53 protein-coding genes, 2 tRNA genes and 1 riboswitch (2 of these 56 cut by a window edge) are annotated in these 56,477 nt (G+C 57.4%); of the genes, 28 read left to right on the forward strand and 27 right to left on the reverse strand.

Features of this window, described 5'->3' with window-relative positions:
* From parE to ACYQ54_RS21745, 4 genes are all read left to right on the forward strand, one after another.
* Positions 1-223 carry the end of a DNA topoisomerase IV subunit B gene (gene parE / locus ACYQ54_RS21730; RefSeq protein WP_460086195.1) on the forward strand. It extends 1,823 nt beyond the left edge of the window, so the window shows 223 of its 2,046 coding nt (coding positions 1,824-2,046); its start codon lies beyond the left edge, outside the window; it ends in the stop codon at positions 221-223.
* Between the two features lie 99 nt (positions 224-322).
* Entirely contained in the window at positions 323-1,051 is a 729-nt protein-coding gene (locus ACYQ54_RS21735) for a sulfotransferase family 2 domain-containing protein (RefSeq protein ID WP_460086196.1), read from the forward strand.
* A gap of 299 nt (positions 1,052-1,350) precedes the next feature.
* Positions 1,351-2,796, forward strand: a complete 1,446-nt coding sequence (locus ACYQ54_RS21740) for a DEAD/DEAH box helicase (protein ID WP_460086198.1) — start codon at positions 1,351-1,353, stop codon at positions 2,794-2,796.
* A 123-nt stretch (positions 2,797-2,919) separates the two neighbouring features.
* A complete protein-coding gene (locus ACYQ54_RS21745; RefSeq protein ID WP_460086199.1) occupies positions 2,920-4,008 on the forward strand; it encodes a GGDEF domain-containing protein in 1,089 nt (362 codons plus the stop codon).
* Between the two features lie 29 nt (positions 4,009-4,037).
* On the opposite strand, the gene tenA is transcribed toward ACYQ54_RS21745, so the two are convergent.
* The 9 genes from tenA to ACYQ54_RS21790 form a co-directional block, all read right to left on the reverse strand.
* Positions 4,038-4,700 (reverse strand): thiaminase II, encoded by a 663-nt coding sequence (gene tenA, locus ACYQ54_RS21750; protein WP_460086201.1) that lies wholly within the window; start codon positions 4,698-4,700, stop codon positions 4,038-4,040.
* A gap of 32 nt (positions 4,701-4,732) precedes the next feature.
* Positions 4,733-5,110 carry a Fe-S cluster assembly scaffold SufA gene (gene sufA / locus ACYQ54_RS21755; RefSeq protein ID WP_460086203.1) on the reverse strand — a complete coding sequence of 126 codons (378 nt, stop codon included), beginning with the start codon at positions 5,108-5,110 and terminating at the stop codon, positions 4,733-4,735.
* Between the two features lie 73 nt (positions 5,111-5,183).
* Positions 5,184-5,579 (reverse strand): SUF system Fe-S cluster assembly protein, encoded by a 396-nt coding sequence (locus tag ACYQ54_RS21760; protein WP_460086204.1) that lies wholly within the window; start codon positions 5,577-5,579, stop codon positions 5,184-5,186.
* Positions 5,580-5,590: 11 nt separating this feature from the next.
* Positions 5,591-6,847 (reverse strand): cysteine desulfurase, encoded by a 1,257-nt coding sequence (locus ACYQ54_RS21765; RefSeq protein ID WP_460086206.1) that lies wholly within the window; start codon positions 6,845-6,847, stop codon positions 5,591-5,593.
* Between the two features lie 35 nt (positions 6,848-6,882).
* Complete coding sequence (sufD, locus tag ACYQ54_RS21770) at positions 6,883-8,202, reverse strand: Fe-S cluster assembly protein SufD (RefSeq protein ID WP_460086207.1); 1,320 nt, start codon at positions 8,200-8,202, stop codon at positions 6,883-6,885.
* Positions 8,203-8,216: 14 nt separating this feature from the next.
* On the reverse strand, positions 8,217-8,972 hold the full coding sequence (gene sufC / locus ACYQ54_RS21775; RefSeq protein ID WP_006933229.1) for a Fe-S cluster assembly ATPase SufC: 756 nt from the start codon (positions 8,970-8,972) through the stop codon (positions 8,217-8,219).
* Complete coding sequence (locus tag ACYQ54_RS21780; RefSeq protein ID WP_460086209.1) at positions 8,965-9,300, reverse strand: hypothetical protein; 336 nt, start codon at positions 9,298-9,300, stop codon at positions 8,965-8,967. The genes sufC and ACYQ54_RS21780 overlap by 8 nt, the downstream gene beginning before the upstream one ends.
* Before the next feature lie 199 nt (positions 9,301-9,499).
* Positions 9,500-10,972 carry a Fe-S cluster assembly protein SufB gene (sufB, locus tag ACYQ54_RS21785; RefSeq protein WP_460086210.1) on the reverse strand — a complete coding sequence of 491 codons (1,473 nt, stop codon included), beginning with the start codon at positions 10,970-10,972 and terminating at the stop codon, positions 9,500-9,502.
* Between the two features lie 103 nt (positions 10,973-11,075).
* Complete coding sequence (locus ACYQ54_RS21790) at positions 11,076-12,245, reverse strand: cysteine desulfurase family protein (protein ID WP_460086212.1); 1,170 nt, start codon at positions 12,243-12,245, stop codon at positions 11,076-11,078.
* Between the two features lie 299 nt (positions 12,246-12,544).
* Here ACYQ54_RS21790 and ACYQ54_RS21795 point away from each other — a divergent pair, with 299 nt between their 5' ends.
* The 3 genes from ACYQ54_RS21795 (at position 12,545) to ACYQ54_RS21805 (ending at position 14,640) form a co-directional block, all read left to right on the forward strand.
* Positions 12,545-13,213 carry an alpha/beta hydrolase gene (locus ACYQ54_RS21795; protein ID WP_006933226.1) on the forward strand — a complete coding sequence of 223 codons (669 nt, stop codon included), beginning with the start codon at positions 12,545-12,547 and terminating at the stop codon, positions 13,211-13,213.
* A 60-nt stretch (positions 13,214-13,273) separates the two neighbouring features.
* Positions 13,274-13,750 (forward strand): N-acetyltransferase family protein, encoded by a 477-nt coding sequence (locus tag ACYQ54_RS21800; protein WP_460086214.1) that lies wholly within the window; start codon positions 13,274-13,276, stop codon positions 13,748-13,750.
* A 98-nt stretch (positions 13,751-13,848) separates the two neighbouring features.
* A complete protein-coding gene (locus ACYQ54_RS21805) occupies positions 13,849-14,640 on the forward strand; it encodes a GNAT family N-acetyltransferase (protein WP_460086215.1) in 792 nt (263 codons plus the stop codon).
* A 28-nt stretch (positions 14,641-14,668) separates the two neighbouring features.
* Here the strand turns inward: ACYQ54_RS21805 and ACYQ54_RS21810 are convergent, their stop codons facing one another.
* Both ACYQ54_RS21810 and ACYQ54_RS21815 read right to left on the reverse strand, forming a co-directional pair.
* On the reverse strand, positions 14,669-15,217 hold the full coding sequence (locus ACYQ54_RS21810; protein WP_460086217.1) for a DUF2155 domain-containing protein: 549 nt from the start codon (positions 15,215-15,217) through the stop codon (positions 14,669-14,671).
* 111 nt (positions 15,218-15,328) lie between these two features.
* Positions 15,329-18,259: a valine--tRNA ligase gene (locus ACYQ54_RS21815; RefSeq protein ID WP_460086218.1), complete on the reverse strand. Its 2,931-nt coding sequence runs from the start codon at positions 18,257-18,259 to the stop codon at positions 15,329-15,331.
* A 183-nt stretch (positions 18,260-18,442) separates the two neighbouring features.
* On the opposite strand from ACYQ54_RS21815, the gene ACYQ54_RS21820 reads away from it, so the two are divergent.
* On the forward strand, positions 18,443-18,871 hold the full coding sequence (locus ACYQ54_RS21820) for a DUF1284 domain-containing protein (RefSeq protein ID WP_460086220.1): 429 nt from the start codon (positions 18,443-18,445) through the stop codon (positions 18,869-18,871).
* Positions 18,872-18,894: 23 nt separating this feature from the next.
* Here the strand turns inward: ACYQ54_RS21820 and ACYQ54_RS21825 are convergent, their stop codons facing one another.
* The 3 genes from ACYQ54_RS21825 to ACYQ54_RS21835 all read right to left on the reverse strand — a co-directional run bounded on the left by ACYQ54_RS21825 (position 18,895) and on the right by ACYQ54_RS21835 (position 22,187).
* Complete coding sequence (locus ACYQ54_RS21825; RefSeq protein WP_460086221.1) at positions 18,895-19,635, reverse strand: PopZ family protein; 741 nt, start codon at positions 19,633-19,635, stop codon at positions 18,895-18,897.
* 284 nt (positions 19,636-19,919) lie between these two features.
* Positions 19,920-21,311, reverse strand: coding sequence for a TolC family outer membrane protein (locus tag ACYQ54_RS21830; protein WP_460086223.1), 1,392 nt, complete (start codon positions 21,309-21,311; stop codon positions 19,920-19,922).
* A gap of 213 nt (positions 21,312-21,524) precedes the next feature.
* Complete coding sequence (locus ACYQ54_RS21835; RefSeq protein WP_460086224.1) at positions 21,525-22,187, reverse strand: protein-L-isoaspartate O-methyltransferase family protein; 663 nt, start codon at positions 22,185-22,187, stop codon at positions 21,525-21,527.
* 250 nt (positions 22,188-22,437) lie between these two features.
* On the opposite strand from ACYQ54_RS21835, the gene ACYQ54_RS21840 reads away from it, so the two are divergent.
* From ACYQ54_RS21840 to ACYQ54_RS21850, 3 genes are all read left to right on the forward strand, one after another.
* Positions 22,438-22,511 (forward strand) — tRNA-Cys (locus ACYQ54_RS21840).
* A 123-nt stretch (positions 22,512-22,634) separates the two neighbouring features.
* A complete protein-coding gene (locus tag ACYQ54_RS21845) occupies positions 22,635-23,066 on the forward strand; it encodes a hypothetical protein (RefSeq protein ID WP_460086226.1) in 432 nt (143 codons plus the stop codon).
* 96 nt (positions 23,067-23,162) lie between these two features.
* Positions 23,163-24,293 carry a carboxylate-amine ligase gene (locus ACYQ54_RS21850; protein WP_460086227.1) on the forward strand — a complete coding sequence of 377 codons (1,131 nt, stop codon included), beginning with the start codon at positions 23,163-23,165 and terminating at the stop codon, positions 24,291-24,293.
* Positions 24,294-24,327: 34 nt separating this feature from the next.
* Here ACYQ54_RS21850 and ACYQ54_RS21855 read toward each other — a convergent pair whose 3' ends face one another.
* Complete coding sequence (locus ACYQ54_RS21855) at positions 24,328-24,570, reverse strand: hypothetical protein (RefSeq protein WP_460086229.1); 243 nt, start codon at positions 24,568-24,570, stop codon at positions 24,328-24,330.
* Between the two features lie 344 nt (positions 24,571-24,914).
* Between ACYQ54_RS21855 and cobD the strand changes: the two genes are divergently transcribed.
* Together cobD and cbiB are read left to right on the forward strand one after the other, a co-directional pair.
* Complete coding sequence (gene cobD / locus ACYQ54_RS21860; protein WP_460086230.1) at positions 24,915-25,898, forward strand: threonine-phosphate decarboxylase CobD; 984 nt, start codon at positions 24,915-24,917, stop codon at positions 25,896-25,898.
* A 9-nt stretch (positions 25,899-25,907) separates the two neighbouring features.
* Positions 25,908-26,885 carry an adenosylcobinamide-phosphate synthase CbiB gene (gene cbiB / locus ACYQ54_RS21865; RefSeq protein ID WP_460086231.1) on the forward strand — a complete coding sequence of 326 codons (978 nt, stop codon included), beginning with the start codon at positions 25,908-25,910 and terminating at the stop codon, positions 26,883-26,885.
* Positions 26,886-26,973: 88 nt separating this feature from the next.
* Here the strand turns inward: cbiB and ACYQ54_RS21870 are convergent, their stop codons facing one another.
* Genes ACYQ54_RS21870 through cobU form a run of 6 tightly spaced genes read right to left on the reverse strand, consistent with a single transcriptional unit; the run spans position 26,974 to position 34,902 of the window.
* Positions 26,974-28,470 carry a cobyric acid synthase gene (locus tag ACYQ54_RS21870; RefSeq protein ID WP_460086233.1) on the reverse strand — a complete coding sequence of 499 codons (1,497 nt, stop codon included), beginning with the start codon at positions 28,468-28,470 and terminating at the stop codon, positions 26,974-26,976.
* A 6-nt stretch (positions 28,471-28,476) separates the two neighbouring features.
* Positions 28,477-28,776, reverse strand: coding sequence for a YrhK family protein (locus ACYQ54_RS21875; RefSeq protein WP_460086234.1), 300 nt, complete (start codon positions 28,774-28,776; stop codon positions 28,477-28,479).
* Between the two features lie 48 nt (positions 28,777-28,824).
* On the reverse strand, positions 28,825-29,463 hold the full coding sequence (gene cobO, locus ACYQ54_RS21880) for a cob(I)yrinic acid a,c-diamide adenosyltransferase (RefSeq protein WP_022998764.1): 639 nt from the start codon (positions 29,461-29,463) through the stop codon (positions 28,825-28,827).
* A complete protein-coding gene (cobN, locus tag ACYQ54_RS21885; RefSeq protein WP_460086235.1) occupies positions 29,460-33,218 on the reverse strand; it encodes a cobaltochelatase subunit CobN in 3,759 nt (1,252 codons plus the stop codon). The genes cobO and cobN overlap by 4 nt, the downstream gene beginning before the upstream one ends.
* A gap of 35 nt (positions 33,219-33,253) precedes the next feature.
* The gene (cobW, locus tag ACYQ54_RS21890) at positions 33,254-34,354 is read right to left on the reverse strand and encodes a cobalamin biosynthesis protein CobW (protein ID WP_460086237.1); all 1,101 of its coding nucleotides are present in this window, start codon (positions 34,352-34,354) and stop codon (positions 33,254-33,256) included.
* The gene (cobU, locus tag ACYQ54_RS21895; protein ID WP_460086238.1) at positions 34,351-34,902 is read right to left on the reverse strand and encodes a bifunctional adenosylcobinamide kinase/adenosylcobinamide-phosphate guanylyltransferase; all 552 of its coding nucleotides are present in this window, start codon (positions 34,900-34,902) and stop codon (positions 34,351-34,353) included. The genes cobW and cobU overlap by 4 nt, the downstream gene beginning before the upstream one ends.
* Before the next feature lie 33 nt (positions 34,903-34,935).
* Positions 34,936-35,153, reverse strand: a riboswitch (cobalamin riboswitch).
* Between the two features lie 334 nt (positions 35,154-35,487).
* Here cobU and ACYQ54_RS21900 point away from each other — a divergent pair.
* Positions 35,488-35,563, forward strand: a tRNA-Asn gene (locus tag ACYQ54_RS21900).
* A gap of 609 nt (positions 35,564-36,172) precedes the next feature.
* Positions 36,173-36,838, forward strand: a complete 666-nt coding sequence (locus ACYQ54_RS21905) for a cupin-like domain-containing protein (protein WP_460086240.1) — start codon at positions 36,173-36,175, stop codon at positions 36,836-36,838.
* Positions 36,839-36,905: 67 nt separating this feature from the next.
* Here ACYQ54_RS21905 and nagA read toward each other — a convergent pair whose 3' ends face one another.
* The 3 genes from nagA to ACYQ54_RS21920 are packed head-to-tail and all read right to left on the reverse strand — an operon-like array spanning position 36,906 to position 39,864.
* Complete coding sequence (gene nagA, locus ACYQ54_RS21910) at positions 36,906-38,060, reverse strand: N-acetylglucosamine-6-phosphate deacetylase (protein WP_460086241.1); 1,155 nt, start codon at positions 38,058-38,060, stop codon at positions 36,906-36,908.
* Entirely contained in the window at positions 38,057-39,097 is a 1,041-nt protein-coding gene (locus ACYQ54_RS21915; RefSeq protein WP_460086243.1) for an SIS domain-containing protein, read from the reverse strand. Before ACYQ54_RS21915 ends, nagA begins: the two co-directional genes overlap by 4 nt.
* A 5-nt stretch (positions 39,098-39,102) precedes the next feature.
* Positions 39,103-39,864, reverse strand: a complete 762-nt coding sequence (locus ACYQ54_RS21920) for a GntR family transcriptional regulator (RefSeq protein ID WP_460086245.1) — start codon at positions 39,862-39,864, stop codon at positions 39,103-39,105.
* Between the two features lie 201 nt (positions 39,865-40,065).
* Between ACYQ54_RS21920 and ACYQ54_RS21925 the strand changes: the two genes are divergently transcribed.
* The 8 genes from ACYQ54_RS21925 (at position 40,066) to ACYQ54_RS21960 (ending at position 48,199) form a co-directional block, all read left to right on the forward strand.
* The gene (locus tag ACYQ54_RS21925) at positions 40,066-40,947 is read left to right on the forward strand and encodes an N-acetylmuramic acid 6-phosphate etherase (RefSeq protein WP_460086248.1); all 882 of its coding nucleotides are present in this window, start codon (positions 40,066-40,068) and stop codon (positions 40,945-40,947) included.
* Positions 40,948-41,192: 245 nt separating this feature from the next.
* A complete protein-coding gene (locus tag ACYQ54_RS21930) occupies positions 41,193-42,104 on the forward strand; it encodes an ROK family protein (RefSeq protein WP_460086250.1) in 912 nt (303 codons plus the stop codon).
* The gene (locus ACYQ54_RS21935; protein ID WP_460086252.1) at positions 42,101-42,847 is read left to right on the forward strand and encodes a copper homeostasis protein CutC; all 747 of its coding nucleotides are present in this window, start codon (positions 42,101-42,103) and stop codon (positions 42,845-42,847) included. The genes ACYQ54_RS21930 and ACYQ54_RS21935 overlap by 4 nt, the downstream gene beginning before the upstream one ends.
* On the forward strand, positions 42,844-44,013 hold the full coding sequence (locus ACYQ54_RS21940) for a Gfo/Idh/MocA family protein (RefSeq protein ID WP_460086254.1): 1,170 nt from the start codon (positions 42,844-42,846) through the stop codon (positions 44,011-44,013). The genes ACYQ54_RS21935 and ACYQ54_RS21940 overlap by 4 nt, the downstream gene beginning before the upstream one ends.
* An 8-nt stretch (positions 44,014-44,021) precedes the next feature.
* Positions 44,022-44,918: a carbohydrate ABC transporter permease gene (locus tag ACYQ54_RS21945; protein ID WP_460086256.1), complete on the forward strand. Its 897-nt coding sequence runs from the start codon at positions 44,022-44,024 to the stop codon at positions 44,916-44,918.
* Positions 44,908-45,750 (forward strand): carbohydrate ABC transporter permease, encoded by an 843-nt coding sequence (locus ACYQ54_RS21950; protein WP_460086258.1) that lies wholly within the window; start codon positions 44,908-44,910, stop codon positions 45,748-45,750. The genes ACYQ54_RS21945 and ACYQ54_RS21950 overlap by 11 nt, the downstream gene beginning before the upstream one ends.
* A gap of 35 nt (positions 45,751-45,785) precedes the next feature.
* A complete protein-coding gene (locus ACYQ54_RS21955) occupies positions 45,786-46,997 on the forward strand; it encodes an ABC transporter substrate-binding protein (RefSeq protein WP_460086260.1) in 1,212 nt (403 codons plus the stop codon).
* A 74-nt stretch (positions 46,998-47,071) separates the two neighbouring features.
* Positions 47,072-48,199 carry an ABC transporter ATP-binding protein gene (locus tag ACYQ54_RS21960; protein WP_460086263.1) on the forward strand — a complete coding sequence of 376 codons (1,128 nt, stop codon included), beginning with the start codon at positions 47,072-47,074 and terminating at the stop codon, positions 48,197-48,199.
* Positions 48,200-48,290: 91 nt separating this feature from the next.
* On the opposite strand, the gene ACYQ54_RS21965 is transcribed toward ACYQ54_RS21960, so the two are convergent.
* The 3 genes from ACYQ54_RS21965 to ACYQ54_RS21975 are packed head-to-tail and all read right to left on the reverse strand — an operon-like array spanning position 48,291 to position 51,403.
* Positions 48,291-49,358 carry an alanine racemase gene (locus ACYQ54_RS21965; protein ID WP_460086264.1) on the reverse strand — a complete coding sequence of 356 codons (1,068 nt, stop codon included), beginning with the start codon at positions 49,356-49,358 and terminating at the stop codon, positions 48,291-48,293.
* A gap of 3 nt (positions 49,359-49,361) precedes the next feature.
* Positions 49,362-50,879 carry a M81 family metallopeptidase gene (locus tag ACYQ54_RS21970; RefSeq protein WP_460086266.1) on the reverse strand — a complete coding sequence of 506 codons (1,518 nt, stop codon included), beginning with the start codon at positions 50,877-50,879 and terminating at the stop codon, positions 49,362-49,364.
* Positions 50,880-50,881: 2 nt separating this feature from the next.
* Positions 50,882-51,403 carry a hypothetical protein gene (locus tag ACYQ54_RS21975; protein WP_460087246.1) on the reverse strand — a complete coding sequence of 174 codons (522 nt, stop codon included), beginning with the start codon at positions 51,401-51,403 and terminating at the stop codon, positions 50,882-50,884.
* 87 nt (positions 51,404-51,490) lie between these two features.
* Here ACYQ54_RS21975 and ACYQ54_RS21980 point away from each other — a divergent pair, with 87 nt between their 5' ends.
* The 5 genes in view from ACYQ54_RS21980 to ACYQ54_RS22000 are tightly spaced (at most 20 nt apart) and all read left to right on the forward strand, a layout consistent with a single transcriptional unit that may run on beyond the window.
* Complete coding sequence (locus ACYQ54_RS21980) at positions 51,491-51,877, forward strand: RidA family protein (protein WP_460086268.1); 387 nt, start codon at positions 51,491-51,493, stop codon at positions 51,875-51,877.
* Positions 51,878-51,881: 4 nt separating this feature from the next.
* Positions 51,882-52,748 carry a MurR/RpiR family transcriptional regulator gene (locus ACYQ54_RS21985; protein ID WP_460086270.1) on the forward strand — a complete coding sequence of 289 codons (867 nt, stop codon included), beginning with the start codon at positions 51,882-51,884 and terminating at the stop codon, positions 52,746-52,748.
* Positions 52,741-53,541 (forward strand): SDR family oxidoreductase, encoded by an 801-nt coding sequence (locus tag ACYQ54_RS21990; RefSeq protein ID WP_460086271.1) that lies wholly within the window; start codon positions 52,741-52,743, stop codon positions 53,539-53,541. Before ACYQ54_RS21985 ends, ACYQ54_RS21990 begins: the two co-directional genes overlap by 8 nt.
* A 3-nt stretch (positions 53,542-53,544) precedes the next feature.
* Positions 53,545-55,455 (forward strand): beta-N-acetylhexosaminidase, encoded by a 1,911-nt coding sequence (locus tag ACYQ54_RS21995; protein WP_460086274.1) that lies wholly within the window; start codon positions 53,545-53,547, stop codon positions 55,453-55,455.
* Between the two features lie 20 nt (positions 55,456-55,475).
* Positions 55,476-56,477, forward strand: partial view of a M81 family metallopeptidase gene (locus tag ACYQ54_RS22000; protein ID WP_460086276.1) — the 5' portion only. It continues 435 nt past the right edge of the window; only the first 1,002 of its 1,437 coding nucleotides appear in the window; its start codon is at positions 55,476-55,478; the stop codon falls past the right edge of the window.

Genomic DNA, 56,477 nt, shown 5'->3' on the forward strand with positions numbered 1-56,477 from the left:
AGTGGAAATCGGCCGTTTCAAGGGCTTGGGTGAAATGTTGCCGGCTCAGTTGAAGGAGACGACAATGGATCCTTCCAAGCGGGCGATGCTCAAGGTCGTTGTCGAGGAAGAAGCGGTTGCCGATACCAACGATACCGTCGAGCGGCTCATGGGCAACAAGCCGGAAGCCCGCTTCCGGTTCATTCAGGACAACGCTGAATTTGCAGAGGATCTTGATATTTAGCCGAAATAGCGGGTATTTTGATCCATGTCTTTTTTTGAGGGGGCGTATTGGGCGTAATTGTTTGCCCGCATTGCCTATTTGACCGGTCGGAAACGTATCATGTTAAACCGGATGTATTCGATATTGGACAGGCGGCTTCGCCCACTGCGAAATCACGTCTTCCTGGCTTTTCCCAAGCATAAAATTGCCTTTGCCCGAATTGCAGAACCTGCCTTCCAGTTGTTGCGCCCTGTTCTTCATTGTCTTGCCGGCACCGACAAGCTCAAGGCCCTGTCCGGGTTTGATCTGCGAGCCGCTGCAACCGAACGACTGCTTTTTCACGGCAACGTCGAACTTTTGACAGCGCGGGAACTGAAACGCCGTCATCCTGAAATGAAGGTTGCCGCCTGGGTTCAGGATCCCATGCACCGGCTGGCCTATTGCTATGAAAAGGTCATTCTGAGCGCCGATCCGCTGCCGGCCTACTATGAGGAGCGTCAGTTCAACCAGGACATGACACCACAGGAATTCGTGTCTCATGTCGCGTCGATTTCGGACCTGGAAGCAGACAACCTCTTCCGCAGCCAAACCGCTGCGCTGACATACAAAGGCATGTTAACCGCCGATCTGATCTTGCAGCTGGAAGATTTTGACCAGTCGTTCGCGACTTTTCTCTCCGAAAGCTCTCTGCGCTTCCGCGCAAAAGCACCTGTCTCGTATCACGTGGCGAATTTTGTTTCCGACAACACGCTGTTATCCTTTACCGAAGACAGCCTGGTTCAGCAGCTGAGGCGCCGCTACAAGACAGACTACGACCTGTTTTACAAACCAGCGGCTCTTTCAGCCTGACGCTGCGCAATTTTACGTATTGAATACCCTCGGAAGCGAACTTTTAGGAAACACGTTTCTAGGTTCGCGCCTTCTTTTTGGGCAACACATACTGATCTTCAAGCCGATTTCAGGAACCAACTTGGTTGCACTATTAACTGAAATGGCAAATCGTACCCGGAATTACTCTATTTTCTTGAAATTTTACCTCTCAAGCGCATTGACACCTGAGCGCATGAATGTAGGGTGTGCGCACATTGGCACCGGCGGTTCCCACGGCGCCGCCGATTAACAATCACAACATTCGGGCAAAGCGCTCCATGGCATTTAATACTCTCGGTCTTAGCGAGAAGGTTCTCGCTGCAGTTGAAGCAGCGGGTTATAAGGAACCTACGGCAATCCAGTCTGGAGCCATTCCGCAGGTGCTCGAGCGCCGCGATATACTTGGCATCGCCCAGACCGGAACCGGCAAGACCGCTAGTTTCACTCTGCCGATGCTGACCTTGCTCGAAAAGGGACGCGCCAGGGCACGTATGCCGCGCACCCTTATTCTTGAGCCGACGCGCGAACTCGCTGCACAGGTCGAAGAGAATTTCGCCAGATACGGCACCAATCACAAGCTCAACATTGCCCTGCTGATCGGTGGTGTTTCCTTTTCCGAACAGGACAAGAAACTGGACCGCGGCACCGATGTTCTGATTGCAACACCTGGACGCCTTCTGGACCATTTCGAACGCGGCAAGCTTTTGCTTCAGGGTGTCGAAATCCTCGTCATCGATGAAGCCGATCGCATGCTCGACATGGGGTTCATTCCGGATATCGAGCGGATCTGCAAGCTGATCCCGTTCACACGGCAGACCCTGTTCTTCTCGGCTACCATGCCGCCGGAAATTCAGCGCCTGACGGAAACCTTCCTTCAGAATCCGGCGCGTATCGAAGTCGCACCGACATCGTCCACGGCCGAGAATGTCGCTCAGTTCCTCAAGGCAACCGAGTCCAAGGACTACGAAAAGCGTGCCGCCCTGCGCGAACTGCTGGAAGGCGCTGAAGATCTTCAGAATGCGATTGTCTTCTGCAACCGCAAGCGTGACGTAACGACGCTCTATCGGTCGCTGGAGCGTCATGAATACAACGTCGGTGCGCTCCATGGCGACATGGATCAACGCACGCGCATGATGATGCTGGATAATTTCCGAAAGGGCACCATCAAGCTTCTGGTAGCGAGTGATGTTGCCGCCCGCGGTCTCGACATTCCCGAAGTCAGCCATGTCTTCAACTTTGACGTTCCAAGCAACGCGGAAGACTATGTTCACCGGATTGGCCGAACCGGCCGTGCCGGCCGCAATGGCACAGCATTCACGCTCGTGACCGGAGAAGACCAGAAGTATCTCGACGCCATTCAGACGCTGATCAAGAAAGACATCGACTGGCTGGGTGACGCGATCGACTTCGAGGCTGCAGCGCAAGAACGCAAGGCGCGTCGCAAGACGGGTAAACCGGCTCGTAATGCACGGTCCAGCAACGACAATGATGCAGCGGAAACAAAACCGTCAAATCGTCGCCGACCGCAGAGCAAGCCACGCGAAGTCGTGGAAGAACAGATGGAGGAACTCCCTGAAATGCTGAACCCGACTCCGGTTTCAAACATGCCGCAACGGCAGTCTGGAAAGCGCTCCAGAAACGATAAACTGGAACCTGCCTTCGGTGCCGGCGTTCACATTCCTGCGTTCCTTCTGCGTGAACCGAGGCCCAAAAAGGCTTCATAAGGTCAAAATCTCTCCAGGTTTCTCTTTAAGCTTAACGGCTCCTTAAGCCTTCCATCAGAGGTTAAAACTTAGTTCTTGTGTCCGTGTGGGGCGGATTCGCAAGACATGGGTGAGAGAAACTTGATGGCGGATGAAGACGACCATAAGCGGACAATCCAGTACGGAGAGTCCGCAATCAGTTACATCAAGAAAAATGTACTGCCAGCCTACCCTCGTTCTTATGAACTTTGGTACACCTACGCAGCTGGTTACAATCAGGGCCTGAACCGGGCCGTCAATGAGTCCATCAAGTCTAACGGCAGGATCAGCACCGACGAGATGCTGACGCTTTACGGCCGTTTTCTGTCGCCGACACGGCTTGGCGACCGGCTGGACGAAGTCGGCTCCAAGGTTTCCAGGGAAGTCGAGGAACTGGTCGATACGCTGAAGCTGAGCGCCGACGCAACTTCAGACTATGGCACTGCGCTTGAGCAGGCTGGCGAAAAGATTAAATCGGTTTCCGATCCGGAAAAGCTGAAGGTCTATGTGACGCATCTGGTGAAATCGACCCAGAACGCCGTTGCTTCGAACCGCAAACTGGAAAGCCAGCTTCTTGAATCGAAAAAGCACATCGAGAATCTGCAGTCCTCGTTGGAAGCGATCCGTTACGAATCCCTGACGGATGAGCTCACGACGCTGAACAATCGCAAACACTTCGAAAATTCTATCGAGCGGGTGATCGATCAATCCAAGGAGAGCGGCCGTAGCTTCTCTCTGCTGATGACCGACATCGATCACTTCAAGAAATTCAACGATACCTATGGCCACCAGACAGGTGATCAGGTTCTGCGGCTAGTCGCGCTTGCCGTGAAGCAGAACATCAAGGCGCAGGATATAGCCTGCCGATATGGTGGTGAAGAATTTGCAATCATTCTGCCGCATGTCGAGCTCGAAGAGGCTTCCGCAATTGGTGAGAACATTCGCAATGCGGTCATGTCCAAGGAACTCGTCAAACGATCCACGGGTGAGAACCTTGGCCGGGTAACCATTTCCGTCGGCATTGCGACCTTCGAGAACATGGATACGGCCCATTCCATCGTCTCACGCGCCGATGAAGCACTCTACCTGGCGAAGAACGCTGGCCGGAACCTTGTGAAGACCGAACGGGACCTTCCAGGCCTCGAACAGCAGGAAGACGTCGCCATTCCCTTCAGTAGTTCTCAGCGTTACTGAAAATACTCGCGGCCGAGCAGAAAGCTGTCTCAGTCTCTGGCGTTCAGACCCATTTGCCAGAAATCGCTTTCCAGGCGACAGGCCTTTTCAAATATGGACAGAACACGCGGATAGCGGTGATCCGTCAGCAACTGGCTGGAGGTGCCATCCAGCCAGGCAATAAACCCCTGTGCCAGCTCCTGATAGCCTTCTGCGGCGTACTCCCGGATCCAGCGGCAGTAAGGATTACCGTCGGTGTCGCAACCTTCCGCCGAGAGCCTTGTACCGATCTCCGCATAACCGATCACGCAAGGGGCAAGCGCCGCTTGCAGGTCCAGAAGATCTCCTGCCATGCCGGCGTCAAGCACAAAGCGGGTATAGGCCATCGTTGGTGTATCTTCGGGCGCGGTCTCAATCATTTTCCGATCCATGCCCCAGTTGCGACACATCTCGACATGCAGATCGAGTTCATCATCCAGAATGGCTTTCACCCCTGCCAACGACTGACGCATGTCGGCAATGGACGAGCTCTTGTAGACCCCAAGCGCATAGGCTCGGGCAAACTGGATGAGAAACAGATAATCCTGAACCAGGTAATGTTTGAAACAAGACAGTGGAAGCGTCCCGGCTCCCAACTGCTGAACAAATGCGTGATGGGTGTAGTCGGCCCACTGCGGGCCAGCGTCGGCTTTCAGCCGCTCGAAAAAGCTCATGCAACACTCTTTGAAAGAATAGACAGGTGCGGTCAGCGCGCCAAGGCATTCAGGTCCGCAGCCTGAAGGGAAACGGATTCGCCACAACCGCAGGCAGACACTTCATTCGGGTTCTTGAAGATGAAACCAGACCGGAACTTTGTGACTTCAAAGTCCATTTCCGTGCCGAGAAGAAACAGCACGGCAGACGGATCAACGAACAATTTCGCGCCCTTGTCCTCGACCGTATCGTCTCCGGGTCTGGCCGCTTCCACCATTTCCATGGTGTATTCCATTCCGGCGCAGCCGCCCTTCTTGATGCCGACACGCAAGCCGATGGCGTTCTTGTCGGAATTCTCGACAAGTTCCTTTACGCGCTCGGCGGCGGCGTCAGTCAGGGTCATCACCTGGAATTTTGCGGCGGAAGCCATATGATCCTCGTTCAGTGCAGCGAATGCTAAACCTGATATGGGGTGTCAGCTTATCCGATTAAAGGCTTGAAGCTCAATACCAGTTGAGCGCAACCTTTGCTTCGTCCGACATCCGGTCCGGCGTCCAGGGCGGATCAAAGACCATATCAACGTTGACCGGTCCGACACCCGCAACGGCTGACACGGCATTTTCCACCCAGCCCGGCATTTCACCGGCGACGGGGCATCCAGGGGCCGTCAACGTCATATCGATGTTGATCGACCTGTCATCCTCAATGTCGACCTTGTAGATCAGGCCAAGCTCGTAGATGTCACAGGGTATTTCCGGGTCATAGACCGTTTTGAGAGCACCGATGATATCGGCGGTCAGCTGGTCAAGTTCGGCCGCCGGAATTGCGCTTTTTGCCGAGACTTCCGTCTGCAGCTCTTCGCCGTCCGCGCCGGTATCGATTGTGGTAGCGTTTTCCATGGGGTCCGTCCTTACCCGAAAAAGCTCTGAGCCTTCAACAGGGCTTCATACAGCGCGTCCACTTCCGCGCGCGTGTTGTAAAGCCCGAAGCTAGCCCGACATGTAGATGTCACACCGTATCTTGCCAAGAGCGGCTGTGCACAATGGGTCCCTGCCCGAACCGCAACCCCTGCCCGGTCGATGATCGTGGCAACGTCATGGGCGTGAGCTCCCTGCAGTTCGAAGGAAACAATTGCACCCTTGTCCGGAGCATCCCCAAAGATCCGCAGCGAGTTGATCTCGCGCAGCTTCTGGTGAGCGTAGTCCTTCAGATCCGCTTCGTGCCGGGCGATGTTTTCGCGGCCAAGCGCGTCCATGTAGTCGAGAGCCGCGCCGAGGCCGATTGCCTGCACGATCGGCGGCGTCCCTGCTTCGAACCGGTGCGGTGGCTCGTTGTAGGTGACTACATCCTCGGTCACGTCGAGAATCATCTCGCCACCGCCGTTGAACGGCTGTAACGCCTTAAGCCGGTCCGGTTTACCCCAAAGCACACCGATTCCCGACGGTCCATAGACCTTGTGTCCCGTGAAAACGTAATAGTCGCAGTCGATGTCCTGAACGTCGACAGGAAGATGAACGGCAGCCTGACTGCCATCCACGAGCACCGGAATGCCGCGCTCATGCGCGATCCTGCAGACCTCCTTCACCGGCACGACCGTGCCCAGAACATTCGACATATGCGTGATCGCGACCAGCCTGGTCTTGTCCGTCAAGGCATCCGCGAATGCATCCAGGTCAAACGATCCGTCTTCACGTACATAGACCCACTTCAGCTTGGCACCGTGACGCTCCCGGTGGAAATGCCAGGGTACGATGTTGGAGTGGTGCTCCATGATCGACAGAACGATCTCACCGCCGTCGGCGAAATAGTCGGGACCCAGGCCATAGGACACCAGATTGATCGCCTCGGTGGTCGATTTGGTGAAAACCACCTCGTCGACCGACTGGGCATTCAGGAAACGGCGCACTTTCTCGCGCGCGGCTTCATAGTTGTCCGTTGCGGTGTTGGACAGGAAATGCAGGCCACGATGCACATTGGCATACTCTTCCGAATAGGCCTTCGTTACCGCATCGATCACCGACTGGGGTTTCTGGGCGGAGGCACCGTTATCCAGATAAACCAGCGGCTTGCCGTAGACCTCCCGCGACAGGATCGGAAAATCCCGGCGGATGGCTTCGACGTCGTAACCGGCGTTGCCGGTTGTTTGTTCTGCGGTCGCGACCGTCATGCGGCGCTGCTCCTTATTCCCGTTCGCTTCAGATGTCAGTGATTGGCGAGCCAGTCGCGCACGCGCGCTTCCAGGCCTTCCGTCACATCGTCTTCGCCGTATTCCTCAATCGCTTCGGACAGGAAAGCGAGAACCAAAAGTGTCTTTGCCTCGTCTTCCGGAATGCCACGGGCACGAAGGTAGAAGAGCAGGTCTTCATCTATCTGTCCGCTGGTCGCACCATGGGCACACAATACGTCATCCGCGAAAATCTCCAGCTCGGGCTTGTTCGCCATTTCCGCTTCCTCGGAGAGGAGCAGAGCCTGGGTCATCATCTCGCCATCGGTTTTCTGCGCATGCTGGGCAACGTTGATGCGGCCCTGGTAGACACCCCTGGCCTCGCCGTCCAGCACGGTCTTGAAGAACTCGCGGCTGTTGCAGTGTGGCACAGCATGATCGACGATCAGCGTCTGATCAGCCAGCGATTTACCGCCAGCCATGGTCACGCCGTAGATCTTCGCTTCCGAATTTTCGCCGGTAAAGTTGATGAATTGCTGGTTGCGCGTGAACTGCGGTCCGGCAATGAAGCCAAGCGATTTCAGCTCGGTTTCAGCGCCAAGCGTTGCGATTGTCGTAAACAGCTGCGCGGCGTCAGTCTTGCCGACGATCAATCGCGTGGCAGCAAGCGCTGCCTTGTCGGCGAGATCGTAGTCAAACACCGTGTTCAGCTCCCCTTCACCGGTATCTCCGACAAAGGTTTCGAGAAGATGCAGCTTCGCACCTTCGCCGAGCTCAATACGGTTGCGAACAGCCTGTGCGCCTGCAGATGTGGCCACCTGAACCAGCTCGACAGGCTTGGACACTTCCACACCATCCTTGACGGCGAGAACGACACCACCCTGCAGGAAGGCCGTGTTCAAGGCGATGACACCGTCAGTCGGACCGGACTTTGGTGAAGCAATCAGCCGGGTGCCCGTGTCGCCGTCCAGTGTTTCGGCAACGCTCGTCAACGTGACACCTTCGCCGGCAAGTGCTTCAACGTCCGAAAGCTCTGCAAGAAAGGATCCGTTGGCGATGACGACGCGGTAGCGGTCGAGATCTCCAAAACCGTCCTGGGTTTCAAGCAGGCGCCTGGCAACAGTCACGTCAGCCGCCCCCGCAAGAGGTGCAGCCGATTTCATGTAAGCGCGCAGGTCGGAATACTTGTATTCCTCTACCCGGCGATGCGGCAGTCCCCGGTCCCGGATGTGGCCGAGCGCCGCTTCGCGCAGAGCCTTGACGGCAACCGAGCCGGCCAAACCGTCTTTCGCGTTGTCGAAACGCTCCAGCAGGTCGCTTTCCGCCTGGGTGTGTTTGATGGGTGCGCTGGCGTTCATATCGCTTTGCTCCCTCAGGCGGCCGTGTCGATGTAGTCGGCGTAACCGTTCTTTTCCAGCTCCAGCGCAAGGTCCTTGTCGCCGGTCTTGACGATGCGGCCCTTGGACAGAACGTGGACAACATCCGGAACGATGTGGTCAAGCAGACGCTGATAGTGGGTGATCACCACCATGGCGCGATCGGGACCGCGCAGCTTGTTCACGCCTTCAGAAACGATCCTGAGTGCGTCGATGTCGAGGCCGGAATCGGTCTCGTCGAGAACGCAGAGCTTCGGCTCCAGCAAGGACATCTGCAGAATTTCCGCACGCTTCTTCTCGCCACCGGAGAAGCCCACATTGAGCGGGCGCTTCAGCATGTCCATGGAGACGTTCAGGTGGCCGGCAGCCTCCTTGACGCGCTTCATGAAGTCCGGGATCGACAGCGTGTCCTCACCGCGTGCCTTGCGCTGTGCGTTCATCGCCGTCTTGAGGAATTCCATGGTGGCAACACCAGGAATCTCGATCGGGTACTGGAAGGCCAGGAACAGGCCCGCAGCAGCGCGCTCATCCGGCTCCATCTCAAGAAGGTTCTCTCCGTTGAACAGGATCTCGCCTTCTGTAACCTCGTAGTCGTCCTTGCCGGCCAGGATGTAGGACAGCGTCGACTTGCCGGAACCGTTCGGGCCCATGATGGCGTGTACTTCGCCAGCATTGATGGTCAGATCGATGCCGCGCAGGATCTCTGTTTCGTCTTCCGCAATGCGGGCGTGCAGATTCTTGATCTCAAGCATTGTTTGCTTCCGTCGTCTCGTTCGTTTTTTCTTTTTCGATCGCCAGTTGGCGAAGATCCTCAGCTCTTTTCTTGCGTGTCGTGATGACTTTCCTCGTTTTCACCGCGACATAGACAAGAGCGCTCACGGCCGTAAATCCTGCTGCGTAAACCGCCATCTGACGGTCGACAAAGATTAGCAGGAACGACACGAACAGCAGGATTCCAAAAACTGTCCCAAAGATGAGTTCGGAAAGATACAAGTGCATGTACTTTCCCTGATCCTGGAGCCCGTCCTGCCCTTCCATTCGGCGTTTCGCAGCCAATATCTGTGACTGCGCAACAGCCAAGTCATGTGTCTCCGACCCGTGTCCCAAAGCTTCGCTCCTGCCTCAGACCGTTTTGAAAATCATGAACCCGCCGGCAGAAACTGCTTCGTAACGGTGATCTTCCCGACGATCACGGAATTTATTCCGTCCAGTTCTTCGGAGCCCCCACAATTCCACTAACCCAACGGGCCGATGGAGGCTCATGGTCGCCATCATCAGCTCAGCCCACGGATCCTTCCAGGCTGATCGAGATCAGCTTCTGTGCCTCGACGGCGAATTCCATCGGCAGCTGCTGGATGACGTCCTTGACGAAACCGTTGACGATCAGCGCCACGGCTTCTTCTTCGGAAAGGCCGCGCTGCAGGCAGTAAAACATCTGGTCGTCCGAGATCTTCGAGGTGGTCGCCTCGTGTTCGAACTGGGCCGAGGCATTCTTGCTCTCGATGTAAGGCACGGTGTGAGCACCGCAGTCCTGACCGATCAGAAGCGAGTCACACTGGGTGAAGTTGCGCGCATTCGAGGCTTTCCGGTGAGCGGAAACCAGGCCACGATAAGTGTTCTGGGACTTGCCTGCGGAAATGCCCTTGGAAATGATCCGGCTGGAAGAGTTCTTGCCCAGATGGATCATCTTTGTGCCACTGTCGACCTGCTGATAGCCGTTGGAAACCGCGATCGAATAGAACTCACCACGCGAATTTTCGCCGCGCAGGATGCAGGACGGGTATTTCCAGGTAATCGCTGATCCTGTCTCGACCTGCGTCCAGGAGATCTTGGAATTCTTGCCGCGGCAGTCGCCACGCTTCGTGACGAAATTATAGATGCCGCCCTTGCCGTCCTTGTCGCCCGGGAACCAGTTCTGGACGGTGGAGTATTTGATCTCCGCATCATCCAGGGCCACCAGTTCAACGACAGCGGCATGAAGCTGGTTCTCGTCGCGCTGAGGTGCCGTACAGCCTTCCAGGTAGGACACGTAAGCGCCCTTCTCGGCAATGATCAGCGTGCGCTCGAACTGACCGGTGTTCTGTTCGTTGATACGGAAATAGGTCGACAGTTCCATCGGGCAGCGAACGCCTTCAGGCACATAGACAAAGGATCCATCCGAAAAGACGGCCGAGTTCAGCGTCGCGTAGTAGTTGTCGGTCACCGGAACGACGGAACCGAGATACTTCTTCACCAGATCCGGATATTCGCGCAGTGCTTCGGAAATGGAGCAGAAGATGACGCCGGCTTTCTTCAGCTCTTCCTTGAACGTGGTCACGACGGAAACGGAATCGAACACCGCATCGACCGCGACCCGATTCTTTGGCTCGACACCGGCCAGGATTTCCTGCTCGCGCAGCGGAATACCGAGCTTTTCGTAGGTCGCCAGCAGTTCCGGATCGACTTCGTCCAGGCTTTTCGGGCCTTCGACGGATTTCGGAGACGCCCAGTAATAGAGGTCGTCGAGATCGATCTTCGGGTAGGAGACACGCGCCCAGGTCGGTTCTTCCATCTGCTGGAAACGGCGCAGCGCATCAAGGCGCCATTCCGTCATCCATTCCGGCTCGTTCTTCTTTGCCGACAGAAAGCGAACGGTTTCTTCGGAAAGGCCTTTGGCACCTCTTTCCGACTCGATATCGGTCACGAAGCCGTATTTATACTGGTCGACATCGATGGCTTTCACCGTATCGATGGTTTCCTGTACAGCTGGCATATCTTGCCTCCATTCAACAGGCCCCGTGCCTGCTTTGGTTATTTCCTGCAGGGACCCGGTCACCTGCGCCATGTCTGGCAGCGAAGCTGCCGAATTCCTGTCGTCAAGCCGCCTGGTGACGTGCTTGCGGGTTGAGCCTGCCGACGATTTTCGGCCATTGCTCCAGAAACCTGTCGATGTCGCTGCCGCTGGTATTCCAACCCATGCTGACGCGCAAGGCACAGCGAGCAAGATCTTCCGGAACGCCCATGGCGGTCAGCACATGAGACACGGATACCTTGCCGGAGGAACAGGCAGAACCGGATGAAACCGAAATGTGGTCAAGATCAAAAGCGATCAGCGCGGTTTCTGCCGGAATGCCCGGAACGGCAAAGCAACAGGTGTTGGACAGTCTTTCCGCCTTGTCGCCGAAAATGACTGTCGAAGGACAAATCGCGCACAGCCCGGCTTCGAGCCTCGCCTTCATATCGCTCAAATGGCGCGTATCAGCGGCTTCTTCAAGGGCGTCCTTGCTGGCGATGCCGAAACCGGCGATCGCAGAGACATTCTCCGTACCGCCACGACGCCAGTTTTCCTGTCCACCACCAACCATCAAAGGCGCAGGAACCCGGGCCGTTGAGCGCACCACAACCGCGCCGACGCCTTGCGGACCACCGAACTTGTGAGCAGACAGCGTCAGGACATCCGCCTGCCAGCTTTCGAGATCAATCGGCATTCGGCCCGCAGCCTGAACCGCGTCCACGTGAAAGAAATGACCGTATTTTTCGGAAATGCCCCCAATTTCGGTCAACGGCTGAATGACGCCTGTTTCATTGTTGGCAGCCATTACGGAAATGAGGCTTGGTTCGGCGTCCTTGACAGCCTGCTCCAGAGCATCAAGCACCACTCGGCCGTTTTCGTCGACAGGCAGGACCACCTGGTCGGAAACGGCAAACCGTCCTCCGGTCATCACCGAGGGATGCTCGACGGCGCTTCTGAACAGTTTGTCGAGATAGACGGGAGCACCCTGATCCTGCCACGTCGGCGAAAGCGCCGTCATGTTGGCTTCCGTCCCCCCGGATACAAAGGTAACCGCGCGGTTCTTCGCGTTGCAAAGCCGAGCGACCTGTTCGCGCGCGTTCTCGATACGACCACGGGCTTTACGGCCATGCGCGTGAACAGAGGATGCGTTGCCTGCATCACTCAGCACCTCGATCATGACCTCGCGCGCGGTCTCGCGCAGGGGCGCGCCGGCGTTGTGGTCCAGATAGATCGGGGCAGACTGGTGCTGCATAGCGCCTCTTACGCTTGAGTTCGAGTTTTGCAAAGAATCGAAATTCCGCTTTATTGTCAGATACATGTGCGAAAAACCTTGAATTTTTCCGCCATGATGACGATAACTGCCCCCAACCGGTCGAACCGAGCATCGTCGCCTGCTGAGGGATGGTGCGAACTTTCGAATAATTCTAAACAGGGTTCTAGAAACTCGGAGACAAAGAGTCAAGTTTAGACTTACGGGAAACCACGTATCGTGAGCCCAAATTACCGCGCGATATTCTTCTGCGCGACAAAATGACAAGGACATAGCGTTTCATGCCTGAGGTGATCTTCAACGGTCCCGCCGGCCGGCTTGAGGGCCGGTTCCATCCCGCCAGAAAACGCAACGCACCAATCGCCCTGGTTCTGCATCTGCATCCGCAATTCGGCGGCACGATGAACAACCAGATCGTCTACCAGATGTACTACATGTTCGCCCGGCGCGGATTTGCAGTGCTGCGTTTCAACTTCCGTGGCGTCGGCCGGTCCCAGGGATCCTTCGACCACGGCCAGGGTGAGCTTTCCGATGCGGCTGCCGCTCTCGACTGGGTGCAGACCGTTCATACGGACGCCCGCGCCTGCTGGATTGCCGGCTTCTCTTTCGGTGCCTGGATCGGCATGCAGCTTTTGATGCGCCGTCCGGAAGTGGAAGGCTTCATTTCGGTCGCCCCGCCGGCGAACCTCCACGATTTCTCCTTCCTTGCCCCCTGCCCTTCATCCGGCCTGATCATTCATGGCGACAATGACAAGGTTGTCCCGCAGAAGGATGTACAGACGCTGGTCGACAAGCTGAAAACCCAGAAAGGCATCGTGATCGATCACGAGACCATTCCAGGCGCCAACCATTTCTTCGAGAATGACATGGACGAGCTCATGCAGCGCTGCGGTACCTATGTGGATGGCCGACTTGGGCTTTCGCCATCCGACTACGTCGACATCGACTGACACGACATCAAAGCCCGCCTCCTGGCGGGCTTTTTATTTGTCCGAACGCCAGCGGTTCTCATGCCCATTTCAACAGACAGTCTCGTCATCCGTTCCGCTACCAAAGAAGATTTTCAAGGTTTGTGCGCGCTCTACGCGCAGCTGATTTCGAATGACATTCCCGCCGCTGAAGAGTTGCGACTCGAGACTTTTGACCAGATTCTGGCACAACAGGGTGTCGATATACTTGTCGCAGACCTGGAAGGCACTCTGGTCGCGACATGCATGCTGATCACCGTCCCAAACCTCACCCGTGGCTGCGCACCATTTGCGCTTATTGAAAACGTCGTCACAGACGCCGACTATCGCGGCATAGTCATCGGAAAAACCTTGTTACAAACCGCGATTGACACAGCTTTTTCCGCAGGATGTTTCAAGGTGATGCTGTTGTCGGGGTTTACCAACACGGACGCGCATCGGTTTTACAAGAACCTCGGTTTTGCAACGTCAAAGACCGGATTTGAATTGCGCGCTCCCAACTATCCCACCCGGCAATAGATGTTTGTGCTGCGCCCATGTCATGCGCTGCAGACTGGACAGACCGGTTTTAGCGTGCCTTGATTTTCCGGGGCGGAAACCGGGAGGCCTGAACTGCCATGGCTGGATACTTCGGAACGGAACAGCAGACCAGGCTGCAGCAACGAGCAGAACAGCTTTACACCTGGACCATGGAAACACCCGGTGCCTGCTGCAATGTTCGCACGCTCGGTTCAGACAATCCTGAAACCTTAGGATTTCACAACATACTCAAATCGCTCGAAGAAGACGGCGTGTTCGGGTTCCGCCTGCTTGAAAAGGCAAGCCAGTTGGACATGGGCAACGCCCTGGCCGAAAAGGGCTTTCGGCTGGATACCTGGGATGTTTTTGTCGGCGATGCAGAAACGATCAGGGCCGCGACCGGCCCGATCCTGTCGAGAGGAATTCCGGAAGGGCTTCAAGCTATTTCGGATCTGGATGGCGCAGAGGGTCCATTGACGCACGCGTTCCAGGAATTCGTTGCAGCGGCCGGCATCGCTCCGTTTTCAGGCTCGTTCCTGAATGGCGACTACGGACCGGTTGTCTCCGTCGGGTTGATGGATGAAACAGGCCACTTTGCCGCCTGTGCCCACGGCTACTTGCCACACAATGATCACAGTCCCTATCGCGGCTATGCATGGGGCGGCCTTGTCGCTGTTGCCCCCGAACATCGCGGCAAGGGCCTCGGAACCTATGTCAATGCCTTCATGGCCGAGGCATCTCTGACCCGCCTTGAAGCTACCCATCTCTATGAACTGGTGTCGGCAACCAACACGACATCACGCCGAATGGTCGAAGGGTGTGGGCTGTCCCTGTCGCAAGAGCTTTATTCAGGGCTTGCCACCAGGGGAGCGGAAAGGTTCACACGCTAGGGTGCTCAAACCGGCACCCAGCAGCCACCTACCCCTGGAAAGGCTTCGGACGCGGCACGCCAGGACCATGTTCCAAACCATCGTCAGGACCTGCCAGCGGGTCCTCGCCTTCCGCAACAGTGCCTTTAATCGGCGGGCCTGCATAATCCTCGGGCGGCGGAACGGTGGACGCGAGTTTACAATCGGTCAGCCAGATATCGTAGACCGGATGCTCAACGGCATGGAGACCGGGGCTGGCTGCAAACATCCAGCCGGAGTAAATCCGCCGCACTTCGTTGTTGAGGGTGATTTCGTCAACCTGGACGAAACCTGTCGTAAGTGGCGACTCTGTCTGAGGGCGCGTGTAACAGACCCTTGGCGTAACCTGAAGCGCACCGAACTGGACCGTTTCACCGATATAGACATCGAAGGAAATGATACGTCCGGTGATCTTGTCGAGGCCTGAAAAGACTGCGACCGGGTTTTCGATCTTTTCCGCGTGTGCAGAAACCGATGGCATGACCAGAGCCATCGCCGCGATTCCAAGGCCTGCGCCCAGGCATTTTACCGCTTTCATCGTGTCAAACTGGTCCGCCATCAGCTTCAATTCGATTCCTCAGGTGCTAAGCATACGTGTGTTCTTTTATGCGGCGCTAGCACCGAATTGCGGCCCGGAAAAGACAAAGCTCGTTCCGGGCCGAGAAATGATCTAGCCGATTTCCGCCAAACGACTGAGTGCCGTCTGGACCTTCTCTAGCTTTTCCTTGGATTCGGCAACTTTTTCGCGTTCACCGTCAACAACCTCTTCCGGGGCCTTGGCAACGAACGCCGGGTTGGAAAGCTTCTTCTCGATCTTCGAAATCTCGCCTTCCAACTTGCCGGCTTCTTTCTGAAGACGGGTCTTTTCCGCACCCAGATCGATCACACCGGCGAGCGGCAGGCAGACGGTAGCTTCGCCGACGATGATCTGCGCAGCTCCGGACGGAGCAGCATCAGCCAGAGAAACGGTTTCAGCACGTGCCAGACGAAGGATTGCGGTTTCGTGTGTCTTCAGCCGGGCCTTGGTCTGTTCGCTGGCACCCGTAACGATCACGGAGACCTTGGCCCCCGCCGGAATGTTCATTTCCGCGCGGACAGACCGGATCTCGGAAATCAGATCGACGAGCCAGTTGATTTCGCCGGCGGCCGCCTCGTCGGAAACCTTGGCTTCCGGCCAGGCAGACAGCATCAGCAGGCCGTCAGGTGCGTTGCCTTCTTCACCAAGACGCTCCCAAAGTTCTTCCGTCAGGAACGGCATGATCGGATGCAGAACCTTCAGGATCTCGTCCAGGGCCCAAGCCGCCGTGGCACGGGTTTCGGCCTTGACTGCTTCGTCATCGCCATTGAAGATCGGCTTGGCAAGTTCCAGGTACCAGTCGCAGAATGTGTTCCAGGTAAACCGGTAGACCGCCCCGGACGCATCGTTGAAGCGGTAATCTTCCAGTGCTGCCGTAACCTCGGCGATGCAGCGGCCGGTTTCCGTCGCGATCCAGCGGTTCAACGTGTGCCGGGTTGCCGCCGGGTCGAAGCCTTCCAGCCGGGCACAACCGTTCATTTCGGCAAACCGTGCCGCGTTCCAGAGCTTGGTCGCAAACCGCTGTCCGCCTTCAGCTGCCTGGTCTGACATCCGCAGCATTCTGCGGGCCTGAACTTCCTGGCTTACGAGTGCAAACCGGGTCGCATCAGCGCCGAACCGCCCGATCAGATCGAGCGGATCGATAACGTTTCCAGTCGACTTGGACATCTTCTTGCCCTTGCCATCGACGACGATCGAGTTGAAGTAGACAGTGTGAAACGGCACTTCATCCATGAAATGAATGCCCTGCATCATCATGCGGGCAACCCAGAAGAAGATGATGTCGAGACCCGTGATGAGAACATCCGTCTTGTAGTAGCGCTCCAGCTCCGGCGTCTTGTTCGGCCAACCCAGTGTCGAGAACGGCCAGAGCGCGGAAGAGAACCACGTGTCCAGAACGTCCTCATCTCGCGTCAGCGCCTTGCCGCCGGCCATCGCAACAGCTTCTTCCTCGGAATGCGCGCAGTATTCCTTGCCGTCTTCATCGTACCAGACCGGGATCTGGTGTCCCCACCAGAGCTGGCGTGAAATGCACCAGGGCTGAATATCGTTCAGCCAATTAAAGTAGACCTTGTCGGCGTTCCCCGGAATTAGCTTGGTCGTGCCGTCCTGAACTGCCTTCAGGGCCGGAGCAGCCAACGTTTTGGCATCAACAAACCACTGGTCCGTCAGCATCGGTTCGATGACAACCTTGGACCGGTCTCCGAATGGCTGCATGATCTTCTTGGATTCAACCAGAGGCAACCGGACCGGAGCTTCCGCTCCTTCTTCCAGCGGACGAACGACTGCCCTGCCAAGCGTATTCCACTCGGGGGCCTGCCCCTTCATCCAGGCAACGTCCGGATGATCAGCGGGGACTGTTACCGCAAGACCTTCCGCCGTGATCTGTTCAATGACGCGCTTGCGCGCTTCGAACCTGTCGAGCCCCCGCAGGTCGTCCGGAACGATATTGATCAGATCGACTTCCTGGATGGTCAGTTCTGCACCGTCGATGATGGCCTGAGCCTTGGCCGCTTCTTCGACATAGGGCGCACCATCAGCGCGCATTGCCCCTTTGGTGTCCATCAGGCGGTACATGGGGATCTTGTTGCGCTGTGCGACGCCGTAGTCGTTGAAGTCGTGCGCACCGGTAATCTTGACCGCACCCGATCCGAAATCCGGATCCGGATATTCGTCGGTGATGATCGGGATCAGGCGGCGATGTTCCTTCGGCCCGACCGGGATCTCGCAGAGTTTGCCGACGATCGGCTTGTATCGCTCGTCGTCGGGATGAACAGCAACCGCTCCGTCGCCCAGCATGGTTTCCGGACGCGTCGTGGCAATCGAGATGTAGTCGCGGGTTTCGCGAAGGGTGATATTCCCCTCTTCGTCCTTCTCGACATATTCATAGGTTGCGCCACCGGCCAGCGGGTAGCGGAAATGCCACATGTGACCGTCGGATTCGATGTTCTCGACCTCGAGGTCCGAAATGGCGGTCTCCATCTTGGGATCCCAGTTGACCAACCGCTTGGACTTGTAGATCAACCCCTCATTATAGAGGTCGACAAAAACCTTTCGGACGGCCTCGGACAGGCCTTCGTCCATCGTGAACCGTTCGCGCGACCAGTCGCACGACGCCCCCAACCGCTTCAGCTGCGCGATGATTGCACTGCCAACTTCCCCCTTGTAGCGCCACGCACGCTCGACGAACGCCTCGCGACCGATTTCGGTGCGGCTCGGCTCGTTGCGCTCGGCCATCTGTCTTTCGACAGCGATCTGAAGCGCGATCCCTGCGTGGTCAGTACCCGGTTGCCAGAGGGTGTCGAAGCCCTGCATGCGCTTCCAGCGGATCAGGATGTCCTGAAGCGTATTGTTGAGAGCATGCCCCATATGAAGCGAGCCGTTCACGTTCGGCGGCGGAATTACGATGGAAAAGGAGGCTGCGCCTTCTTTCGCGCCAGCTCCGGCCTTGAAGGCCTCCGCCTTTTCCCAGGTTTCGTAAATCCGCGGCTCAACGCTGGCCGCATCGTAGGTCTTATCCAGCATCAGGGTCACTCAATGGGAGGATGAATTTCGATTTTCGTGAAGCACCGTGTAAATCGGATGCGATGCCGCAAGTCAACCGCCTATCCAGCCCAAAGCTGCTGCCAAGTGGCGCTTTTGCAGGGTGAAACGCCTGTCCGGCGATCCGAACTTGGGTTGGAACGCATTTGCTGCGATAAGCGGGTCATGACCGTTTCAATCCGCCCGCATCACCTGCTTTGCATGCTGACCTATCTGGGAAAAGGCTACACGCCGACCTTTGTCGAAAACTACAGCGCGATCGTTCAGCGCCTGAATGACGGCGAACCCATCGAACTGATCGACGGGCCCGACACCCTGTGCGAGCCCATGCTGAGCGAACCCTCCTGCCATTGCCTCAACGAAAGTGTCCGCGTCAGGGACAGCAAGGCTGCCGCCGATATCGCAGAAGCCATTGGACAGCCGCTTGAAAGCGGAACTTCCCTGTTTCTGAGCCGGACGGTTCTGACATTGCTGAGAAAGGCGTTCGCAAATGGAGAGATCCGCCGCGCATGTGAAGGATGCGAATGGCATGAACTGTGTTCCGCCATTGCCCGAAACGAATTCAGGGGATGCCATCTGGCACCCCCTGACTGAAATCGTGGAATGGATCCGACCTGCTAGCGCCGGCGCGTCACGCGTTGAATTTCCTTCTGAACCATCTGCTCCACCATTCCGGGCAGATTCTGGTCCAGCCAGGCTTTCAGCATAGGCCGCAGCATTTCCTTGACCAGCTCTTCAACAGTTTGCGCCTGAGACCCGACGAACATGTTGGACAGGTTGTCGAAAGCTGCGTGAACAGCTTCTCCGGTGTTCTGGGACGTTAGCGGTGCATCGTCTGCAACATTCGGCAGATCCTCCGGCACCGGTTGAGTGGCCATGACCGGTTCAGGGTCAAAAACCGCTTCCGGCTCGGGATCGAATTCCGGCATTGGCGGGGCCGAGAAGGAAATGTCTCCTTCATCGCCGTCCAGGTCCTCTGCCATTCCCTCGACAATGTCCATGGCATCGTCATCGGGAACCGCCAGTTCCTCAGTCAGCTCCAGAACGTCGTCGCCTTCGTCTTCCTCGGCGTCGGCAGCCATGGCGGCTGCCATATCGTCCGCGTCATCTTCTTCTACCGGGAGGTCGTCTTCATCGTCGCTGCTCATGTCGAACAGCTTGTCGAGATCGTCCTGGGACATTTCGGAGGCATCGCCCATATCGTCCGTCGCCTCTTCTTCTACTGGTGTCTTTACAGGTTCGCTGCTGCCGCTTTCGCCGTCCTCGGCTCCCTGGGAGTCCTCATCGGATATGATTCGGCGGATCGATGCGAGGATTTCCTCCATCGACGGCTCATCAGCCTTCTTCGCCTGCGCCATGACTTCCCCCGTACTTACCGGCTACGCTCAGGAACATTCCGTTCCATCAAAATGATTCGTTAACCGAAATTATGCGGGTCAATAAGAAACGCGCAAAGTGAACGCGCCTCGAAGCATCGCCTTATCCCCTTTTTAGTCGGGAATTACCGATCATGAGTGGAATTCGGCTCGGCGTTTCACGTCATCCTTCGCAAATTTGTCAGGATGTTCAGCCAAATAACAAAGGCGGCTGAAGATCTTTCGACCGTCAACCGCCATCGTGACTAAGATAAGTTACCAGTTTCTTACCGGCCATCAGGTGTGCGCAGACCGAACCACTGGTCACGCACAGCCTGATAATGCTGTTTGGGATTGTAGCGCGCAACATTGAGGCCAAGCGTTTCAGCGTCCAGCCGTCCAACGGCTGCAACCAGCTGATATCCGCTGACGATCCGGTTACGCTGCGCGGTTACGAGATTGGATTGCTGGGTCACCAGTTCACGCTGGGCATCCAGGACATCAAGCGTGGTGCGCTGACCAACCCTCTGTTCCTCAATGACACCTTCCAATGCCAGCTGCTGCGCCTCTACGGCGGCCTGGGCTGCGACAATGGAAGCTTCCGCTGCCTGATAGTTGCCCCATGCCGAAATGACATTGGCGCGAATCTGGTCGCGCGCCACATCAAGCTGCAGACGGGTCTGGCCCAATTCTTCCTTGGCCTGACGGACCCGGGACGACACGCCGCCCCCCTGATAGAGAGGTATGCTAACGTTGCCGAAGATCTGGGCGTTGTCGCTAAAGTTGGTCGTAGCGGACGGGTTCCAAGATCTGGAAATGCTGCCATCCAGTGTGACCGTCGGCAAAAGCTCACCTTCGATCGTCTTGATGTTGAACATCGCGGCGTCAACCAGATGCTGAGCCTGACGGATCAGCGGCTGATGCGTTTCGCTCAGCTGCATCGCTTGATCGATGGATTTGGGCACGAAGCGGCTGATCGAGGTGTCTGCCGACAGGCTGCGCGCCTCAACGCCGATCACCTGACGATAGATCGCCCGGCTCGTATTCAGATTGGCAAGGGCGGTGTTGAGGCTGGCTCGCGCTTCTGAAGCACGGGCTTCCGCCTGGCTGACATCCGTCCGGGTACCCTCCCCCACGTCGAACCGGTCGCGAGCCGCTCTCACCTGTTCCTGAAGAAAGGCAAGGTCACTGCGCTGCAGCGATACCAGCGCGGTGTCCCTGATCACATCGACATAGGATGTTGCCGCGTCCAGCAGCGTATCCTGCTCGGTCGACATCAGGCTTTCCCGCTGAGCCCGCACAACAGCTTCGGCCTGACGGGTGGAATTGATGGTCCGGAAACCGCGGAACAGGGTCTGACTGATCGTCAGGGAGATCGACGCGTTGTTGCGATAATCGATCGTCGAGTCGGCGCCGGTCGCGAGGCGTCCGGCTGCGGCTGACGCCGACACCGTCGGCCGCCACCCCGTAAGAGCCTGAGGCACGTTTTCATCAACGCCGCGAAGCTGTGCACGCGCCGCGTTCAAGCTAGGGTTATTTGAATAGGCGAGCGCCAGCGATTCTCTGATGGTTTCTGCACCAGCGGGAGACAGGGAGGCACCGGTCAAGGCGGCAGCGGAAACGCCACCCAATAGGCCTATAGCAATGGTCAAAACTTTTAGAGTTGAACGACCAGACACCCCAAACTCCTTCCGGGTCAACCTATTTGATCCTGTTGAGTAAACTGATGGGTGTTATTCTTCAACCGTTTGAGAGCCGATCGTTGCGATTTTCCACGAGTGAGGCTTAATGGCAACAACTTGTCGCCGCGTTACACCTCGTTCCGTCTGAAAAAGCAAAAAAACCCGCCGTAATTCGGCGGGTTTCCGTCACTTCGGTACATGATTGTCTGATCAGAAGACGAATTCGTCCGCTTTGGCGAACCCCGGAAGAACGCTGACGGACGCGTTGAAGCCGAATCGGCTGCTCACCGCGGTTCCCGATTTCTGGTAAAGCTTGGCAACGCCTGCGCCGCCGCGACCTTCTATCACTGCCAGGCGGCCGTCAGGTTTCAACTGGTCGGTCAGGGTCTGCGGCAAAACTTCAACAGCGCCATCCACCAGGATGACATCGTAAGGCCCTTCGGACGCATACCCCGCGGACAGCGCGCCTTCCACGACCACGGCATTTTCAATACCGAGATCCACCAGAACCTCGGTTGCGGTCTTGGCCAGATCCGGATTTTCCTCAAGAGCGACAACAGAAGCTGCAAGTTTGGATACGACGGCAGCGCTGTATCCGGTGCCGGCGCCAACAACCAGAACTACGTCGCCTTCTCGGATATCCGCCAGTTGAACCAGCTTTCCGAAGATATGCGGCTTCATCAGCATGCGGCCGGTTTCAGCCGCCCCGACCGGAAGGTCTTCGTCGATGTAGGCAACGGCACGTTTGGAAGCGGGCACGAAGCGTTCACGCGGCACCAGTTCCATTGCGTCCAGGATCCGGTGGTCGGTCACATCGTTGGTGCGCAGCTGGTTATCCACCATCTTGCGGCGGGACTGATTAAAGTCCGTCATATCGGCCCTCACTTTGACTTGCCGGGTTACCGGCGCCTCTTGAGAAACGTTCATTAGCGATGCAAAGGCGGCCTGACAAGTATCCGCGCGCGCAGATCCCGCAATGGCGCCCGGTTTCTGCGGAAAATAAGCTGCGACAAAAGCATTTCCTCAAATCGATAACCTGCAACGGTGGAAATCTGAACAGCATTGAATTCAGGGCTTGACCAAATCGCGCAACTGTTTGATAAGGCGCGGCACACCACCTAGGGGCCCTGTGGCGGAGTGGTGACGCAGCGGATTGCAAATCCGTGTACACCGGTTCGATTCCGGTCGGGGCCTCCACTTCCTGCTTTTTCGACAAGAATTCGTTTTCAGGCGTCCGTTCCTTCGGACAACACCGGTGCCACATCTGTCCCTCGCGTTATGCTAGTCTCTTTTCCAGTAGCCTTGAAGATGGAAAGAGCCATGAGAACGCCAGCTGGAAGTGCGCCAACACCGGGCAAACCGGCGCAAGTCATCACAACGTCCACCATGAAACGCGTCGAACCGCCGCGGCCGCGCAAGTCACCGCAAGCGGTTTCTGCCAGCGACAACACCGAAGCGCTTGTTGAAGCCCTTCGTCAGCGCATCAACGACCTTGAGTCCCGAATTGCCGATCTGGAAAGCGTCATCACGCTGCAGAACCAGGACGTCATCATCAGCGCGCCTAAGAGCGTGCTCATTCAGGGCATGGACACCGTCGAGATTTCTGCCGGCAGCAAGTTCAAGATCTCTGCCAGCATGACCGAGACCAACGCTCCAATCGCGAAATTTTCCGGCATCCTGGAGTGCAGTATCGTCAAGGCGAATACCGTCATCGGCGCTACCTATACGCCAGGAGCGGGAAACCTCTGGTAGGGCCGGTCAAACCGTGTGCGTCAGACTTTCCGCCGCCGAACCATCCGCATTCTTCCTGCCTTGACCGGGCGCTGCAATTGAACGGAAGCTGCGTTTATGAAGGAACCGAGTTTCAGTATTGGCGTCGAGGAAGAATACCTCCTCGTCGACAAATCAACACGCATGCTGGCAAGTTCGCCTCCGCCAGAGCTCTTCAAGGCTTGCGAAAGCGCGCTTGAAGGACATGTCAGCCCTGAATTTCTGAAATGTCAGATAGAGGTTGGCACCCCGGTCTGCTCCAGTCTTCAGGAAGTCCGCTCGGAACTCGGCAATTTCCGCAAGGCCATTGCGCGTGAAGCTGAAGCCTTCAATCTGGCACCGATTGCGTCCTCAACCCACCCGTTTGCCGACTGGACGGACCAGCCGCACACCGACAAGGAGCGCTACAACGAGATCGCCAGAACCATGCAGCTTGTGGTCAAGCGCATGGTCATCTGCGGCATGCATGTGCATGTTGGCATCGAAGACGAGGAATTGCGCATCGAGCTTTTCAACCAGCTAGCGTATTTCCTGCCTCACCTGCTTGCGCTGAGCACCTCCTCTCCCTTCTGGCGTGGCCGAAATACCGGCCTGAAATCTTACCGACTGTCGGTGTTCAACGAAATGCCGCGTACCGGTCTGCCGCCGGGGTTCGACAGCTATTTCGATTACCGGCACACGGTCGACGTTCTCATTCGCGCCGGCGTCATCGAAGATGCGACCAAGATCTGGTGGGACCTGCGCCCTTCCGACAGGTTTCCTACCCTGGAAATGCGGATCACCGATGTCTGTCCTCTGCTGGACGACGCCGTGGCCATTGCGGCTACCTTCAGATGCCTGTGCCGCATGCTTTACCGGCTGCGCCGCGCCAATCAGGGATGGCGGCAATATTCGCGCTTTCTGCTGGCGGAGAATCGCTGGCAGGCGCAACGACACGGAACCAACGCCCAACTGATCGATTTTGGCCGAAACGAAACCGCGGCCTTTCCGGACATGATCGAAGAACTGATCGAGCTTATCCATCCGGACGCGGTTCACTTCGGCTGTGAGACGGATGTGGCCCATCTGCGGGAGATCGTCTCCAGGGGCACCTCTGCGGAACGCCAGCTGGACCTGGCCGGAGACATCCCGGAAGACGGTCATCTGCCGCAGGAAACTCTCGACAGGATTGTCGACCAGTTGATGTCGGAGACCCAAAGAGGGCTTTGACGGGAGTAGCCTTGCGTCCGGTCATCCGGCATCGTCAGCCGGATTGCCGTGGCGGGGTGCCATGAGGCCCTGTGTGAAAGAACTCAGACGAACCGGTCAGCACAAAGGCAAACTCGTCAATTTCCTCGATCACCGCCGCGGCTGAGCGCGACAGACCCGATCTGGGGCGCATGCCACGCTGAGCCTTGATCAGTGCTTGCCGCGCGAGTGCAAGTTGAGCCAGCAGGGCTTCGCGCTCTACGTCCTGTAATGGGGATTGGCGGCTGCTCTTTGGCATCGGGGCGTCCTATGGTGCACTGTGTTCTTCTTTTGTTCTTTTTTCTGCAATTTGACGTTACTGTCAATGCGCCCAGAGTTGCGCTGCCTTGCAGCGCACTCGCCTCCCTTGCAGCGTATTGGATATCGATCAAACCGGTTCTGCCATAAACGCTTGAAAAGGCTGATACCCTTCGCGTAACAACAACTCATGTCAAACGACCGGTCATCAAGGACGTTCTTGCGGCAGCGCATGTCGGGAACCGTCTGTACTTTTGGTCTTCCTACCGGCTAGATGAAGGGCGAAGGACAGATCGGCCGACCTGTCAACTGCAAGAGGCATATTCTATGGAACACGGCGGGGATTTGACCCTTGCGATTGAACGTTTTGGTGGAACGCACGACGACTGGCTGGATTTGTCGACCGGGATCAATCCCTACAGCTATCCGTTGCCTGACGACCTGTCGCCGTCTGCCTGGTCCAGCCTGCCTGAACGCGGCGCAGAAGAGCATCTGATTGCAGCTGCCCGGCATGCCTACCGCATTCCTGACCATCTTGGTGTCAGTGCGGCACCTGGAACGCAGATCCTTCTGTCTTTGCTACCGACCATCCTTCCCGAAGGGCCGGTTGTTCTCGCCTCCCCTACCTACACCAGCCACAAGCATGCCTGGACCCGGGAAGGCCGTCCACCGATTGAAGTGTCCAGCGTCTACTCTCTTCCCGCCGATGCGAAGATTGTTGTCCTGGTCAACCCGAACAATCCGGACGGGCGCCTGATTGATGTCAGAAGTCTGCTCGAAATTGCGCAGACGCTGAGCGAACGCGGCGGATATCTGGTGGTGGATGAAGCCTTTGCGGATGTCATTCCCGGTGCCACCCTGCTTCCGCACATTGGCAACGAAAACGTTGTGGTGTTGCGATCCTTCGGCAAGTTTTTCGGTCTTGCCGGACTGCGGATCGGCTTCCTTGCTGGTGAAAAGACTGCCATTTCCAGAATGTCGGCCCTTCTGGACAGCTGGAGCCTCAGCGGCCCTGCACTGGAAATCGGCGCCAGGGCATTGCGAGACAAGGCTTGGCAAGACCGGATAACACGGCAGTTGATCGAGGACATGGCGGACCTCACGGTCGCACTTTCCGAATCCGGCCTCAGCGTGTTCGGCGGCACTCCTCTCTATGCTCTCGCCGGTCTTCGCAATCCGAAAGCCCTGCATGAAGCGCTGGCCCGCAGACGCATCTGGACGCGGATCTTCGACTACGCCCCCACCTGGATCCGCTTCGGCCTTCCGGGCGGTCCGGAAAACCTCAAACGTCTGACGGACGCTCTTGCCGAAGCGCTAAAAGAGGTCTGACAGACCCTCATGCTGCTGTACGACCACGCTCTCTGGCTGCTTCTGGCAGCTCTGTTGCTGGACGCCCTGATTGGCGATCCAGACTGGATGTGGCAACGCCTGCCCCATCCGGTCGTCTGGATCGGAAAACTGATCGGTCTGTTCGACCGGCATTTCAACAAAACGGAATACGCAGCGGGAACACGAAAGCTCGGTGGTATCCTGACACTTCTGGTTCTGCTCGCCGGCGCCGCACTTACCGGCGTCATGATCGAGGCACTTGCAAAATGGCTGCCCTACGGCAGGGTGCTGGAAGCGGTCGTGGCTGCCGTGTTCATCGCCCAGAACAGTCTCTACCGTCACGTTGCCGCTGTTCGGGACGGGTTGTTGAACGACGGCCTGGAAGGCGGGCGCAAGGCAGTGTCCATGATCGTCGGGCGCGACCCGAACCGGCTGGACGAAGCCGGAGTTTCGCGGGCAGCCATCGAATCCTGCGCCGAGAATTATTCAGACGGCATCGTGGCACCCGTTTTCTGGTTCGCCGTGCTCGGCCTGCCCGGGTTGATTGCCTACAAGGCTGTGAACACGGCCGACAGCATGATCGGCCACAAGAACGAGGTCTATATCGACTTCGGCTGGGCAGCCGCGCGGTTCGACGATCTCGTCAACCTGCCTGCATCCCGCCTGGCAGGGCTCTTCATCGCCCTGTGCGCACCATTGTCACGGGGTTCCGTCAAAAAGAGCATTGCCTGCATTCTGGCGGACGCCCGCAAGCATCGCTCACCGAATGCCGGTTGGCCGGAAGCTGCCATGGCAGGTGCTCTGAACCTGGCGCTGGCAGGACCGCGCATCTATCCGGGCTATACCGTCAACGACCGTTATCTGAACGCGAATGGACGCAAGGATGCACGGGTGGACGACATTTCACGAGCCTTGAGAATCCTGGTCGGATGTTTTGCAATCGAAGCTTTGCTGATTGCAATTCTGGCACTGTTGCTGGCGCTCTAGTGCGGTGAATTTGAAACACGCCTCGATCTAACGGCAACCGCCGGAGCGTGCCGGGACACGTGACGAACTTCAGTTTTGGCTGACGAGGTCATTGGTCAGACCTGATTGCCTGACCACGTGCAATTTTCAGGATGGCCTCAACGTCGAGAACCTCTTCGAGGTGTAACGCAAGATCGTCCAGGATCCGGTCGATGTCCCGCTCATAACTGAGGTCGGAGCGGACGTTGAAGGCCTTCAGGTAGGCGGTCCGGAAAGCATCATCCGTGAAAAGACCGTGGATGTAGGTTCCGCAGACGCGGCCATCCGCAGAGACCGCGCCATCAGCTCCCCCTTCGTCAAGTCGCATCATCGGATTTCCGCAATCCGGCCCGGAGGTGCGGCCAACGTGAATTTCGTAACCGGCCACCGGCGCACCGCTGGCAACGTGGGTCCCCTTGGCGGCAACGGTCGATTTGTCCGGTGTCAGCGTCGTGTCGACATCCAGATAACCAAGCCCCTCAACCGTTCCGGGTCTTCCCTCGATACCGTCAGGATCTGAGATGGTCTTGCCAAGCATCTGGTAACCGCCGCAGACACCCAGAATATGCCCGCCCCGCCTGTGATGGGCCTTGAGATCTACGTCCCAGCCCTGCCTGCGGAAGAACGCGAGATCGCCAACAGTGGATTTTGATCCCGGCAACAGCACGATATCAGCATCTCCGGGCAAAGGGTTGCCGGGTTGAACAAGTTCAAGTTTCACACCAGGTTCAAGCCTGAGCGGATCCAGATCATCGAAATTCGCGATCCGCGAGATCACAGGCACGACAATCTTGAGGCCACCGCCCCCAAACCCGTCTGCCAGACCAAGAGCATCCTCCGCCGGAAGTTTCGCGGCATCGGCAAACCAGGGAACAACGCCGAGGCCTTTCCATCCGGTGCGATTTTCGATTTCACGCAAGCCGTCGTCAAACAGGCTTGGGTCACCTCGGAAACGGTTGATGAAAAAGCCTTTGATGCGCTGACGTTCGTCGTCTTCCAGAACCACGCAAGTTCCAACCACCGAAGCAATCACCCCGCCGCGATCGATATCCGCACATAGGATCACCGGTAGATCCACCGCTTCGGCAAAGCCCATGTTGGCGATGTCACCGGACCGAAGATTGATTTCCGCAGGGCTGCCCGCTCCTTCAACGATCACCAGGTCTGCAGATGAAGCGTTGATTGAGAAACTTTCGATAACCGTCGGTAATAATTCTGCTTTCTGCTTGCCATATTCCCGTGCCCGCATTGTGCCATGGCGTTTTCCCTGGACAATCACCTGGGCACCAGTATCGGTCTCGGGCTTCAACAGAACCGGGTTCATGTGCACGCTCAGGGGAACGCGGCACCCCATTGCCTGCAGCGCCTGTGCCCTGCCTATCTCGCCGCCATCGGCCGTGACGGCGGCATTGTTTGACATGTTCTGTGGCTTGAAGGGGCGAACGGTCAATCCACGGTTGGCAAAGAGGCGGCACAGACCGGCAACGATCAGGCTTTTGCCGACATTCGAGCCTGTGCCCTGAATCATGACCGCCGGAACCTTGCCGGCAGATTTCGTCTCAACCATGCAACGTCATTCTTTGCCGAACGGAGGTGCGCCATAAGGCCGGAACTCGGACGGCACCGGAAGGTTGGCGAGCCGCAACTCCAGCATCAAGCGGACCGTTGGCCGCACCGCAAACAGAACAGAGCCGATGACGAACAGCCATGTGCCCGCATACATCAGGCTGTCGTAGAAAAAGAAGACGCTGCCGACAAGAAACGTCAACGCCGCCAGGAATTCGACAACGGTTCGGTAAAGTTCAAATTTCCGAACCGTGTCCACATGTGCCTGCGAGGCCGCGCGAAGACTATGATCGAATAGCTTGCTCATCCTCGATCCCCTTTGAATACGTCTGGGTTCCACCGTTTCAATGCGTTTCTAAAACTCGATGCCCTCCTGAGGCTTCACCCCTGAACGGAACGGATGCTTGATCTGGGTCATGTCGGTAACAAGGTCGGCTATGTCGATCAGCTCGTCCTTGGCATTGCGCCCGGTGATGACAACATGGACGTCATCCGGTTTTTCGTTTTTCAGGAAATCGACCACTTCGGCAATGTCCAGATAATCGTAACGCAGAACGATGTTGAGCTCGTCGCACAGGATCAGACGATACTCGCCGGAGGTGATCATGTCCTTGGCCGCTTGCCAGGCTTCGTTTGCAGCGTCGATATCCCGTTGCCGGTCCTGTGTTTCCCAAGTGAAACCTTCACCCATCCGCTTGATGGTGACCAGATCGGAAAACCGCTCCAGCGCCATACGCTCACCGGTCTCGATCCGCCCCTTCACGAACTGCACCACGCCCACCTTGTGACCATGACCGAGGGAGCGAAACACCATGCCGAAACCGGCCGTCGATTTGCCCTTGCCCTTGCCGGTGTGGACAATCAGCAAGCCTTTTTCGATGGTTTTAGTGGCCATGATCTTGTCACGCGCGGCTTTTTTCTTGCGCATTTTCTCAGCATGGCGGGCGTTAAGTTCTTCTTCGGTGAGTTCCGGCTTGTCCTTGTCGGCGGTCACGATACGTCCGTCCCTTCCAGTCTTGTTTTCAAATCACTCAGTGCAGCATGGGTCGAATTGCGCCGCGGCGTCCAGAGGCCGCGTTCGATTGCTTCCAGAAACCGGTCCAACATTTCATTGAGACCGGTCGGATTGGCGTCCTTCAGAAAGTCCAGCACGGTGCCATCGTCCAGATAGGCATCATAAAGCTGGTCAAAATGGTGATCGCCAACAGCCCGCGTCGTTGCCGCGAAGGCAAACAGGTAGTCGAGCGTCGCAACCATCTCGAACGCCCCCTTGTAGCCGTGACGCATAACGCCGGCGATCCATTTCGGATTGGCTGCACGTCCGCGCACGACCCGGCCGATTTCCTCCGAAAGGGTGCGCACCACCGGACGTTCCGGCCGTGAGTGGTCGTTGTGATAGACCGCTGGTGCATCACCCTTCAGCGCCTCGACCGTCGCTGCAAGTCCGCCCTCGAACTGATAATAGTCGTCGCTGTCCAGAAGATCGTGTTCGCGGTTATCCTGATTGTGCAACACGGCATCGACGGTTTTCAGCCTCGTTTCGAGATCGTGTCTGGCAACAGTGCCTTCCGCACCACCTCCATAGGCGTATCCACCCCAGGTAAGGAAGGCGTCGGCAAAGTCCGCACGTTCTTCCCAAAGTTTCTCGTCGATCAGTGCCTGCAGACCTGCACCGTAGGCCCCGGGCCTGGATCCGAAGACACGGAACCCGGCGCGGCGCTCGGCTTCGGCCTTGTCCAGACCATCGGCCTGAAGTCTCGTACTCTCCGACCGCATTCGCGCGGCAATCGGATTGGCTTCGTCCGGCTCGTCCAGCGCCCCGACTGCACGCGCGGCACTGTCAAACAGGTCCATCTGATGGGGAAAAGCGTCGCGGAAAAATCCGGAGACTCGCAAGGTGACGTCAATGCGCGGACGTCCGAGTTCGGATAGTTTCAGAATTTCAAACCCTGTGACCCGACCCGAGCCCTGCTCCCACACCGGCCTTGCCCCGATGAGTGCCAACGCCTGGGCAATGTCGTCGCCGCCGGTCCGCATGTTGGCCGTGCCCCAGCACGTAAGCACCAGGGATTTCGGCCATTCGCCTTCTTCCTGGAAAAAGCGCTCGGCAACGAGTGTGGCGGATTGCCAGCCAAGCCGCCAAGCTGTCTCGGTAGGCACGGCCCGCACATCGACGGAGTAAAAGTTCCGTCCGGTCGGCAGCACGTCCGGTCGTCCACGCGACGGTGCACCTGACGGCCCGGGGGCAACAAATCCACCATCAAGCGCGGTCAGTACCGCTGCTGTTTCGGCATCTCCGGACCCGGTTACAGCCGGGCGCAGGACGTCATTTACATCGTCCAGAACGGCACGTGTCGCTGGCCAGTTTTCAGACGCATCGCAGTTACCGGCAACGATCTCCCGGGCAAGCAGCTCTATGCGTTCGACCGTATCGCCCTGGGACCGCCAGGGAGCCTCCTGCACGTCCTCCAGAATGCCCGGCCGGTCCCAGCGCCAGGGCGCGGCGAAGTCGCAATCCAGAGGGTCGAACCCGTCAAAACCAAGGTCCGCCGCGATCGCCCGTTGCAGGCTTTGCTGCCCAGGTTTACTGCCGCGCGGGACTCGTGCCAGGGCAACCAGCAGATCAGTCAGAAGATCGCCAGCCGGGCTTTCTCCAAGAATATGCAGACCATCACGGATCTGCAGTTCCTTCAGGTCGCACAGATGAGCATCCAGACGTGCAAGGCGGGTCTCCTCGTCCATCTCGTCGGAAATGCCGATATCCTTGTCGAGGCCGTGCCTTGCGGCGGCATCCAGAATGTCGCGGGTCAACGCCTTCAGGCGGCGCGGGTCAACACCGCTTGCCAGATAATACTCATCAAGCAGCGTCTCCAGCTCTTCGGCAACGCCATGGCTCTCCGCCCGTGCCAAAGGCGGCGTCAGATGATCGACGATGACGGCGGCCGTCCGCCGTTTTGCCTGCGCCCCCTCGCCCGGATCATTGACGATGAACGGATAGATGTTCGGAACGGGCCCCAGCACCGCTTCCGGAAAGCAGCTTTCGGCAAGCGCCAGGGCCTTGCCGGGAAGCCATTCCAGATTGCCGTGCTTGCCGAGATGGATAACGGCATCGGCGGAGAAATGCTCCCGCAGCCAGATGTAGAAAGCGAAGTAGTGATGTGGAGGCACCAGGGCCGGGTCGTGATAGGTGTCCTTCGGATCGATATTGTAGCCGCGTGCCGGCTGAATACCGACCACCTGGTTACCAAACCGATGCAGCGCCAGCCGGAATTGGCCGTCCGTCACATGGGGATCACCCGAGGGTTCACCCCAGCGTTCAACGACGGCTGACCGTACCCTCTCCGGCAGGCCGTTGAATGCGCTACGATAGTCCTCGAGAGACAGCGCCTGGTATCCTTCCTTGCCGGAACGGCCTTCCAGGGCGTTGGTAACGCCCGAAGTCAGGATATTCATCAGGTCGGCAGATGTTTCCGGAACGTCTCCGGCGTCGTGTCCAGCAGCAGCCATCGCCTTCAGCATTTGAACGCAGGACGCAGGTGTGTCGAGCCCAACCCCATTGGCAAGACGCCCATCCCTGTTCGGATAATTTGCAAGGATCAGCGCGGATTTTTTGCTAGATGCCGGTTTCCGTCCGAGTTTCGCCCATGCCGCCGCAAGCTCTGCTGTAAATCTGATCCGATCAGGAACAGGCGTAAAGGCAACCGGGGTCGATTGAGTGGCCTCATCGAATTTGCCTTCTTCCTTGAAGGAGACTGCCCGGGTGAGGATCCGTCCGTCGATCTCCGGCAGCACGACATGCATGGCGAGGTCACGGATCGACAGGCCCTGATCGCTTTCTTCCCAGCCCTCTTTGGAGGAAGACGAAAACACAACTTGCAGCACCGGTTTGCCGGGACGATCGAGCGGAGTCGGCTGGTGCTCGGCCCCGGCCCTGGAAACGGCAAAGGCCGTTCCGTTCAGCACGACATCGGGTGGTGCTGCGTCGAAGAGACTTTCCAGGACGGCAACGGATTCCGCTTCCTTGAGGCTGGACACGTAAACCGGCAGTGCATTGACGCCAGCCTTGTCGAGCGCACCGATCAGCGCATCCAAGGGCGCGGTCTGGGCACCTTGAACCAGAGCGCGGTAGAAGGTGATTGCCGCAACGGGTCTTGCAGGATCGCGCCAGGATGCCTTTAGCTGCTCTATGTCGGGTGCGGCTTTGCCAGCGAGATAGATCCCTGCACGAGGAAGAGGCACCGGCTGCGCCGGGTCCTCACCCTTGCCGATCAGGTGAGCGGCATATTTCAACGCGTTCGCGTAATTTTCCGCTCCACCTTCCACACAGTAGCGCCAGAACCGGTGCACTTCCGCCGAGGATATGGTCGAGCGGGAGGTTAGGTCCTCGTCCCACTTGTCGTCACCCGGAACGACAATCAGATCGATGCCGTTCGCGCGGACCTCTTCCTCGAACCTTTCCAGGCCATAGCGCCAATATTCGACCCCGCCCAGAATGCGCAGGACAATCAGTCGTGACCCGCGCACGGTCTGTTCGGCGTAAAGGTCAACCGAATACGGATGCGACAAGGCCATCAAGTTGGCGAGGCGGAGCTCCGCACGGTCAGCCCCAAGCCGGGCCTGTGCCGCGGCGAAACTCCCCAATTCGGTGTCTGCTGCTGACAGGAACAGAATGTCGGCGGGAGACTGGCCGAGGTCGACCGCGTCCCCACCGTCATCGATCCGGCGCGTCTGGCTGGCAAGAATGTGCATGCTTGATCTTTATTTCCAGCGTCTTTCCAACGTTGTCAGGCAGCAGCCGTCAATTCACCCAGCAGGCCACGAACCGCAGGCAGGTCGAGGCCCTTCAAACCGATCACGACCAGTCTGCCGCTGCTCTCGGCGCCGGCGGCGAACCAGGTTTCGACACGCGGGCCAACGGCCTGCACCATTGCAGGAGCTGCCTTTCCCTCGATCGTCACGGCTCCCTTGATGCGCAGAACGCCTTTTTGCGCCATGGCCTCCAGAACTTTCGCCTCAGCGTCTTTCAGACTGGCAAACGAGGAAACTTCCAGTACGTGGCTTTCAAAATCGTCGTGGTGGTGATGATCGTGATGATGATCATCATCGTGGTCGTGGTCATCGTGATGATGGTCATCATGGTGATGATGATGCTCGTGACGACCAGCCATGTCGTCCTCGGCGGCAGAACCTCTGCCGAGCAGAACTTCGATCGGCAGCGTCCCGTTTTCGGAAGTCACCACGTGGACCGCCGGGCGCACGTCGGCCGCAATCTTGTCGTGCACCTGCTTCAGGGCCTCTTCGGAAATGAGGTCTGCCTTGTTGAGCACCACCAGATCGGCGCAGCGCAACTGATCATGGAAGAGTTCCTCCACCGGACTGTCATGGTCGAGAGCTTCATCCGCTGCCCGTTGTGCAGCAAGCGCTTCTTCATCCAGCGCGATCCGGCCTTCGGCAAGGGCGGCGGCGTCCAGCACCGTCACAACACCATCAACCGTCACCTTCGGCTTCACGCTTGGCCAGGAGAATGCCCGCACAAGAGGCTGCGGCAGAGCGAGACCGGAGGTTTCGATCACGATATGCTCCGGAGGATTGTCGCGGGCAAGCAGCATTTCCATGGTCGGCAGAAAATCATCGGCAACGGTGCAGCAGATGCAGCCATTGGTCAGCTCGACCACTTCTTCTGCAGCGCAATCGGGATCCGCACATCCGTTTACCAGAGATCCGTCGAAACCCATGTCCCCGAACTCGTTGACGATCAGCGCTATTCGTTTGCCATTGGCATTGGTCAGCAAATTGCGGATCAGCGTGGTTTTGCCAGCGCCAAGAAACCCCGTGACAATCGTCGCCGGAATTTTCGCGCCCGGCTGGAAGGAAGAAGTGGTCATAGTTTGATATCCGGTTGTGAAGTGGGTTTCAAAAGCATTGGCAGGCCTGCAGCAACGAAGACGACCTGTTGGCACCCTTGCGCCATATCCTGGTTCAGACGGCCCTGCCCATCGCGGAACGACCTCGACAGACGGTTCTCCGGCACGATCCCCATGCCAACTTCGTTGGACACAAAGACACAGGGCCCTTTCAGGTCCGCCAGTACGGCGCAAAGCCGCGCCGTTTCAGTCGGGATGTCCTTGTCGGCAAACATGAGATTGGAAAGCCAGAGGGTAAGGCAATCAACCAGAACCACCCGGTCCGGTCGACATTCCCTCTTGAGAACGGACACGAGATCGAGCTGCTCTTCGACGGTCTGCCAGGAAGGGCCACGTTGATCTTTGTGGGCAGCTATGCGGCTGGCCATTTCATCGTCGTGGGCAGCACTCGTTGCCACATAGACTTTTTGCAAACCGGTTTCGTGGACAAGCTTTTCCGCGAACCGGCTTTTTCCGGATCGGGCACCGCCGAGAACCAGCGTGGTCCTCTCGCCAGTTGAATGCGTCATTCCATCTCCCAGCCGTCCGCCCGACAGCGCCATAGGGTTGCCAATGCGACGGCCGGTCTCCTGGCTTGCGGCTCAGCGCGGTCTGTACCCCTTCCCGGCTCCATCAGGATGCCAGTGGTTTTCGTACAGCCACTCACCGCTCACAGTTGCGGGGGCAGCTCCGGATCTAGGCCAGATGAGGCCTGCACCGGATTCCCGTTTCATCCGGATCGGGCAAAGCCTTCTCCGGAACCGTCGGTTTCTTCCTAACCGGATCTTCAGGCCGACACAAGCAGCAGAAAGGCCCGGCTGCCAAACCCGAGATATCATCCAGACGGCCCGCCTTAGTACCCACTTGCGCCAAAGTCCCGAAAAGGCTGGGCAGAAATGATCGGATAAGGCGTTGGCAATTGTCGTGGAACGTAGGGTTTTCCAAGTTCAACGGCACGCCTAGCCATCTGAAATATATTGAGTTTTCCACACCGCACCTAAAAAAATGACGGCATGATGAAAAAAACACTCTCGGGGGCTTGGCAAACGGATCAAGCCTTTGATATACGCATCTCCATCGACGGGGCGGCAACGCGCTGACCCCGAGCGTGGTGATCCCCAGTAGCTCAGTTGGTAGAGCAAGCGACTGTTAATCGCTGGGTCGCTGGTTCGAGTCCGGCCTGGGGAGCCATCACCGCTTCTTCTTCTTTTTCATCAATTTGCCGATTTTACGCCTTGGATTACAGTATTGTGTCCGGTCTCGTTCTTGTTGGCGAAGTTTCGCCGCAGCCTTTCCGAACCCAATATCCAGGTTAAGAGACGCATCGGAATTCCGCTCTCACGACCCAAATGATTCTTCTGCGCTTGGTGATCTTTGCGCTGCTTTGCGCATGGCCTTATTTTTTGGGTCGTTGAACACCTGCTGAAGTGCCACTTTTCTTGATAAAGCTTCAGGTTGCCCCTATCGTAGAATTACCCAACGTCACCACATCTGATATCCACGTGACCGACTGACCGATGGCATGACCCGCAGATTCCAAAAGGCGTGGTATTTTTCATGATCGGCACTACCGACCAAACAATTGCTACCGTTACGGAAACTCCGGACTATGCCGAGTTTCTCAGGAAACACTGCAACAGGGAACAACCCTTGCTTGTCAAGGGTTTGGCAAAATCCTGGCCTGCTCGGGAAAAATGGGTTTCAAACCGATTGCGAACGGAACTGCATTCCCAGCCGAAAGTTCGTGACAGGGGTGTCTTTTTCGTTAGCCGGGCACCTGTCCTTGAACAGGATATCGAAATGCCCGGGTTTCTGAAGCAGATTCTGACCTCAGATCAGGTAATGGAAGATTCTGTTGCCTGGCGGTTCTGGATAAACAGCAAGAACAATCGAACCGAATTCCACTACGATACGAATGCGGAGAATGTCATCACCGTTCAGGTGAAAGGGCGGAAGGAATGGGTCCTGGTTTCGCCGGAGACTCCGTTGCCTTGCTATCCGTTCACAAACTTTTCTCTGCTGAAGGATGAAGAGAAGCTGTTGCGGAACAAAAAGTTCTACAAATTCGATCTCGAGGAAGGCGACCTACTCTACCTTCCACCACTTTGGTACCATCGTGTGGTTGCCAAGGAAGACGAGAACATCAACATCAACTGGACCTTCACGAAACGCGAAACCTCTGTCGTCACGAAAGAGTTCAAGCGAGACATGGAACGATGCGGACTGCTGCATGCTTTCAAGAACAGCAAATCCTCCCTTGTTCGGAACTGTTACGGAACCGCCATTCGCGCTCTGCCTAATGTCGGAGGTATCGGCTGGGGGCTGAAATCGTTCATAACATCACCCTATTCGCCGAGCCGCGGTGCTCTTGTCAGCCGCTTTTTCAAGGAACTGTTGCAGATCCCGAATACGCTGCTGACATTCCCGACAGTTCGATCAACGCTCAAAAAGGTCGACAGGACCTAGGTAGGCGAACACCATGTCCACCCTGGATATCGGGATATCAAATTTTGCGACCAGAAGACTTGCCTGATTAGTCAACGGCCTGCTTTTCTCCTGCAATCCAGACATTCTGAACTTCGAGTGCATTGTTGAACTGCACGAAATCAGCCGGGTAGCCCTCCTCGAGATGACCGAGGGGGCGGCCGAGAACATCCGCGGGATCGCTGGTGGCCATTGCAAGCGCTGCCTCGAGCGGCAGCTTGAGAGTTTCGGTGAGAAATCTCAGGGAAGCCGGCAGGTCGATATCCGCACCAGCCAGGGTACCGTCAGCCAGCGTCAGCGTGCCATTGCGGCGAAAGATTTCCCGACCGCTCAGGAAGAAGGATGTGACATCGGTGCCGGTCTGGGACATGGCGTCGGTCACGATGAAGATCTTGCCCGGACCGGTCTTGGCCTTGATCGCCACCTGCATCGCGACGGGATCGACATGGACCCCGTCAGCAATGATGCCGACGTTGAGTGAGCCCAGATCGAGAGCTGCGCCTACAAGGCCCGGTTCACGGTGTTGCAGCGGGCTCATGGCGTTGAAGAGATGGGTGACCATCGACGCTCCAGCTTCAGCCGCCGTCCGGCACTGCCGATAGGTGGCCCCGCTGTGGCCAAGACTGACGTGGATTCCCGCGTCGGACAGTTCGGAAATCTGCTCCGGTGGCACCGTTTCCGGTGCCAGAGTCATGATCAGGCTCGGCAACTCCCGCGCGGCGCGCAGGTAGAGCGACATGTCTTCACTGGTCAGAGGCCGGATAAGGTCCGGATCATGCGCGCCCTTGCGCCCCGTAAAGAGGTGCGGCCCCTCCAGATGCAGTCCGTGGAACCCCTTCACCCCTTTCGCCCAGGCCGCGATGCCGAGATCAACGACTTTCCGTGTTATCGCGGGAGTGTCGGTGATCAAGGTGGGGGTCAGTGCTGTCGTACCCAGGCACACATGCGCGGCGCAAATACGCTCGATATCGTCGACGGTTTCAGCATCGCCCAGCATCAGCCCCCCGCCGCCATTGACCTGAAGGTCGATCAGACCCGGCGTCAGGATACCCTCACCGAGATCCACCGTTTCCACACCGTCCGGCACCTGATCCTTGAGGCATAGACCGGCCACCTTGCCATCGCCGACAAGCAGGGCTGTGTTCGCATGGATTTTCTCACCATCGAAAACCCGGCTGCTGAGGTAGGCGGTTGTGGAGGTCATACGGTCTGGGTGACTTTCTTCAGGTGCTTGGGAACATCCGGATTGAACCCCCGATGCCGCGCGAACCATTCGATGAAGGCGTAAAAAGAGACAATCTGAACCAGGGCATCGGTCAGCGGATGGCCTGTCGCCTGGAAATCGAGTTTTTTGGCCCGCTCCACCTTGTCAGTCGTAGCAAAGACACTTCCACCCTGGTCCACCATACGATCTGCAGCCTGGGCAAGCCCCTCTTCGGCAGCATCACGCACGCCAAGGGCCAGGATCGGATATCCGTTTTCGACAATCGAAACAGGACCGTGCATCACTTCTGCGGAGGAATAGGCCTCTGCGTGGATCTGACAGGTTTCCTTGAATTTCAACGCGGCCTCGTTGGCAATCGCCAATCCAGGTCCCCGGCCGATAACATACAGCGAGCCGCGCTGTTCGATGGGCTCGGCAAGCGCGCGCCAATCCTTGTTGATCGCTTTCTCGAAATGGTCCGGCAAGGCGGCCAACGCGTCGAGCAACTCCTTGTCAGCGCCAATTTCTGCAAGAAGAAGCAGGCCAGCCAGAACGGAATTGACGAAGGTCTTGGTCGCGGCAACGCTGCGCTCAGGGCCTGCGCAAATATCAATGGCGGCACTGGAAAGCCTTGCAAGCTCGCTTCCCGAAGTGTTGGTGAAACCAACCGTAAAGGCGCCTTGCCGGGTTGCACTTTCGACAACCGAGAGGCTGTCCGGGCTGGCGCCGGATTGAGAAATTGCGATCACCAACGCCTGGCCGAGCTTGACGTTGCCGCCATAGACCGAAGATACGGACGGCCCCAGAGAGGCCATGGCAAGGCCAAGATAGATCTCAGAAGCATATTTCAGGAAAGTTGCAGCGTGGTCGGACGACCCACGAGCGACGCTTGCCAGGAACACCGGCGCACCGGCCTTCCTTGCAATGTCACGGATCTGAGGATGGCCTTCAGTCAACAGTCGGCGTGCGGCATCCGGTATTTCTTCAATTTCCCGGCGCATATGCGTCGGCGTGTCCAGGGTATTTGTGTCACTCATCAGGATTAGTCTTCCGAAATCTGAAGTTCGGCGATGAAGTCATAGGCATCGCCGCGGTAAACGGAACGGGTGAATTCGACGACGTTTCCGGAAGCGAGATAGGACACACGCTCAATCTTAAGCCCGGCGGTGCCCGCTGGCACACCGAGTATCTCGGCATCTATGGGCTCAAGGTTGCGTGCGGAAATGCGCTGAATGGCGCGAACCGGCTGCAGGCCAGCTGCGCGCAGGATCGCGTAAAGAGACGTGGTAACGCGCTCCGGATGGGGCAGAACATTCTCGGAAAGGGATGCCCGCTCGATTGCCATCGGCGTGCCGTCGGCCTTGCGAATCCGGTCGACACGGGCAACCCGCTGGCCGGATGTGAGGCCAAGCGTGAACATTTCCTCGGGCGAAGCGGGAAACAACCCACGCCGCAGCCATTCGCTGCTGGCGGAAAGCCCCCGGCGCGCCATGTCCTCGGAAAAGGACGTCAAGCTGGAGAGACGCTGTTCGACCTTGTGAACCTTGGGAGCCACGAAGGAGCCGCTGCCACGCTTTTGCACAACGATCTGATCCTCCACAAGACCGGCAACCGCCTTGCGAACCGTCACGCGTGACAGGTCGGTAATGGAAGCGATCTCGCGTTCGGACGGAAGGGGTTCATTCTCCTTCAGCACACCGTCGTCGATAGCCTGCTGAATGCGCCGTCGCAGCTGCAAGTACCGGGGACCGCTGGAATTCGCCAGCCAGTCACCATTTTCCAGCATGGAGATAAAGTCAGTCATGAAAAGGGGCGCCTTAGGAGATGAAAATAATACCTTTCAGATACCAATTTAAACTCTATCGAAACCGAAAATCAAGTGTTAAAACAAATTACGAACCAGCATCACTGTGCTGAAGCCCCAACCGTGGGCTCCCGGTACGCGACTGCCACAAAAGAAATATTCCGCTAAACGAAACTTGGTGTGCCTCCGAGTTCCTGAACCATGAATTTGCCAACGACCGAAGACCGCGATCCGCTTTCCATTGGCTTGTCCCAAAAGTCTGATGATGAAGTTCTGTCCGTGCTGCTGCAACGCCAGAAAGATGCGTTAAATGCCACGGAAACGGCCATTCCTCTGATCGCAAAGGCAGCAGAAGCCCTGCAGAAGGTCACCGTATCGGGCGGAAAAATCGGCTATGCCGGTGCCGGCAGCGCCGGACTGACAGCCCTGGCTGATTGCCTTGAGCTACCAGGAACCTTCGGCTTTCCAGTCGAACGCATGCGCATGCTCTATGCCGGTGGCGCCGCAAACCTGCTTCATCTGGCTGGCACATACGAAGACAATGAAGAAGCGGGATTTGACGATTTTCAAAAATCCGGACTTGGTGAAGGAGATATTTTGATCGCTGTTTCCGCAAGTGGATCAACTCCTTATACGCTCGGCACCTTCAGAGGCGCACAGACAACGGGCACAAGAACCGTCGCCCTTGCCAACAACCCGGACACTCCCCTGCTCCGTCAGGCGGATTTTCCGATTTTTCTGAAAACACCGCCGGAAATCATTGCGGGCTCAACCAGACTCGGTGCGGCAAGCGCTCAGAAAGCCGCACTCAACATGATCTCGACACTGGTGGCCTTGCGGCTGGGACACGCCGTTCGCGGTCACATGGTGAACCTGGTGGCAGATAACGAAAAACTGCGCCTACGCGCCAATCGAATTCTTCAGGATCTGACCGGCTGTACGGCAGAAACTGCTGCCGAAAAGCTTCTCCAGGCGGGTGGCAGAGTAAAGATTGCGGTTCTCATGATTCGCGAAGGCCTTGACGTTGAAGGCGCTGAGAAATCCCTCGCCGAACACAGCGGAAACCTGCGTCCGTTCCTTTGACGGCCACTCCCCCGCAGCGAGCACCCGCTCGTCCCGATCTTCCTGAAAACAAGACACCTACGGACATTGCGAGCTCCAGCGATGAAGTCGTTCTGTCGCTGTGGTTTTTGACAGTGAACACCCGCCCAATTCATCTAAAAAATGATGCCAATTACTTTTTTCAGTTTACTACCAATGCGATTGGTTGCATATTGGTATTATAACTGGATGTTAACAATTATAACCCAGAGGCGTTTGAACAGGCTATGACAACCTGTTTTGATATTGGCGGCTCCTTCATTCGACATGGAGAGCTCCAAGTGGATGGACCCGTTGCCGAAAAAGGCCGGGTCGCGACACCTGGAAACGAATGGCAGGCCTTTGTCGCTGCCATCGCGTCCTGCTCCGGACCTGATGGTTCTCCCATCTCGATCTCGCTTGCTGGCGCCTTCGATACACGCAGCGGCATCGCGGATGTAGCAAACATACCGTGTCTGCATAAACGGCCCGTGCAATCGGATCTGGAAGCGGCCCTCAAACGTCCCGTTGCCATTACCAATGATGCCAATGCCTTTGCGCTCGCGGAAGCCGTCGACGGCACAGGACGCGGCAAGCCGGTCGTTTTCGGTATCATTCTCGGTTCCGGTGTCGGTGGAGGCCTTGTTGTCAACGGCACGCTGGTTACCGGGTACGGCGGCATCGCCGGAGAATGGGGGCACGGCCCGATCATGGACCCCACTGCCGGTGGCCAGTTGAAAGGTATCGAGCATTACCCCTGTGGCTGCGGCCAGACAGGCTGCATCGATGCGGTCTGCTCCGCCCGTGGCATGGAAAAGATCCACCGGTCGCTGCACGGCGTGGAACAGTCGAGCAAGGACATTACCGCTGCCTGGCATAACGGCGAAGAAGCAGCCACTCAAACGATCGACGCCTTCACTACATTACTTTCCCGTGCGCTCTCGGCCTTCGTCAACACGCTTGGACCGGATGTCATTCCGGTGAGTGGCGGTCTGTCGAACGACCTGGTCCTTCTTGACGTGATCGACCGCAAGACCCGGGAACTGGTCCTGGCGGACTACAGCGGACCACTCGTCATCAAGGGCGAATTCGCCGCCAACGGCGGCCTGCACGGTGCGGGGATTGTGGCCCGAACACTCTTCAAGGAGGCGGCCCGGTGACCAGGATCCCTCTCGAGGTATGTGTTGACACCCTCGAAGGCGCCTGGACGGCAGCCGAAAATGGCGCTGACCGGATTGAACTCTGCTCTGCCCTTTCCGAAGGCGGTCTGACCCCGTCCCGCGGGTTCATGGTAGCCGCTGCAAAGCTGCCCGTTCCCGTTTATGCGATGATCCGCCCCCGGGCCGGCGACTTTCTCTATTCCGATATGGAAAAGACAGTCATGCTGCGCGACATCGAAGCTGCGGAACAGGCCGGATTGGCCGGCATCGTGGTCGGCGCAATCGACAATCAGCACAATCTTGATCTGGACTTCCTGTCTGTCTCGCTGAAGGGCACAAGATTGCCGGCGACGCTGCACCGCGCCATCGACACCGTCCAGGACTATCCCAAAGCTATCAGCGATGCGATCGAACTCGGGTTCGAACGGGTGCTGACCTCCGGGCAGGCAGACAAGGCGGAACACGGCCTTTCGCAGCTTGAAGTGGCCGTCACCCTCGCTGCAGGCCGTATTTCGATCATGGCCGGGTCAGGCGTAACCGCTGCCAATGCCGCGCGCATCCTCAAACTTTCCGGCGTGCGCGAGCTGCACGCCTCCTGCTCTTCACGGAAGCCATTGCGGGAACCGCGGGATCTGGAAACACGCTTCGGCTTCGTTTCCGAAGCAGGCATCAAGGATACCGATGGAAACGTCGTCCAGGCACTCCGCCGTGCCATGGATCAATTTACGGAGGCCGCAACATGAAGACCGGCTATGTCGGACTGGGCGCGAGAATTGCCAATGTCAGCAACTGCCTGCAGGAGGTTTCAGACGATCTTGATCCCTGTGCTTACGTTGATCCGACACCAGCCGGCCTCAAGCATGTCGAAGCGAAATGCGGCCACAGCCTGACCGCCTACACCGATCTCGACAGGATGATCCGTGCGGAAAAGCTCGATCTCCTGATGATCGGTTCTCCCAATTTGATGCATCTGGATCATCTAAAAACCGCGCTCAAGTCCGATGTCCGCTACATTTTCTGCGAAAAACCGGTCGTGATCAGTGAAGAAGAAACCTTCGAGCTTCTGTCCCTGATGAAAAAGCATGGCGGATCGAAGCGTGTGCTTGTCGGGCTGGTTCTGCGCTATTCGCCTCTCTACACCGAACTTCAGAAAAGCCTCAAGTCAGGCCAGATCGGTAAAGTGGTTTCGATCGAGGCGTCCGAACACATCGGCCCCTACCACGGCTCCTTCTTCATGCGCGACTGGCGCCGCTACGACAAGAACTCCGGTGGCTTCATGCTGGAGAAGTGCTGTCACGATCTGGATCTCTACCAGGGTGTCACCGGCTGTCGTCCGCGTTTCGTTTCCAGCTTTGGTGGCCGGAAGAGTTTCGTTCCGGAAAACCGGCCGGACCAGGACCACACTTTTCCGACGCCGAAAATCGAAGGCAGGGTCGATCCGTTTACGCCGCGCTGGGGCGGCGGCAACGCCGACTTCGACAGCGATGGTGACATCATCGACTACCAGACGGCCCTGATCGAATATCAGGACGGCGCGAACCTGTGTTTCCACACCAACATGTATGTGCCGGACGAATTCCGACGTTTCGCAGTCATGGGCACCAAGGGCATGGCGGAAGGCGATTTCATCCGGAACTACTACCGGGTCCATGACGCCCTGACGTCAGCATGTCTGATCGACAAACCGCAAGTGGTCGACGCCAGCCGCCATGGCCATTACGGGGCTGATGAGGCCATGGCGCGCGACCTCGACCACTACTTCAGAAACGGCGGCGATCTGCCGGTAAACGTGCTCGATGCACTCGAAGCAGGGTTAACGGCAATCAAACTGGATGAGGCGCGCCGCACCCGAAGCGTCATCGACCTTGCCGACACCTGGCAGCAATTCGACAGCTACGGCGTGGCATAGGGGGCACCATGGCGCAATCACGAAGAAAGACTGACTATTTTCCGTTTCTGCTGCTGGTACCGGCGTCGCTCGTCATGCTTGCCATCGTCGCCTATCCGCTTTTTGAGACTTTCCGGCTGTCCTTCACCAACACCAGCATGAGTCCCAACTACGAATATGTAGGGCTCGAAAACTACGAGAAACTGATGTCGCGCCGCTTTCCGGAAGTGATCGCGCGCACCTTCTACTGGATGGCCCTGTCGGTTGCGCTGAAAATGCTGATCGGCACCCTTGGAGCAGTGCTTCTCAATGCCATGGTTCCGGGCCGGACCCTGTTCCGTGTGCTGGTGATGCCGCCCTGGGTGATTCCGATCGCCATCGGTGTCTTCATCTGGGGCTGGATGTACAACGGCCAGTTCGGGATGATCTCAGGGATGGCGCAAAGGCTCGGGATCCTGAGCGGCCCGTTCGAATTCCTCGCCTACAAGAACTCCGCCTTCATGTCGACAATCGTCACGGACGTCTGGATCGGAGTGCCGATGGTGACGCTTTACCTGCTGGCCGCAATGCAGTCGATTTCGAAGGATCTCTACGAAGCGGCCTGGGTGGATGGAGCCTCGAGGCTTTACCGGTTCCGCCGCATCACTCTTCCGCTGATCATTCCCTCCATCGCGACGATGGCGCTTCTGTCGGCGATTGCCACCTTCAACTCCTTCGACATCATCTGGATCCTGACAGAAGGCGGTCCGCGCGGCGCGACAACGACGATGATCATCGACACCTACAAGACCGCGATCAGCCGCTTCAAGTACGGCGAAGGCGCAGCCAGGACAGTGATGATCGTGCTGTTCCTCGGCTCGTTCATGCTGGTCTATTTCATGCTGCTCTCGCGCCTTGCCAAAAGGAGCCCGAACAATGCTGCATAAGTATCGCTGGTACGAATATGTGCTGATCTATCTCGGTCTCGCGGTGTTCCTGACCTTCGTTCTGGCCCCCTTCGTGGAAGCCTTCGTCGTGTCACTGAGGCCCTTGAGCAGCCTATTCTCGATCCCCTACAGGTTCTTCACCGACAAGATGAGCTTCGATGCCTACATCACCATGTGGCAGAACGTGCCTCTGCTGTGGGTCTACATGCTCAACTCGTTCTTCATCGCAACGGTGGTGACCATTCTCGGCCTCATCTGCATCATTCCTGCGGCCTACGCCTTTGCCCGGTTTGAGTTTCCTGCCCGAAATTCGCTGCTTGGCATCTTCATCGCAGTGAACATGTTCTCCGGCGCCGTCTTGATCATCCCGCTGTTCAAACTGATGCAGCAATACGGATTGCTGAACACCTATTTTGCCATGATTGCACCCGGGACGGCTTTCGTCATTCCGACCGGTATCTGGTTGCTGCGTTCCTATCTGGTCCGGATTCCCAAGGAACTTGAGGAAGCGGCCTGGGTCGATGGTGCCGGCAAGATCTACACGCTCTGGCGGGTCATCATTCCCGTGGCATTGCCAGGCATTGTGGTGGTCACCATCACCGCATTCATCACCGCTTATGCGCAGCAGTTCATCTACGCGCTGACCTTCAACTCCGTAAACGAACTGAACCCGCTTCCCGTGGGCCTGTTCCAGTTCTTCGGACGCCAGACCGTGGTCTGGAACGAACTCATGGCCGCCAGTCTCGTGGGCATTCTCCCGGTGCTGTTCGTCTATGTGTTCCTGCAACGCTTCATCGTCGCCGGTCTCACCGCAGGCGCCGTCAAAGAATAACAACAAGAAGAAACCAACCAGAAAAGGGAAAACAGATGACACTAAAATCAGTGCTTTTGGGAGGAGCCCTCGTGCTCACTCTCGCGGGGACCGCGCAGGCGGAAGACAAGATCATTCACATGATCAACTGCGGCGACAACACCGGCGCCGGCATTCCGCTCCAGGATGAGTTGATCAAGGGTTGGGAAGCTGAAAATCCGGGCTTCAAGGTTCAGCTCGAGTTTGTTCCCTGGGGCCAGTGCCAGGAAAAGTCCACGACGCTCGCGTCCGCCGGAAACCCGCCTGCTGTCGCCTATATGGGATCGCGCACGCTTAAACAGCTTGCAGCCAACGATCTGATCATTCCGGTCGACATGACCGAAGAGGAAAAAGCCACATACGCGGCTCCGATCCTGGCGACGATTACAGCCAACGGTCAGCAGTGGGGCCTACCGCGTGCATTCTCCACCAAGGCACTTTACTGGAACAAGGATCTCTACAAGGCCGCCGGCCTGGATCCGGAAACACCGCCGAAAACCTGGGACGAAATGTATGATTTCGCCAAGGCAGTCAAGGACAAGACCGACGCAGACGGGTTCGGGCTTGCGGCAGCTTCCTTCGACAACACCATGCACCAGTTCATGAACTACGTTTATACGAACGGCGGTCAGGTCATCAACGAGGACGGCAAAATCGTCTTCAATTCCCCGAACAACGTCGAAGCCCTCGCCTTCTACGGCAAGATGGCTGAAGTCTCGCAGCCGGGGCCGATTGCCTATGACCGCGCCAAGCTGCGTCCGTTGTTCTCGGAAGGCAAGATCGGCATGTTCATCTCCGGTCCGTGGGAGCGCACCCGCGTTACCGATGTAAACTGGGGCGTTGCACCGATCCCGGTGGGTCCGTCCGGCACTCCGGGCACCCTGCTGATCACCGACTCCCTGGCTGTCTTCAAGGGATCAGGCGTTGAAGAACAGGCGCTTTCCCTCGCGAAGCTTCTGACCAATCCTGAAAACCAGATGGCGTTTGAACTGGCTGAAGGCTTCACGCCTCTGCGTGACCTGCCGGAAGTCAGGGAACTGGTCAAGAAAGACCCGACATGGTCGGCATTCCTCGATGCGATCCAGACCGGTGGTCCGGAGCCGTTTGTCACCGACTACGTTGGTTTGCAGGATTCGATCAACGAAGCCGTTCAGGGTGTTGTTCTGGGTGAAGTCGATCCGGCTGAAGCTGTCGAGATCGCCGCGGAACAGCTTGAGGAATTCAAGTAACACCTTGAGCACTGTCCGGGCCCCCTTTTTCCCACAATCGGGGGCCCGGCCACCTCTTCAAAGAAGGAATGACCATGGGCGAGTTGCAGCTGCGCGACGTACGCAAAAGCTATGGCCAGATGGAGGTCATCAAGGGTGTCAATCTTGATGTAGACCATGGCGAATTCATTGTTTTTGTCGGTCCGTCCGGATGCGGAAAATCAACATTGCTGCGCATGATTGCGGGGCTTGAGGAAATCACGGGCGGTGATATCACGATCGAGAAAAAGATCGTGAACGATCTGCCGCCGGTCAAACGCGGCATCGCCATGGTGTTTCAGTCGTATGCGCTCTATCCGCATATGTCTGTTTACGAAAACATCGCCTTTCCCCTGCGTGTCGAACGCCTGTCCAAAGACAAGGTGGAAGAGAAGGTGCAGGCCGCAGCCGGTATTCTGCAGTTGAAGGAAAGGCTGCAGCACAAACCTGGCGAACTTTCCGGTGGCCAGCGCCAGCGTGTCGCGATCGGCCGTGCCATCGTGCGCGAGCCGTCCGTTTTCCTGTTCGACGAACCCCTGTCCAACCTGGATGCAGCACTGCGTGCGGAAATGCGCGTCGAACTTGCCAAACTGCACACGGAACTCGACGCGACCATGATCTATGTTACCCACGATCAGGTTGAAGCCATGACCATGGCGGACCGGATCGTTGTGCTGGATCATGGTGTTATTTCGCAGGTCGGATCACCGCTGGAACTTTATCACAAGCCTCAGAACACGTTTGTCGCGGGGTTCATCGGCAACCCGAAAATGAATTTCATCGAGGTAACCGGCAAGAGCGCTGGCCCCGACGGCGTTGTCGTCACCTTGCCTTCAGGCAAAGACCTGACGGTCAAGGTAAGAACAGAGAAAGACGTTGCCGGCACGCGGCTTACCCTGGGCATCCGCCCGGAACATCTGACGCTCGGAAATGCCGATGCGGCCATTGAAGTTGTTCCCACCGTTGTGGAACACCTCGGCATTCATACCGTCACCTACAGCACGGTTGCCGGAGCGAAGTCCACGTTCTGCGGCGTGCTGCCCGGGTCGGCACCAGCCAAGGTTGGCGTGTCGGTATCCATGGGGCTGAAAGGCATGGACTGCCATTTGTTCCATGAAACAGGCAAGGCTTTCGAAAGACAGCTCTCGCTTTCAGAACTGGATGCAGCGGACATGCATATCTGACGCAGAGCACGTGACATTCCCAAACAAAACGGCCGCCTCAAAAGGCGGCCGTTTTCATATATGGGAATAGGCGGGCAAGTCGTCTGGAGGACTAGACAACTTGCCCACGGGCGGCGACCGTCTCGATACGGGTCACCACGCCGTCTCTGTGGAACACCAACCTGTCGAACAGATTAGATACGACACACGTGTGGTTCGGAATGATCCTGACGCGTTCGCCAATTTGCGGCTTGTTGCCGGAGTTTGTCAGATCGACAACCGCATGTTCCTCGCTGAGAGCGGCAATGGATGCCTCAGGATAATCGATCAGCAGGCCATGATCGGAAAAACCCAGCAAATCGGACGTCAACGCTTTTGAACCTGCATCCAGAACCGCGCGGTTTTCCGTCGGCCGCGAGACGACAGTGGCCAGTACATGCATGGCGCAATCGTCGAAATCGCACATGCCCGCACGCACCATCGAGCGGTCGTTGAAAATATAGGTTCCGGCTCTGTGTTCCGTCGCGCTCGGCACCAGATCGCTGTCAAACAGGCTCGGCGACCCACCGTGCGAGACGACGGGACAATCCAGACCGGCTTGTTTCAGAAGCGTCAGGGTTTCCGCAAAATAAGCTTCCACCGACTTCTCGGACGATGGCTTCGGGTAAGTCAGCAGGCCGTGGAACAGAAGTCCGGGCGAAGCGTCGATCCGCTTTGCAAGGTCGACCGCGGCAGCCGGACTTTGCACACCGTTGCGGCCCGCCCCCGTGTCGCATTCGACCAGGACCTTCAGAGGCTGGTCTCCGGAAAACGCACTGGCAAGTCCATCGACGACAACGTCGTTGTCTGCGACGACCTGCAAGTCCACCTTCGTATTGAGCAGTTTCAACCTGTCGAGCCGCGATTTCCCGAGCATGTTGAACGTGATCAGGATGTCGGTGAAACCGGCATCTGCGAACACTTCAGCTTCGCTTATTTTCTGGCAATTGATGCCGCGGGCGCCATAGGCAAGCTGCAGCGCCGCGAGTGCCGGGATCTTGTGGGTCTTGATATGTGGCCGGAAACTCCGGCCGATCCGGTCGAAATATTCCTGCGCGACCTTGATATTGGTTTCCATGACCGTTTCATCGATCACGGCGACCGGGGTCAGAAGATCCTGAATTGATAGCCCGACACTCATCGCTTAGCCTCCCTTGCGGCCGGTGGAACCGGCACCGGTATCGGTTTCATGCCCGCTCGCCAGAACGGCCTCAGTGATCGGCCAGATATCCCTTGGCGCTTTCTTGTAGGGCGTAACCCTCGGGTCATTGGGATAAGGGCGTCCAGCAGCGCAATAAAGGATCAGCGGACTGATCCGGGCGAAGGATTGGTGGAAGTGGTTTGTTGATTTCACTACCAGGATTTTCCGTTTGGCAGGATCGATACCGAAATTGGAAAACAGGGTGGTGTCGAAGCACTGGGCGCGGGTCGAGTTCAAGATCACCTCGATCCCGCTGATCCGGATCAAGCTGGCATCACCAATGGGAACAATACTCTGGCCGAAGGCCTGTTCGGCGTTTCGGATATTGCGAACGATTTCGACTTCGGCGTCGATAGGATCACCAGTTTCCGGGGCCGACTTTGCACCGAACCTCAGCATCATTCGGGCGCCCTCACCCGCAGCATGACACAGCTGAACGGCGACCGGATCCCAGATCGAGCCAAAGGCAATGTTCTCCAGATTGCCGGCAATGGCCTCCGCCAGCAGCACTGTTGCGTCCCCTGCCGTGCCGCCGCCGGGATTGTCCCACATATCGGCAATCGTGACCGGGCCACCATCATACGCCAGTGCCTTGGCATAGGCATCAGCCGGCGTAAGCTCAACACTACGGACCTTGCCGCGGAGCGCAAAAAGAGCCTCCCCCAATTCCTGGGCAACAGCTGCTCCAAGTTCCGGATTGTTGTTTGTGACCGCCAGCAATTTGGTGCCCATTTCCGGCACATCACCCGCCATGAACCCATGGATGACCGAAAGCGACAAAAGGCCGGGCGTTTCCTGTTCCCGGCGAAGCATGTCATCGACATAGCGGCGCATCGGCTCGGATGTTGTCGGGAACACGTCTATCATCTTGGGGTCGTAAACGCTCATCACCGGTTTGACCTCACCTGAGACCGCCTGTCCTGCAATGCGCCAGGCATCCTCCGCGCGATCGACAAAATCGATGTGGGGGAATTCCTTGAAGGCGATGAGAGCATCTGCAGCCGCCACACGCTTTGCGGTGAGATGGCTGTGCGGGTCAAATGTCGCGATGATTGGCACGTCCGGTCCGATCACCGCGCGAATTCGATCAAGAAGGTCGCCTTCCGGATCGTCGTAGCCGTCAGCAACCATTGCCCCGTGAAGACCGATCACCACGACATCGAACGGGCCACCGCGTTCGACCTGATCAAGGATCTCGTCGCGCAACCCTTCAAATGTCTGTCTGGATACCAGGCCGGCCGGATCAGCCCAGGCAGCGGTGCCTTCAACCAGTTCCCAATTGTTTTCACGGGCAAACCGGCGTCCGACGGTCACGACGGCTGAACACAGGGTTGGAGTGTCCGGATGCTCCCCCGGTCTCGCCAGCAGAGATGCCTTGAAAGCATTGATATCGATCCGGATCGGCGAGAACGTATTTGTTTCCGTTGCCAGAGCTGCGGTAAAAGCGCGGGGCTTTGTCATGATCAGGCCACAGCTCCAAGAGGGTTCGGCAGATATCCTGCAAATCCACAGATCTTCCAACGCCCCTCTTTTCGAACGCAGAAATATAGCGTTTGCCAAAGCAGGCGATCTTCGCTGCCGTCCGACTTCCTGATCCGTCCATCGAATTTCTTGCGCGCAATCGCACGCGCGCCATTGATTTCAATGTCATTCAGCCGTGTTGCCTCGAAAATGGCCGCGCGGGCATCTTCGGCAAATTCGGTTCGGGAAAACTCCTGCGCCTGCCACAACCACTCATTCTTGTAGGTTTCAAGGTCTGGAAACCCGAGACGCCAATTGTCCGGATTGTCTTCCCTGCACCCGTCGATACCGAAAAAGGCTGGTTCATCGAAGTCATCGGCGACCTGCGACCAGTCAGCAGCAACGAAGGCATCGATATCTCGCATGACGAGCATGTCCCATATCGCGGAGCGATCTGCGTCTTCGCCCGCAAAGGGATTTGTCTGACTGTTGGAAAGCGCATGCATACCGGAAACCATTTTCATTTTGATGGTTGATTTTTGAAAAATATAAGGATGAAATAAAACCAATGTCAAACCACTATGTAAATCATTTTCATTTCGGAGCAAAATATGTCGATCAAACGCTATGGTGCTGAAAAATCAGGAGCCGGCGGCCAGAACCTGCCGTTCGCCCGGGCTGTCGAAGCTGATGGCTGGCTCTATGTTTCAGGCCAGGTTCCGATGAAGGATGGCGAGATCATCGGTACGGGGATTGTCGAACAGACCCATCTGACCATCAAGAACGTGATCGCGATTCTTGAAGAAGCCGGTTATGGCCTTGAACATGTCGTGCGCGTCGGCGTCTGGCTTGACGATCCGCGCGACTTCTGGTCGTTCAACGGCGTCTACAAAAGCTATTTCGGCGAACATCCGCCGGCACGCGCCTGCGTACAGTCGACCATGATGGTGGACTGCAAGGTCGAGATCGATTGCGTCGCCTATAAAAAGCCGGTTTGATCCCATGCGGGATATCCTGTCCGTTCTGCAGCAGATCGAGCCGGATCTTTCAAAGTCCGAGCGGATCCTGGCCGCATTGTTGCGCACTGATGCCGAGTTCATTGTGAACGCCGGCATCACGGATGTTGCCGAACGGGCAGGCGTTTCTCCACCGACTGTGACCCGGTTTTGCCGCCGGCTTGGGTGCGAGAGCTACACTGCCTTCAAGGTGCAGGTTGCGCAGGTGACCTTCGCCGGAACCAGGTACCTGACCGCGAATGCGGCATCCGACGCACCTCGTGACATTGCCGACAGCCTTCTGGCGCAGTTCCAGGACGCGGCTGCCAACACGCGCAAGGCACTCGATATGGATGCCGTCCAGGCTGCAGCTGACGCCATCTCTACGGCCAAGCTGCTGGCGGCGTTCGGTGCAGGTGGCACGTCCTCGATGATTTCCGATGAAATGCAGAACCGATTTTTCCGCCTCGGCCTGCGCACGGTCAGCGTCACCGATCATGCCATGCAGCTGATGCAGGCTGCCACGATGCGCACAGGCGATGTCATTATCGCGTCGTCTGTGTCCGGCAGGAACCTGCAGATGGCCAGAGCGCTGGAAGCTGCAAAGACCTACGGGGCGATCGTGATCGCCCTCACCCGCCCCGGTCGACCTGTCGCCGACCTGGCGGATATCACGATCGCCATTGATCTGCCGGAAGGCGACAACATCCTGCGGCCAAGCACCAGCCGCTATGCCTTCCTGTTCGTGACAGACCTGCTGGCAACGCTTGTCGCCATGCGGCGCGGCGACGAGGCCAGGGAAAACCTCAGACGCGTCAAGTACCAGCTCAGCAACACGCGCGATCAAGACGACAAGGAAGCACTCGGTGACTGATCAATCCAAGCCCCCCGTTGCCGTCGTGACAGGCGCAGCTGGCGACATCGGCATGGCCATAGCTGCGCGGTTATCGGCAACCCACACCATAGCCGCCGTCGATATTGACCTGATTGCCCTTGAAGGTGCGGTCGCCAGTCTTGTGAATCACGGTGCCAACATTGCAGCAATCCAGTGCGACCTGACCAAACCGGATGACCTTGCCCGGTTGGCCGGCGAAACCAGGCGGCTGGGCCAGGTTGATACGCTGGTCAACAATGCAGGTGCCGCATCAGCCCTGACACTGCATCAAATGACAGCCGAAACGCTGTCCAGGGACCTGGCACTGAACCTGGAAGCCGCGCTCAACTGCTTCAAGACCTTCGAAAAAGAGCTGATTACCAGTGGCGCGGGTAACGTGGTCAACATTGCCTCGGTCAACGGAATGTCCGTCTTGGGTCACCCGGCCTATAGCGCTGCAAAGGCTGGCCTGATCCAGGCAACCAAGGCCATTGCCGTCGAATATGGCAAGTATGGCGTCCGGTCAAATGCCATTGCACCGGGCACCGTGAAGACCCAGGCCTGGAAAATCCGGCAGGCAGCCAATCCGAATGTCTTCGATGAAGCCCTCGCCTGGTATCCCTTCAAATCGCTGCCCGAACCGGAGGACATTGCCTCGGCCGTCTCCTTCCTGATCAGCCCGGCAGCCCGTTGCATCACCGGCGTTTGCCTGCCTGTAGACAGTGGGCTGACGGCTGGATCACCCGCCCTTGCCCGAACATTCACTCAATCACCCGACTTCGACGGATTTTAAGTCATGACCAAGTTTGTGCTCGATTGTTTTTACCGCCCGGCAGAGGATCTTGCAGCCTCTCGCCAGGAATTTGCGCTGACCAATACCAGCTCCAAACCCTTGAAGGCTTTCAAGCTTGCCTACACGGCGGTCAATCGGGCTTCTGCAAATGCAAAACTCAAAAACGCCGAAAGCTTCAGCCGAATAGCGAATTTTCATGAAATCACGCCGAACGCAGGCGAAACCATCGAACCTGGTGAAACCTGGTCCTTCGCCATCACCGGTCTCGCGAACGTGGCACGCCATCGTCTGGACGGACCCAAGTCCGCTTATGTCAGCACCGATGGCAGCGTCATCGAGGTGTTATGCAACGATCTGGAAGCGCCGGAGGAACTCGACAGCGGCGAAATGCGCAGCATGCCGGAAGGCGAACTCGCCGAACCGCTTCATATTGTACCCTGGCCACAGAAAGTTGCTGTAACAGCCTTTGAGGAGGACAAGACCAGTTTTCTTGTTTCCGGCGGCACTACGGATGACAAAGCGGCGGCTGCCAAGATCAATGCACTTGCTGTGCGGCTTTTCCCTGGAGCACCGCATCCTTTCCGCTTCACGCCGTCCCATCACCAGACTGAAATAGAGTTTCAGCAGGACAGCAGCCTTCCGAAGGACGGCTACCGGCTGGCATTCGCCGGAGCGCGAGCAAGGCTGAGCTACAGCGGACCTGCAGGCCGTGACTACGGCCTCACTGTTCTCGCCCAGATCGCCTACGGCACCTATGAGGCGCCGGAGAAATTCAAGTTTCCCGCACAGGGCTCGATAGAGGACGCCCCAAGGTTTTCCTGGCGCGGAACGCATCTTGATGTTTCACGACACTTCCGTGGCGCGAAAGACATTTTGCGGTTGCTCGATATTCTCGCCTGGGGACGGATGAACATTTTCCAGTGGCATCTCACCGACGATGAAGGCTGGCGGCTTGAAATAAAAGCCTATCCCGAACTGACCGTCGGCGGTGCGCGGCGCGGCCCAGGCTGCCAACAGGTTCCTCAGCTTGGCTTTGCCGCTGAAGTCTATGAAGGTGCTTACTCGCAGGATGATGTGCGCGAGATTGTCGCCCATGCAGCCAGCCTCAACATCGACATTCTGCCGGAGATCGATGTTCCCGGCCATTCGACTGCTGTCCTGAAAACCTACCCACGCTTTGCCGATCAGGCGGAGGCGCCTGAGAGCTATCATTCCATTCAGGGCTATCCGAACAATGCGCTCAACCCTGCAATGGATGAAACCTACGAGTTTCTCGAAAAGGTCTTTGCGGAAGTCGCAAGCCTGTTCCCGTTCGAGTTCATCCATATCGGCGGTGATGAAGTCGACGTCAAATCCTGGCTGGAGTCTCCTAAGACCCAGCGCCTCATGGCGGATCAGGGCCTTTCGGATACGATGGAAGTGCAGGCCTATTTCATGGGCCGCGTGCGCGATATCCTGAAAAAGTTGAACCGGAAGCTTGCCGGTTGGGACGAAGTCTCCCACGGCGGAGGCATCGATCCGGACGGCGTGCTCTTGATGGCCTGGCAGAGACAGGAAGTGACCAAGGATCTGATAGATCAGGGCTACGACGTTATCTGCACGCCGGGTCAGCACTATTACATGGACATGGTCCAGGCCTCGGGCTGGCATGAACCTGGCGCGGGCTGGGCCGGCGTCTCAACACCTGAAGACTGTTACGCTTATGAGGCCGCAGCCGGTCTCAGCGCAGGCAGCGAGGAACGCCTCAAGGGCGTCCAGGCCTGCATCTGGTGTGAACACATGACCAATAACGCCATCTTCAACCATATGGTCTTTCCGCGGCTTTATGCAGTCGCCGAAGCGGGCTGGACTGCCCCTGCACAAAAAGCCTGGTTACGCTTTGCAGCACAGGCGCCCTTCTTCCCGCAGCTTTGAGTGCTTCACGAGGCAAGAAGATGAGAATCGCAGTTGGCGGCATACATACGGAATGCAGCACCTACTCGCCCGTTCTTCAGTCCGCGGCGGATTTCAACATCGCTCGAGGCAAGGAGCTGCTGGTGCACGTCGGTGTTGACGGCGATCGGTTTGCGGATGTCACCTTCTGCCCCCTGTTTCACGCAAGGTCCATTCCGGGCGGCCCCGTGTCTGCAGATTGTTACGCGGTGTTCAAGTCTGCCTTTCTTGCCGACCTGACTTCCAGCCTTCCAGTCGACGGCGTGCTGCTGATCATGCACGGCGCCATGCATGTGGTCGGCTTGGAGGACGCGGAAGGCGACTGGATCTCGGCGGTCCGCCAACTTGTCGGCCCGCAGATACCAATTGCCGTCAGTTACGACCTGCATGGCAACGTCACACAGACCATTGTCGATCAGATCGACATCTTTTGTGCCTATCGAACCGCTCCACATATCGATGTGATCGAAACCCATCAGCGTGCCGCTGAAAATCTTATCGACCAGCTGCGCGGTGGGCCCCGGAGATATGTTGCCTGGGCACCGGTTCCCATGCTCCTGCCCGGGGAGCGCACAAGTACGGAAGACGAGCCGGCAAAATCACTCTATGCGGCATTGCCGCGATACGATGACCGGAGTGGTGTGACAGATGCCAATCTGATGGTGGGATACGTCTGGGCAGACACTGCCAGGGCGACGGCTGCTGCCGTGGTAACGGGGTCTGACCGAGATGCAATCCAAAAGGCAGCCTCGGAAATTGCCGCCGCTTATTGGGCCGCCCGGCAGGATTTCGCCTTCGGCGTGCCTACCAAGTCCCTGGCACATTGTCTCGACGATGCGGCGGCCGCAACGACATCGCCCTTCATTCTTGCAGACAGTGGCGACAATCCAACTGGCGGCGGTGTGGGCGACCGGTCTGACGTTCTGGCGGCCTGGCTTGAGCGCGGTTTGACTGGCGGCGTGTTTGCGGGGATCGCAGATCCGATCGCGGTTGCAAAAATATGG

The organism is Roseibium sp. LAB1 (genome assembly GCF_054658235.1).

Excerpts from the sequence above, each read along its gene's own strand:
- ACYQ54_RS21760 (WP_460086204.1), bottom strand. The coding sequence starts at position 5,579 with ATGGAAAACGCTACCACAATCGATACCGGCGCGGACGGCGAAGAGCTG.
- ACYQ54_RS21810 (WP_460086217.1), bottom strand. The coding sequence starts at position 15,217 with ATGGCGGACCAGTTTGACACGATGAAAGCGGTAAAATGCCTGGGCGCA.
- ACYQ54_RS21915 (WP_460086243.1), bottom strand. The coding sequence starts at position 39,097 with ATGAGTGACACAAATACCCTGGACACGCCGACGCATATGCGCCGGGAA.
- ACYQ54_RS21925 (WP_460086248.1), top strand. The coding sequence starts at position 40,066 with ATGAATTTGCCAACGACCGAAGACCGCGATCCGCTTTCCATTGGCTTG.
- ACYQ54_RS21745 (WP_460086199.1), top strand. The coding sequence starts at position 2,920 with ATGGCGGATGAAGACGACCATAAGCGGACAATCCAGTACGGAGAGTCC.
- ACYQ54_RS21965 (WP_460086264.1), bottom strand. The coding sequence starts at position 49,358 with ATGAGTGTCGGGCTATCAATTCAGGATCTTCTGACCCCGGTCGCCGTG.
- ACYQ54_RS21820 (WP_460086220.1), top strand. The coding sequence starts at position 18,443 with ATGACCGTTTCAATCCGCCCGCATCACCTGCTTTGCATGCTGACCTAT.
- ACYQ54_RS21955 (WP_460086260.1), top strand. The coding sequence starts at position 45,786 with ATGACACTAAAATCAGTGCTTTTGGGAGGAGCCCTCGTGCTCACTCTC.
- ACYQ54_RS21950 (WP_460086258.1), top strand. The coding sequence starts at position 44,908 with ATGCTGCATAAGTATCGCTGGTACGAATATGTGCTGATCTATCTCGGT.
- ACYQ54_RS21845 (WP_460086226.1), top strand. The coding sequence starts at position 22,635 with ATGAGAACGCCAGCTGGAAGTGCGCCAACACCGGGCAAACCGGCGCAA.
- ACYQ54_RS21870 (WP_460086233.1), bottom strand. The coding sequence starts at position 28,470 with ATGGTTGAGACGAAATCTGCCGGCAAGGTTCCGGCGGTCATGATTCAG.
- ACYQ54_RS21970 (WP_460086266.1), bottom strand. The coding sequence starts at position 50,879 with ATGACAAAGCCCCGCGCTTTTACCGCAGCTCTGGCAACGGAAACAAAT.
- ACYQ54_RS21835 (WP_460086224.1), bottom strand. The coding sequence starts at position 22,187 with ATGACGGACTTTAATCAGTCCCGCCGCAAGATGGTGGATAACCAGCTG.
- cbiB (WP_460086231.1), top strand. The coding sequence starts at position 25,908 with ATGCTGCTGTACGACCACGCTCTCTGGCTGCTTCTGGCAGCTCTGTTG.
- sufD (WP_460086207.1), bottom strand. The coding sequence starts at position 8,202 with ATGAACGCCAGCGCACCCATCAAACACACCCAGGCGGAAAGCGACCTG.
- ACYQ54_RS21875 (WP_460086234.1), bottom strand. The coding sequence starts at position 28,776 with ATGAGCAAGCTATTCGATCATAGTCTTCGCGCGGCCTCGCAGGCACAT.
- sufB (WP_460086210.1), bottom strand. The coding sequence starts at position 10,972 with ATGCCAGCTGTACAGGAAACCATCGATACGGTGAAAGCCATCGATGTC.
- ACYQ54_RS21805 (WP_460086215.1), top strand. The coding sequence starts at position 13,849 with ATGGCTGGATACTTCGGAACGGAACAGCAGACCAGGCTGCAGCAACGA.
- ACYQ54_RS21790 (WP_460086212.1), bottom strand. The coding sequence starts at position 12,245 with ATGCAGCACCAGTCTGCCCCGATCTATCTGGACCACAACGCCGGCGCG.
- ACYQ54_RS21735 (WP_460086196.1), top strand. The coding sequence starts at position 323 with ATGTTAAACCGGATGTATTCGATATTGGACAGGCGGCTTCGCCCACTG.
- ACYQ54_RS21930 (WP_460086250.1), top strand. The coding sequence starts at position 41,193 with ATGACAACCTGTTTTGATATTGGCGGCTCCTTCATTCGACATGGAGAG.
- nagA (WP_460086241.1), bottom strand. The coding sequence starts at position 38,060 with ATGACCTCCACAACCGCCTACCTCAGCAGCCGGGTTTTCGATGGTGAG.
- ACYQ54_RS21905 (WP_460086240.1), top strand. The coding sequence starts at position 36,173 with ATGCCCGGGTTTCTGAAGCAGATTCTGACCTCAGATCAGGTAATGGAA.
- ACYQ54_RS21975 (WP_460087246.1), bottom strand. The coding sequence starts at position 51,403 with ATGAAAATGGTTTCCGGTATGCATGCGCTTTCCAACAGTCAGACAAAT.
- ACYQ54_RS21940 (WP_460086254.1), top strand. The coding sequence starts at position 42,844 with ATGAAGACCGGCTATGTCGGACTGGGCGCGAGAATTGCCAATGTCAGC.
- ACYQ54_RS21800 (WP_460086214.1), top strand. The coding sequence starts at position 13,274 with ATGCCCATTTCAACAGACAGTCTCGTCATCCGTTCCGCTACCAAAGAA.
- ACYQ54_RS21980 (WP_460086268.1), top strand. The coding sequence starts at position 51,491 with ATGTCGATCAAACGCTATGGTGCTGAAAAATCAGGAGCCGGCGGCCAG.
- ACYQ54_RS21945 (WP_460086256.1), top strand. The coding sequence starts at position 44,022 with ATGGCGCAATCACGAAGAAAGACTGACTATTTTCCGTTTCTGCTGCTG.
- ACYQ54_RS21960 (WP_460086263.1), top strand. The coding sequence starts at position 47,072 with ATGGGCGAGTTGCAGCTGCGCGACGTACGCAAAAGCTATGGCCAGATG.
- sufC (WP_006933229.1), bottom strand. The coding sequence starts at position 8,972 with ATGCTTGAGATCAAGAATCTGCACGCCCGCATTGCGGAAGACGAAACA.
- ACYQ54_RS21740 (WP_460086198.1), top strand. The coding sequence starts at position 1,351 with ATGGCATTTAATACTCTCGGTCTTAGCGAGAAGGTTCTCGCTGCAGTT.
- cobU (WP_460086238.1), bottom strand. The coding sequence starts at position 34,902 with ATGACGCATTCAACTGGCGAGAGGACCACGCTGGTTCTCGGCGGTGCC.
- ACYQ54_RS21825 (WP_460086221.1), bottom strand. The coding sequence starts at position 19,635 with ATGGCGCAGGCGAAGAAGGCTGATGAGCCGTCGATGGAGGAAATCCTC.
- cobW (WP_460086237.1), bottom strand. The coding sequence starts at position 34,354 with ATGACCACTTCTTCCTTCCAGCCGGGCGCGAAAATTCCGGCGACGATT.
- cobN (WP_460086235.1), bottom strand. The coding sequence starts at position 33,218 with ATGCACATTCTTGCCAGCCAGACGCGCCGGATCGATGACGGTGGGGAC.
- ACYQ54_RS21795 (WP_006933226.1), top strand. The coding sequence starts at position 12,545 with ATGCCTGAGGTGATCTTCAACGGTCCCGCCGGCCGGCTTGAGGGCCGG.
- sufA (WP_460086203.1), bottom strand. The coding sequence starts at position 5,110 with ATGGCTTCCGCCGCAAAATTCCAGGTGATGACCCTGACTGACGCCGCC.
- ACYQ54_RS21815 (WP_460086218.1), bottom strand. The coding sequence starts at position 18,259 with ATGCTGGATAAGACCTACGATGCGGCCAGCGTTGAGCCGCGGATTTAC.
- ACYQ54_RS21920 (WP_460086245.1), bottom strand. The coding sequence starts at position 39,864 with ATGACTGACTTTATCTCCATGCTGGAAAATGGTGACTGGCTGGCGAAT.
- ACYQ54_RS21855 (WP_460086229.1), bottom strand. The coding sequence starts at position 24,570 with ATGCCAAAGAGCAGCCGCCAATCCCCATTACAGGACGTAGAGCGCGAA.
- ACYQ54_RS21985 (WP_460086270.1), top strand. The coding sequence starts at position 51,882 with ATGCGGGATATCCTGTCCGTTCTGCAGCAGATCGAGCCGGATCTTTCA.
- tenA (WP_460086201.1), bottom strand. The coding sequence starts at position 4,700 with ATGAGCTTTTTCGAGCGGCTGAAAGCCGACGCTGGCCCGCAGTGGGCC.
- ACYQ54_RS21765 (WP_460086206.1), bottom strand. The coding sequence starts at position 6,847 with ATGACGGTCGCGACCGCAGAACAAACAACCGGCAACGCCGGTTACGAC.
- ACYQ54_RS21995 (WP_460086274.1), top strand. The coding sequence starts at position 53,545 with ATGACCAAGTTTGTGCTCGATTGTTTTTACCGCCCGGCAGAGGATCTT.
- ACYQ54_RS21850 (WP_460086227.1), top strand. The coding sequence starts at position 23,163 with ATGAAGGAACCGAGTTTCAGTATTGGCGTCGAGGAAGAATACCTCCTC.